Source organism: Pyrinomonadaceae bacterium, assembly GCA_036277115.1.
In the GTDB taxonomy this organism is placed as follows: Bacteria; Acidobacteriota; Blastocatellia; order Pyrinomonadales; family Pyrinomonadaceae; genus UBA11740.
The window spans coordinates 57,672-115,342 of the sequence record DASUNM010000011.1 but is presented as its reverse complement, the minus strand read 5'-3'; the positions used below and the strand labels follow the sequence as shown (position 1 = coordinate 115,342).

Below are 57,671 nucleotides of genomic sequence, written 5' to 3'. Positions count from 1 at the left end.
AGCAGCCTGCTTTCCGACCATCCCGACGTGCAGGAGCGAATCGATAACACTCGTTATGAGATTGCGAGGTTGAGGCGGTAAGACGATCCAAAGCCACGAGAGTCTTCTCAGTCACACCGGGCTTCAGCCCGGTGATGAGAGTCCCGTAAAATCATAAAAACCGTTTCAACGCTTTTCATATCGTTGACTCACTTCGACAACCCGAAGGGTTGTCAGAAAGTAGCCGGTGGTCGGAGTCCGCGGAGACCACCGGAAACGCGAGATTAATTTGGTCGCACCCCGGAGGGGTGCGAGATCTCTCGCTGTAAAGATCTTTTACATTGACCTTGTAATCTAGACTTCAGATTATGGGTTCAACCTTCTTCAGCCTGCACTATCACCTCGTCTTCTCGACCAAAGAACGACGACCTTTCATTAAGTCGGAATGGCAGCCACGACTTCATGCATACCTCGGCGGGATCATTAAAGGCATGAACGGCGTGCCCGAGATTGTCGGCGGAGTTGAGGATCATGTTCATATCCTGGCGAGTCTCAGGCCAGTGCATTGCATCGCAGATGTACTTCGCGACTTGAAGAAGGAATCGTCCACGTGGACTAAAGAGAATTTTGATCGCCGATTCAAATGGCAAGAGGGTTATGCGGCGTTCACCGTAAGCCCCACGGCGACCGACTCCGTGCGGCGCTACATTGCCACGCAGGAGGCGCATCATCGTGAATATTCATTTGTTGATGAATTGAGAGAGCTTCTCAACGCGGCCGGTATCAAATTTGACGAGAAGTACTTGTTGTCACGTCTGGCACCCCTTCGGGGTGCCGTCATGATTAACGACTTTTCCGGTGGTCTTCGCGGACTCCGACCACCGGCTACTTTCTGACAACCCTTCGGGTTGCGCCACCGGGCTAAAGCCCTGTGTGAATGAGAGCTGCTTTTCTTTGAGGCAAAGTGGCCATTCTAAGCTGCTAACGCGACAACCTTCTCCGCCGCGTCCTTCATTCCATTCGCCACCGTGAAGTTCATTCCTGACTCGCGAATGACGCGTTGGCCTTCTTCAACATTCGTGCCTTCGAGCCGTACGACGACAGGAATCTTCAGGTCCAAACTCTTTGCCGCGCCGACTACGCCGCGCGCCACCATGTCGCAACGCACAATGCCGCCGAAAATATTTACCAGCACGGCGCGGACGTGTTCGTCGGCGAGCAGAATTCTAAAAGCCGCTTCGACGCGTTCCTGCGATGCGCCGCCGCCGACGTCGAGAAAGTTTGCCGGCTCGCCGCCCGCGAGTTTAATGATGTCCATCGTGGCCATCGCCAGGCCCGCGCCATTAACCATGCAACCGATGTTACCGTCGAGCTTGATGTAGTTCAGATCAAACTTCGACGCTTCGATCTCCAGCGGTTCTTCTTCATTCAAGTCGCGCAGTTCTTTGTAGTCCGGGTGACGGAACATCGCGTTATCGTCGAAGTTGACCTTCGCGTCGAGCGCGATCAGCCGGTTGTCCTTCGTCAAAAGAAACGGATTGATTTCGAGGAGTGACGCGTCCATCGCTTCGGACGCGGTGTAGAGCGACTGCATGAACTTGGCGGCCGGTGAAACTAATTCAGCAGGCAGGCCGAGCGCGAAAGCCAGCTTCCTCGCTTGAAACGGTCGAAAGCCAACCGATGGATCGATCGTCTCTTTAAAGATCTGCTCAGGCGTTTTGGCCGCAACTTCTTCAATGTCCATACCGCCCGCGGCTGAAGCCATGAACACCGGCCGCCCGGTCGCCCGATCCAAAACGATGCCGAGATAGAACTCTCGATCGATCGGCAAGCCTTCCTCGATCAGAAGCACGCCCACCTCTCGGCCTTCCGGTCCGGTCTGGTGTGTCACGAGTTTCATGCCGAGCATTTTTTCCGCGATGTCGCGTGCTTCCTCGGGAGTCTTCGCCAGTTTGACGCCGCCGCCCTTCCCCCGGCCGCCCGCATGAATCTGTGCCTTTACGACGACGGGTGTCGTCGCCAGTTCCTGCGCCGCAGCAAACGCTTCATCAGCGGTGCGCGCAACAATCCCGCGCGGCACTGGCACACCGAATTTTTTTAGTAACTCTTTGCCCTGGTACTCGTGTATCTTCATCGCATTAAATTAAGGCAGTTCGGTCCAGCCGAACCGTCACCGTCGCTGTGTTCAAATTCGAGTTTGTAAAACCGAATGAGTTTACCGAGCCGCCGACCGGCTCGCAACCGAACCCGCTTCCAGATTCATCTGAGTGACTCGGAAACTGAAATGGACCGCCGTGCATTTTTAAGAGGAGCAGCCGTATCCGCTGTCGCTTTGCGTTTGGGCGCGGCGATGCCCCGCAGCGTCTCTGCGTCCGCGATCGCGGCGCCGGAATTTCCGGCAATGACGAATCATTTGCTGAACCAGGTGAATCTTGAGCGTGCGGAGTTGGGGCGGAAGTCGCTGAAGCTCGATTCGCTGGCTTGCGCGGTCGCGCAGAAGCACGCAACCGAGATGGCGCGAAACAATTTCCTCAGCCACTGGAGTATGGACGGCCGGAAGCCGTATCACCGCTATTCGTTCGCCGGCGGCGTGGAAGCAACACAGGAAAACGACGCCGCGGTTGACACCGGCACGCCCATAGCTTCGGCTGACGTCCCGATTCATTTGATGTCACTGCACAGATCCATGCACGACGAAGTAGCGCCCGATGACGGACATCGCAAGGCGATTCTTAATCCAATAAACACACACGTGGGCTTCGGTTACGCGGATTACGGTTTCTGTGTCCGACTATGCGAGTTGTACGTCGCACGCTATGTCTCGATCGATCCCTACGCTGTAACCGCTTCACCGCGCGACCGGGTCGTTTTGAGCGGGCGGCTTCTGGAACCGGCTTATTCGCTCGAGGGCATCGATGTTTTTTACGAACCGCTTCCCGTGCCGCCGGATATCGCGTGGCTTCGCATTCCGCGTCCCTACGGTTTACCCGACGAGCGGGAATCGCTGCTGCCGAAACTTGATCGAAACCATTTCTATGAAGACGGTTCCAAAGGATCGATCGAGCTGAAAAGTCGCGGCAGGTTTCAGGCTCCATTTCTGCTGAGTCGAAAGGAGCCCGGAATCTACACGGCCGTGGTGTGGATTGCGCGGTCAGCGAAGGAGGCGCCGTTTCCCGCGACGCAAGTATGCGTGCGCGCCGAATGACCGCGTTTTTCGTCGGTAGGGCACGCCTCAGGCGTGCTTTATCGCGAAACAAAGCACGCCGGAGGCGTGCGTACCGCCGGAGAGGAGAACCAATGAACGAGGTCATCGTTACATCTCTGGGCAATCTGCGAAATGAAGTGACGTATGGCGACTCACACTCGTTGATAACGGACGAGCCGGTCGCCGCCGGAGGCGAAGATGCCGGGCCGGATCCTTACACGCTTCTGCTCGGTGCCCTCGGCACTTGTATTTCCATGACCGTAACGCTTTACGCGCGCCGCAAAGCCTGGCCGGTGGAGCGCGTGACCGTGCGCCTGCGGCAACAAAGAATTCACGGCAAGGACTGCGCGGAATGTGAAGCGAAGCCCGAAGGCTACGTTCAGCGAATTGAGCGAAGCGTGACTATCGAAGGAAGTCTCACCGAAGAACAACAGGCGCGGCTTCAGGAGATTGCCCACAAGTGTCCCGTTCACAAGACTCTGACCTCGCCAATTATCATTACTGAGATGACCGCATGAAAAAGTTTGCCGCCATTGTGCTGCTTGCGCTTGCCTCCGCATCGTTCGTCGCCGCGCAAGCCCCATTAAATAGACGCGCGCTCGCCACTCAAGTCCGCACCGAGTTCCTGCACGCCTGGAACGGCTATAAGAAACATTGTTGGGGACACGACGAGCTAAAGCCGATCAGCAAGACTTGTCATGACTGGTACGGCACTTCGCTCTTGATGACACCAGTGGACTCGCTCGACACGCTGATCCTGATGGATCTGAACTCCGAAGCGAAGACGACCCGCGAATACATCGCCACTCACCTCTCGTTCGACAAAGACATTTACGTCCAGAACTTCGAGATCACGATTCGCCTTTTGGGTGGATTGCTTACCGGTTATGAAATGACCGGCGACAAGCGCTTGCTAAAACTCGCGGACGATTTGGGCACTCGACTGCTGCCGGTATTCGAATCCCCCACGGGCCTGCCCTATCGCTACGTGAATCTGAAAACCGGGAAGATTCGCGGCAATGTTTCCAATCCTGCGGAAACCGGCACGCTCTTGATCGAATTCGGCACTTTGGCCAAGCACACCGGCAAACGAATTTACTTCGACAAGGCCAAGCGCGCACTGGTCGAAACTTACAATCGCCGCTCATCGATTGGCCTGGTGGGCACATGGATCAATGTCGAGACCGGACAATGGACCAATACCGACAGCCACATCAGCGGCGCGATCGACAGCTACTACGAATATCTTTTGAAGTGCGCAATTCTTTTTAATGACAGCGATTGCCGGCGCATGTGGAACGACAGCAGTGCGGCAATTAACAAGTACCTGGCTGATGAAGTTCGTCCAAGTACGAGTACGATTCTCGGACCGCCGATTAAAGAATTGTGGTACGGACATGCCGACATGAAGTCCGGCAAGAGAACAGCGACGACTTACGGCGCCCTCGATGCTTTTTTTCCGGCAGTGCTGATGCTTTCTGGCGACATCAAGCGCGCCGATCGCCTCCAGAATTCGTCATTTGTGATGTGGTTCAAGCATCACATTGAGCCCGAAAAAATCGATTATCAAACGATGCAAGTGACTTCTCCTGCATACCATTTGCGCCCTGAAATAGTTGAATCGACGTATTACCTTCATCAACACTATCACCGGGGCAGGCGGAATCATGTAAGCCGGAAGCTCGCTGATTATTACCAGTCGATGGCTGCGGCAATGTGGGAAGACTTCATGAAGCACTGCCGCACGGACGAAGCCTATGCCGCGCTGAAGAGCGTCGTCACGAAAGAGAAAAACGACTCGATGCAGAGTTTTGTGTTCGCGGAAACCTTCAAGTATTTCTATCTGCTGTTTGCTCCACGTACGACATTGAACTTTGATAGAGTGATCTTCAATACCGAAGCTCATCCGGTGCGCAGAAAGTGATTTCGGAATTTCGTACCTTGCGTTTTCTCCCTCTCCGCATGCGGAGAGGGGGTTAGGGGGAGAGGACGGCGCGCGAACCCCACCCCCAGCCCCTCCCCGCACGCGGGGAGGGAGGAGTTTTTCCAGGCATGTCTCAGTCAGACGATAATCGTCAGAAGCTCATCGCCATTCTCCAACTCGCGTACTCCGGCGAGTTGGCAGCAGCGTACGCCTATCGCGGTCACTGGCATTCCGTCAGCGCCGCTGATGAGCGCGAATCGATTCGCACAATTGAAGAAGATGAATGGCGGCACCGGAAACTCGTCGGCGAAATGCTAGCTGCCCTCGGCAGCGCGCCCAATAAAAGACGCGAGACACGAGCGACAATCATCGGCCGCACGCTGGGATTTCTTTGTCACGTTTCGGGGTGGCTGGCACCGATGTACGGCGCGGGCAAACTCGAGAGCCGGAACATCGTCGAGTACGAAACCGCGGCGCGTTATGCGCGGGACTCCGGTCAAACCGAACTGATCGATTGCCTGCTCGAGATGGCCGAAGTCGAGTGGGATCACGAAAAGTATTTTCGGTCGCAGGTGCTGCGTCACGCGCTCGGGCGGCGTTTACCGATTTGGCCTGAGCCACCAGCGAAAGAATCGATTCGACAATCGTTCGAACGAGAACGAGGCTCCTGGAGTGCGGCGGCTTGATGCCGCTTTTGGGGCGGTCGATAACAAAAGCGCTATCAAGCCAGCGCACTTTAAATTTTCCAGCCATCTTGATCGCATGAAGATCCAACAATCAAAAAGCACGCTTACCGCGGGAGCAACCCTGTTCCTGCTCTTCTTCAGTCTGCCGGCCTTCGCACAACAACCAACCTTCTCACGCGACGCCTTGATTTCGGCCGCGCGTGAAATCATGACCACCACGCGCTACTGCGCTTTGATTACCACGGGCCGCAATGGTCGCACTCACGCGCGAACAATGGACGCTTTCACTCCCGAAGAAGACATGACTGTTTGGCTGGCAACCAATCCACGCAGCCGCAAAGTCGCCGAAATCCGCCGCCACCCGAAAGTGACGCTTTATTACTTCGATCGTGAGAGTGCGGCTTACGTCACGGTTTACGGAACCGCGCGCCTGGTAAGCGACCAAACCGAAAAAGCCAAACGATGGAAAGACGACTGGAAGGCTTTCTATCCCGATCGCGACAAGAGTTACCTGCTCATCAAAGTCACACCGGAACGGCTCGAAGTTGTGAACATCAACAAGGGAGTTGTCGGCACTTCGCCCACGTGGCAACCACTGTCCGTTGATTTCCGGCGGCATTGACTCTGCTATGCTTTTCCCGTAAAAAGCGCCTGCGCAAACGCCTTGCCCGCGCCCTTTCGCTCTATCGATCTTCTCTGGGAGAAAGAATTATGCCCCGACAACGTTCACGCAGTTTCTTCATTTCGATTCTAATCGCCGTCAGCATCGCCGCTTTGTCGCTCTCCGGTTGCAGCAAAGGCGGCGGCGGTAACAATCTGCACGTTAAGTCACCGGCGGCCGGCGAAAAGGATCTCGCCGTCAAATCCGCTTACACGTTCGCGGTCACCAAGTCATTCACGGACATCAATCAGAAAATCACCACCGCCGTCGTCTACAACGTCTTTACGGCGAATTACGATCTCGACTCGGCTAATTTCGGAATGACCCTCGAAAAGCCGATGGCCTCGGACGAAAACATGCGCGTTGTCTTCAGCCTGGTCGGCGAAGAAGGCACGAAGGATCCCACGGCGCTTAAAACCGGCACCTACTCAGCTAAAGCCGACAAGTACATGAAAGTCGAAACGGTCGGCATCGTGACGCGCAAAGGCAACGCTGACACAAAAACCTGGTTCGACCGCAGCAGTCTGAACGGACAAGTCACGCTCACGTCGGTCACGGACGATTCAATCTCCGGCGACATCGATGTGACGGCCGGCGACAGCACGATCAAAGGTTCGTTCACGGCAAAGATTCTGAAGCGGAAGTAATTTGGAGTGCGGCGGTAACTCCCTCTCCCTTTGGGAGAGGGCTGGGGTGAGGGAGCAAGTTTAGCGGCAGAGTAAGAGAAAAGTGTTTCTTATCCCCCGCGCTAATCCCTCACCCTAACCCTCTCCCACAGGGAGGGAACAGAATACGAAAGCGCCTTCGAGCCGGCGCGCTCCAGTCACAAAAGCGATGGCGATTTCTGCGGCCCTCGTTTACAATCGGCGCATGACCGAGGTCGCGGCCGTTACCGAACGGCGCCAGACAGTCAGCGAAGAGATCGCCAACAGTATCAGCCATGGAATTGGTCTGCTGCTCGCGATCGCCGCGGCGCCGTTTTTAATCCTGACCGCCGCGCGCGCGGGCAGCATTTGGAACATCGTCGGCGTCAGCGTCTTCGCGACTTCGATGATGCTGCTTTACCTCGCTTCGACGCTCTATCACGCAATTCCCTACGATCGCGCCAAGCGCGTTTTCCGCCTCCTCGATCACGGGGCGATCTTCATTTTGATTGCGGGCACCTACACGCCATTCACGCTGGGAGTGATGCGCGGACCATGGGGCTGGACCTTGTTTGGACTCGTCTGGTCGCTGGCGGTTTTCGGGTTAACCATGAAAGCCATCTTCGGCACGCAGCATCGCTGGCTGACTGTTCCGCTTTACCTGTTGATGGGCTGGCTCGCGGTGATTGCCGCGCCGCATATTCTTTTCACCATGCCGTGGGCGGCGCTGTTTTGGATAGTGGCGGGCGGTCTGGCCTACACCGCCGGCACGATCTGCTTCAGAATGCACTCAATTCGCTATAGCCATTTCGCCTGGCATCTTTTTGTGCTTGCCGGCACTACCTGTCACTTCTTTGCGGTGCTCTGGTACTCGGCCTAAGGCCGGTGATATCATCCCGCCACGAAAATGTTCCAAGGTTGGATTCATTTGAGACCTCTCGACGACCGCGTCAACCTCTTCGCGGACTAGTACCCATCCATCAACATCTCGTTTGAAACGGCACTTCCCGAAAGTGTCAAACCCGAGGCTTTCACTTCAAGGAGTAAAGAGATGATGGAAACCGCATTAGCTGTAAAACGACCTGAGATCAAAACCGAACTGCCGGGTCCCAAGGGGCGAAAGATTATCGCCGCCGATGCGCGCTACGTGAATCCAGCGTATCCGCGTCCTGACTTTAAGCTTGTCGCCGAACGCGCCCAGGGCGTGTGGGTCGAAGACGTTGACGGCAACGTTTTTCTCGATTGCAACGCCGGCGTGGCCGTGTGCTCAACCGGACATTGCCATCCGGAAGTCGTCAAAGCGATTCAGGATCAAGCCGCGCAACTGATCCACATCTGCGGCACGGATTATTACTATCAATTGATGCCTGACCTGGCTGAGGCTTTGGACGCCATCACGCCGGTGCCTAGTCCGACCCGCACTCATTTTGCCAACAGCGGAACTGAGGCGGTCGAGACCGCTTTGAAGCTGGCCATGCATGCGACCGGACGCGAGAAATTCATCGCGTTCTTTGGCAGCTTTCACGGACGCACGTTGGGCTCGCTGTCGCTTACTTCGTCAAAGGCGGCGCAACGATCTGGTTTCAAACGGCAAGCGCTCGACGTCGTACACGTGCCTTATCCGAACGACTATCGCAATCCCTTCAGTGCTGAAGATTGCGGCACCGGCGGCGCGGCGCAAGGGGCGCTTAATTGGATCGAAAATCGTCTCTTCAAAACGACGACGCCGCCTGAAGAAGTGGCCGCGATCGTGGTCGAGCCGATTCAGGGTGAAGGCGGTTATGTACCGGCGCCGAAGGGTTTTCTGCAAGGCCTGCGGCGGATTTGCGATGAACACGGAATCCTTCTCATCTTTGACGAAGTGCAAAGCGGCATGGGCCGCACCGGCAAAATGTTCGCTTGCGAGCACGACGATGTGCGGCCGGATGTCATCTGCATCGCGAAAGGCATCGCTTCCGGGTTGCCGCTCGGCGCGTGCGTCGCGCGCGCAGACTTGATGGATTGGCAAAAGGGCGCGCATGCCTCGACGTTCGGCGGAAATCCGGTGGCTATTGCGGCGGCGATGAAGACGATTGAATTGCTTGAGCGTGAGCTGGTCGCGAATGCAGCGGAAGTCGGCGATTACCTGAAACGCGGTTTAAAAAAGCTGATGGCAAAGCACGAGTGCATCGGTGACGTGCGTGGCAAAGGCTTCATGCTCGGCGTTGAGTTCGTTAAAGACAAAACCAGCCGCACCCCCGATCCGGATTTACGCGATCGCGTTGAGATGGCCGTATTCGAACGTGGATTGATTCTGTTGGGCTGCGGCGCCAACACGATTCGCTGGTCACCGCCGTTGATCTTAACGAAAGAGCATGTCGACGTAGCATTGGAGATCTTTGATGACGCTATTAAGGCGTCGGTCTAGGCCGATCTAGGTACGCACGCCCCCGGCGTGCAGCTGTTTAAAGTCGGGCTACTGCCCGACAAGAGGCGGGCGGTAGCCCGCCTCTAAACTTCCAATGGAGAGAACTCGGTAAATGTTCGAAGGTAAAGTCATCTCAATCAACATCACACCGCAGGCCGAAGCGCCCATGCAATCGGTCGATGAAGTCCGGGCCATTCCCGGTCGCGGACTGGAAGGCGATCGCTATTTTGATAACAAGGGCCGCGCGCCTGAAGTTAAGCGCGAATTGACGCTGATCGAGGCTGAAGCCATTGAAGCGTTTAAAAGCGAACTCAACGTTGATTACGGCTTGGGCGACAGCCGCCGCAACGTGGTCACGCGCGGGGTGCCACTTAATCATCTGGTCGGAAAGGAATTCTGGGTCGGCGAGGTGAAAGCGCGCGGCATTATGCTGTGTGAGCCGTGCGCGCATCTGCAAAAGCTCACCGTCAAACAGGTCCTGCCGGGGCTGATTCATCGCGCCGGTTTGCGCGCCCAGATTTTGTCGGAAGGTACCATTCGCGTGGGCGCGACGGTCAAAGAAGCCCGACCGTAAGGCTGTCATGGTCCGTAGTCAGTTGTCAGTTGTCAGTTGTCAGTTGTTGTACGACCGTTAGTACTTTGTACTTCGTGCTTGGTTCTTTGATTCCTTGACCCAGACCCGTCTCAATTTAACAGCGCTCTGGGACGACACATCAAAGTACAAAGACCTAAGCACAAAGAACTGAGAAACAACTGACAAATGACAACTGACAGTTAGAGCCGATACCTGACTCGCTTCCTTAACTCCGCATCTTCCACTTCGATATTCTGAAGCCGCATCATCACGTCGGCATTCAAATCCCAGCCGGCGCGTTCGCCGGATTGCAGCTTCACCGTCCCGGCCGCCGCAATCATTGCCGCGTTGTCAGTCGAAAGGTGCGGCGAAGGAAAGTAGACGGGCACTCCTAATCGCCCGGCCGCTTCGCTGCACGCTTCACGCAAAGCACGATTGCACGCCACGCCACCGGCAACAATTAAAGTTTTGGGCCGATACTCTTCCGCCACTCTCTCCATCGTCGAAACCAGTGAACGAATCACCGTGCTTTGAAAACTCGCGGCGAGATCTTTGATCCCTTGTGAAGGTTCGCCGCCGTTGCTCACGGGTTGCAGACCCGATTCACGCACGTATTTTTGCACGGCCGTCTTCAATCCGCTGAAGCTGAAATCAGGACGATTGTCACCCATCCGCGGAATCGCGAACTTCACCGCTTTCGGATTCCCTTCTCTCGCGAGCCGTTCGATGATGGGACCTCCGGGATAACCCAGCCCGAGCAGCTTCGCGACCTTGTCGAATGCTTCCCCGGCAGCGTCGTCGCGTGTGCGCCCAACCACTTTGTATTTGCCGGGTTCGGGAACAAAGAAAACATTCGTGTGCCCGCCAGAAACAATCAGCGCGAGGGCGGGATGTTCCACCGGCGGGTTTTCGAAGCAGACCGAGTAGATGTGCCCTTCGATGTGATTAACGCCAACCAGAGGTTTGTTCAGCGCGTAAGCCATCGCCTTCGCGTACGAGACACCGACCAGCAGCGACCCGATCAACCCTGGCCCGTGAGTCACGGCGATTCCGTCAAGCTGTTGTCGCGTCACATTCGCACGCGAAAGAGCTTCTTCGACGATCGGCACGATCTTGTCGAGGTGCTCGCGTGAAGCCAGTTCCGGCACGACTCCGCCAAACCGTTCGTGCGTCTTGATCTGCGAGGCAATTACAGATGAAGCGATCTCGTGGCCGTCGCGGATTACCGCAGCGGCAGTTTCATCGCAGGAAGTTTCAATTCCGAGGACTAGCATCTTCGTTGTCCGTGGTCCGTGGTCCGTGGTCAGTTGTCAGTTGACCGTGGTCAGTTGTCAGTTGTCAGTTGTCAGTTGCAACGATAACGTTCGGCGTCTCTCTCGGCAATCTTAGAGGATCGGCGAAGTATTCTTCGTTCCGCAGGAACGAAATATTTATAGAATCTGAGCCCCTGTGAACTTACGAGCCCATTTATGGGCGACCGACTTATTGCGCTCCTCCGGAGCTTCGGGCTGTGTTGGCGGTCGTGGCTATAAACATTTCGCCGCTACGCGGCTGGCTTGTAGAAGCTTAAGACCGAATCTCCCTGTTTCAATGTGCGAAAGCGACGCAACGTTCCAAAGGCTTCCGGCAATTCTTTTTTCTTGTGATGTTCGACAATCACAACGGCGTCCTCAGTTAAGAGTTGCCCTCCTGTATCTGAAATCAGGTTCACGATCTCGTAACTTTCCGCATATGGCGGATCGTAGAAGATCATGTCGAAAGGCTCTCGTTCCTTTTTCGCGTGGCGTCGCACAAAATCGGACGCATCCGCACTTACGATTTCGAACTCCTCCGCGTCGATGCCGAGGGTGCTCGTGTTCGCTTCAATCAACGCACACATCTTTCGTGACTTATCGACGAACGTCACGTGTTCAGCTCCACGTGACAACGCCTCAATTCCGACCGCGCCGGTACCAGCGCACAGGTCGAGAAAACGCACGCCCTCAATGCGCGGCGCGAGCACATTGAACAGAGTCTCGCGTAAACGATCTGACGTCGGCCGCGTTTGCGCAGACGGCGGACTCTTTAACTGACGTCCTCGATATTTACCTGCAATGATTCGCATGAAGATTCTGGACGGATATACCTTCGCGCTTCGCGCTCAATGCGGACAAGGATGTCCGCGGTCCCAGCTCAGCCAACCGCTGCCAGCTTCAAACGCGCGTCTTCCTGGACTCGCTTTATCAACTGAACGGTTTCGCGTGAAGCGCTACGCTGGGTCGCATAATAATCAGCTTCCTTACGTGCAGCTTGCAGAATCTCGAGGTCGCGCACCAGGTTGGCGATGCGGAACTCGGGCAAGCCCGCCTGGCGGGTGCCCATGATTTCGCCCGGGCCGCGGATCTCTAAATCCTTCTCCGCAATTTTGAACCCATCGTTGGTCTCTTCCATGATGCCCAGCCGCTCACGCGCCACTTCAGTTCGTTTGTCTGAAGCGAGCAGCACGCAGTAACTCTGTTCCGCGCCGCGACCAACGCGTCCGCGCAACTGGTGAAGCTGCGACAAGCCAAACCGTTCGGCGTGCTCGATCACCATCACTGACGCGTTCGGCACATCGACGCCGACTTCGATGACTGTCGTGGATACCAGAATCTGAATTTCGCCACTACCAAACCCGCGCATTACTTTCTCTTTTTCTTCCGGCTTCATGCGGCCGTGCAGCAAACCGACCGAGAATTTTGTGAAGACTTGATCGCGCAGGTATTCGAAGCGCCGCGTCGCGTCGCGCAGATCGAGCTTTTCCGATTCTTCGACGAGTGGATAGACGACGTACACTTGCCGGCCTGAGCGCAGCTCCTGCGTCAACAGTCGCTTCACATCCTTTCGATCGTCGGCGTTGTCCGCGAACACTTTGGTCACAATCGGCGTACGGCCGGGCGGCATTTCATCGATGATCGAAACATCGAGATCGCCGTACACAGTCATCGCCAGCGAACGCGGAATCGGCGTCGCCGTCATGACGAGGACGTCCGGGTTCAAGCCACGCTCACGCAGCTCGGCGCGTTGCATGACCCCGAAGCGATGCTGCTCGTCAATGACCGCCAGTCCGAAGTTCTTGAACCGGACGTTTTCCTGAATCAGCGCGTGCGTGCCAATGCAGGCGTGAACCTCACCCGCCGCAATGGCCGCGTGCAGTCCGCGTTTCTCGGCGGTTTTTAGCGAGCCAACGAGGACCTCAATGCGGTAAGGCGACTTCGCCAGGATGCGTTTGATATTCCGCGCGTGCTGTTCAGCCAGAATTTCAGTCGGCACCATGAGCGCGGTTTGATAGCCATTCTCCATCGCCGTCAACATCGAAATCAGCGCGACGATTGTCTTGCCGCTGCCGACGTCGCCTTGCAGCAGGCGATTCATCGGCGCGTCGGATTTCATGTCGCGGAAAATTTCTTTAACGACTTTCCGTTGCGCCTCGGTGAGAGTGAACGGCAGGACCGACTTGATGCGACGCTTGATCGCGTCGTCGATTTTGATCGTGCCGGCTTTGCTTTCTTTTGTTCGATGTCCGCGTTTTACCGACAACGCGAGTGAAAGCCAAAACAGCTCCTCAAATATCAGTCGATGGTGGGCCGGGCTGCGCGCTCGCTCGTACTCATCCAGCGATGCTTCGCCCGGTGGAAAATGAATTTGCCGCAGGGCCTGGGCGCGGCCGATTAGCTTCTGACGCTCGCGCAAATCGCCGGGCAGATTTTCCTGGATTGCGTCGTCGGGAAGTTCGGCAAGCACGCGATAAATAATTTCGCGCAACTGCTTGGGACGGACGTCGCCGATTTTCCGGTAAACGGGGACGCAACGGCCGACATGAATGGCTGAGAGCAGCGGATCGCCGTCTCCCTCGTCGCTTGAAATAACCTCAAGCTCGTCGGGTTTGTGCACTTTCAGACAAAACATCCCTAGTTTATCGAGCTGCCATTTTCCGAACGCGATAAAGCGTGTTCCGCGAACGAACCTCTTCGTGTAGAACTCGACAATCTGTTTGGCGCGACCGCCGGAGATAAACCATTCGATCAAGACCTGAGGTCCGGTATTGTTCTGATCACTCGCGGAAACTGAGAAAATAAAACGCGAACGGCCAATGTAACGGGGTTTTGCGATCCGCACTGTCAGATCGAGCGACGCTTCCTGCTCGTTCCGCAGATCACGAACCTCAACCATGCTCGAACGATCTTCATGACGCGTTGGCAGATAGTGAAGCAGGTCGGCAACAGTGACTGAGTTGATGTCTTTTCCGCGCGAAAGTTCGGCGAGGCCGAGCGCAAGGTTTCGCGCTCCCTGCGAACCAAGCCGGGCAATGCCTGGCGGCAAATCTAGTATGCGTGTGTCGATGGAGATAGAAGATCTGAGCGCCATCGGGCGCGATCATAGCACAGGGGTCTTGCCACTATTGGCGCATGAAAAACGCCCGTTGTATTGCTTTGAGATCCTTTGCGCCTTCGCGTCTTTGCGTGAATTGTGCGCGTGGAAAAAAGTCGTTTCACGCAAAGGCGCCAAGCTCGCTAAGATACGCAAAGCAGAAAACCCTGCGTCACGCTTCGATTAATAAGCAGCGAGTATGAGGCTGGTAAAGACAGACTTCAGGCCGGCTTCGCGCAGTGCTGCTCGAAAGCATTGATCAATTCTGAAGAGATGTCGGCGGGCCCCTTTCCTTCGATTTGCCAACGCTCCATCATGTAAACCAACTTACCGTCTTTCAGAAGTCCAATCGACGGTGACGAGGGCGCATAACCGGTAAAGTAGCTGCGCGCTCTGGCGGTAGCCTCGACGTCGCCGCCGGCGAAAACTGTCGCCACTCGATCAGGTCGCACTTCATGTTTCAACGCCTGCGCGACACCGGGCCGTGCTTTACCCGCGGCACATCCGCAGATCGAGTTAACTACGATCATCAGCGTGCCTGCCGATTGCTGGACTGCTGCATCAACCGCTTCGGACGTTCGCAACTCTTCAACGCCAAGCCGCGTCAGTTCTTCCCGGAATGGCTTAATAAACTCTTCTGGATATTGCATTATTAGTTCTCCTTGAAACCTATTCTAGTTCATTTATGGAAATCTTACGCGGCGCGTCGCCATCACCGGTCATTGAAATGGTAAAAGCCGAGGGCGGTAATGGATATCTGCCCATTCGTTCAGCCCATTCGATGATTGTTACCGCCTCTTCATCTGAAAGCAGTTCGTCGAGATCAACCGCGTGCGCGGCTGACGCGCCTTCATCAAGGCGATAAAGATCGATGTGATAGAGCAGCAGTCGCCCCTGGTACGGATTGACGAGGGTGAACGAAGGACTGCTGACGTCGTCTTCATCAACGTCGAGCGCTTGGGCGATCCCTTTGACGAACACAGTTTTCCCTGCGCCCAGCGAGCCGTTCAGCAGCAGAATCTCTCCGCCGCGAAGTTGCTCGCCAAGGCGCACACCGAGATCAAATGTCTCTTGTTCGTTGTTTGAAACGAACTCGCCGGTTGGAATCGAGTGAGTCGCGGCCGTCATCACGGTTGTTCTCCCCGCGGATCGATAGAACAGATCGCAGCGCTCAGATGTTCACGAATGTCTGATGCGACCATGCAGCGCATGCCGAGTTCGCGCGCGGCTAAATCGCCGGCGAGGCCGCTGACATAAAGCGCTGCGATCACCGTATCGAGCCCACTTACTCTCTCACTCTTAGCCTGCGCCAGAAATCCCGCGATGACGCCAGTGAGAATGTCCCCAGCGCCTGCCGTCCCCAAGCCCGCGTTGCCGGTTGAGTTCACGAAAACGCGGCCATCGGGAGCAGCGACGAATGACCGGCCACCTTTCAGCAGAAGGATCACTTCGTGTTGAGACGCGAATTTGCGCGCCGCCGCGATTCGATCTTGCAAGGCGCTCTTGTCGGACGTTCCCATCAACCGCAGCATCTCGCCTGGATGCGGTGTCAAGACAATCGGCAGTTCTGGCGAACCGCGCAAGTCGTCCGGCCAGGGAGAGAGACAATTCAAACCGTCAGCATCTACCACCACCGGCGTCCGTCTGTTCTCGACGACGCGACGAACGAACTTTCGCGTGCGCTCATCTTCAGACGAAAGCCCGGGTCCGATCGCGATGACGTCGGCTTTCTCGCTGAACTTGGAAAAGAAATCGAAGGCTTCATCGCTAACTGCGCCTCGATCCGTTTCAGCCAACGCGGCAGTCATGACTTCCGGCATGACCTGTGTCGCGACGACTGCCTGAGCAGACGCGGGCGTCGCCACCGTCACAAGCCCGGCGCCGGAACGCATTGCGGCATTCGCACATAACGCCGCAGCGCCGGTAAAGCCGCGCGCTCCGGCAACGATGAGGGCGTGACCGTGAGTGTTCTTGTAAGAGTTCGGGGTGTAGCGCGTTTCAACCAGCCAACGTCGCGCGTCGGCTTCTTCGCTGAGAAAGAGATCGGTCGGTACCTTGGAGATGAGCTCGGCCGGCGAGCCGATATCGGCCACGATGAGCCGACCGTTATAGTTCGAAGCGGGCGGAAGAACGTTCGCAATCTTCGGAGCCGTCATCGTGACGGTGATGTCCGCATGAACAGCTTCACCAATCGGGTCTGGCAAGTCGGAATTCAATCCGGACGGCACATCGATTGAAACCACCAGCGTGTTAGCGTTCGCGAGACCTCGCAACGCGTTCACGCGTCGCACGGCTTCAGCATGAACTCCCTGAAGCGGGCGCGTCAGACCCGTACCGAACAGAGCATCTACGATTACATCCGGCGATTCACTTAACTTCTCCTTAACCGCACTTCCGCAATCATCATCGTTCGCACATTCGATCAATCGGACCACGCCCTTCGCGGGTGAACTGTCCTGGGCCAGGCTCGCTAAGGCTTCGAAGTTAGTCCGCGCGTCCCCTTTTGTGTCCGCGATGCTACCGAACAGAATCGTAGTCACGTTCGCGCCCGCGTGCGCCAGCAGCCTCGCGGCCGCCGCACCGTCTCCGCCGTTGTTGCCTCGGCCACACAATACCAGGACTGAACGGTTAGCGATTTCGGATGACGCCGAGGCGATCACTCGCGCGGTCGCAGCGGCAGCGTTCTCCATCAAGACAAGCGAAGGAATGCCGTAACGCTCGGTCGTTACGCGGTCGAGTTCGCGCATCGGCGCTGAACTGAGGACGGGTTGCACGCGGCGATGATAAGGAGAAGGTTAGAGAAGGGTCAATCAACCTGAGCATTCGCAGTCAGCAAGGGGGGCTACCCCGCTAATCGAGAACGAAACAAGGGTGGGGTAAACCACCCTTCCTAACTGCGCTCCAAAAAAACAAAACGAGCGGCCAGGGTTTCCCCGCCGCTTGCCGCTGCACCAACCGATCCGTCTTTCCGGGATGTCTGACTAAAGAAACAATGCCTAATTTTCTCCAGAATTTTTTTCGGTCACGCGCCGTTTCCTTGGCGGATCGGTCGGTCAGACTGAAAAAAAGCTTTCACGTTGACCGAATTGACCGATCCCGCTAAAGCCTAAATTCTACGAAAACCGCCCAAAATCGCACTTTCGGTCATGGCACGCGCCTTGGTTTAGAGCCTGCTGCGGGAATTCTGCATTCCGCGAGTGGAAGACGAAAAAAAGCGGAAAGACCCCTGAAAATGAGACACACAAACCTACTACCGATTACCTGGCGCTCACTGACAGCGGCGACGATTGCCGTTTCCCTCTTGCTGGGCATTCTGGTGAGCGACAAAGCCCAGGCGCAGGTTAACGAACCAGCGGCTCCAACCGCTCTCGCGCGATACACCCGGGACATTACTGCCGCCGCCGAACAAGGCAAATTCGATTCGTTTGGCGACCAGTCTAAAGAGACCAGCCGCGCGCTGGCGATTCTGGCCGAGCAAAACAATCCTGTCCTGCTGACCGACTCGCAGGCTGAGCGTAACGTCGTCATCGCCGGAGTAGCCCGTCAGATCGTTCGGGGACAAGGACCGGAAGAATTGATGGGCCGTCGCGTGTTGAAACTCGACCTGGACAAGCTGTTCCACGATACAAAGAATGCCGAACAACTGAAGACCACACTTACAGCAGTTCTCTCCGAAATCGAAAATTCAAATACCAAAGTCATTGTCGTTATTGATCCCATTCACACCCTCGTCGGAACGTCGTCCGCGTTTGACGCGACCGTCTCCGAATTCGTGCGCGAAGCGATCGCGGCCGGCAAGTTCCAGTGCATCGGCGCTTCAACCCAGGGCACATTCGAAGAGGCGATAGCCGGCGACAAGAAGTTGGCGTCGCTGTTTACCGCGATCGAAATCACGGAAACGACCGCCGTTAGCGAAACGCAAACTGAAGAGGCTAACGTCGAGACCGCCGACACGGAAGAGTTCACCGGCGAAAAACTCTCGGATGAGTTGCGCCAGGTGATTGAAGCCCCCGGCGCACCGGCCACCGTAAAAGTCATTCTTCAAGTCAGCGACCTTAACAACCCCGAACTTCGCTCCAAGCTCGCGCAGTGGGGTGTTACGGTCAACGGCGAAATCGCTCGCTTCAAGACACTGACCGTTGAAGTTCCCACGGGCGCGGTTTCAGAGCTCGCCACTAAGGAGTGGGCAAAGTATGTGTCGCTCGACCGTCCGCTGACAGGCCTTGGTCACATTGAGACCACGATCGGCGAAACCGCGATGCTCGCTCAAACGGGCAATAGCGGTCTTGATGGTACGGGCATTGGCATTGCGGTGTTGGATTCCGGCATTTCTTCGAGTCACGCCAGCATCGCGGGCCGAATCGTCCACAGCCTTGATTTCACCGGCGAAGGCGATACTCATGACGACTATGGGCATGGCACCTACGTCGCTTCCATGATCGTTAGGCAGAACGGAACCTATGGTGGCGTGGCCGGTGGCGCCAAGCTGCTCGATTACCGTGTCCTGAACTCGCGCGGCACCGGTTCGACATCAGCCCTGCTGAACGCCCTGAACGCTGTCCTTCAATACAGAACGCAGCACAACATCCGCGTTGTGAATCTGAGTTTGGGCTCAGTAGCCGTGGATTCGTACAAAAACGACCCGGTGTGTCGCGCGGTCCGCCGCTTGGTTAACGCGGGCATCGTTGTAGTCGCCGCGGCCGGAAATGATGGCAAAGATAACGATCACGCGAAGCTTTACGGCCGGATTCATTCGCCCGGCAACGAACCGTCGGCGATTACGGTCGGCGCGTCAAACACTTTCGGCACCAACCGGCGCAGCGATGACATCGTCACCACCTACAGTTCAAGAGGACCCACGCGCAGCTATTGGACGGAATGGAATGGCCGCCGGCATTACGACAACTTAATGAAGCCCGACCTCGTTGCCCCCGGCAACAAGATCATCGGCTCAGCCGCCGCATCCAACCGGATGGTCTCGGATAACCCGGCACTCTGCGTCTCGCAGTGTTCTACGGACTCCGGAACCATGCGCATGAGCGGTTCTTCGGTTTCCACTCCGCTCGTTGCCGGCGCGGCTGCCGTCCTGCTCGAAGCCAACCCGAAGCTGACGCCGAACATGGTGAAGATGATCCTCATGTACACGGCGCAATCGTTGAAGGGTTACAACATGCTGGAGCAGGGCGCAGGCCAATTGAACCTCGAAGGTGCGGTGCGGCTGGCTAAGCTGGTTCGGACAGATTTGACCTCTACTACCTCGGTCGGCACGTCCCTGCTGACCTCAGCGGCGCCGACACCCACGACTACCATCGCGTCTGAGACGTTCACCTGGGCGCAGGGCGTGATCTTTAATCACAACTGGGCACGGGGTTCAGCGCTGATTACGAAGTACCAGAAAGTTTACGGCCTGGGCGTGCTGCTGAGTGACGGCGTGCTGCTCTCAGATGGTGTGCTGTTGAGCGATAACACAAAGCTTTCAAGTGGCGTGCTGCTCAGTGACAACATCATGGTGAGCAAGGGCGTTCTGCTCAGTGACGGCTTAGTCCTAATGACGAACGGCGTCCTCCTCAGTGACGGCGTCCTGCTTAGCGACGGAGTCCTGATTGGCGACGGCGTTCTGATTAGCGATGGCGTTCTCCTGGCAGATGGCGTGTTGATTAGCGACGGCGTGCTAATCGCAGACAGCTTGCTCAGCATCCGTGGTGTACTGGTGGCTGATGTTGCGCCCAATTTCGGCGGCGACAACACCAGCTGCATGACCGCGGAATAACTGCCGCGAACAGCGCTGGACCTCAAGGCTCCACTTCGGTGGAGCCTTTTTTTTTGGCTCGTTAAGTCTTTAAACGGAGAGTGCGAAGACCGCGATTAATGACGGCGGCTGCTTCCGGAACACGCCACAGCCACGCAAGAGCAAAGTAGGTGAGGCCGTACGGCACAAGCACCAGTGACGCAACAATGGCCGGATGCCGCGTGCCGATGAGAAGCTTGAGGCCCCACGCGAGCGCCGCGCCGCCGGTGGCCGCGACCCAGAGCTTCACCATGTATGCGGCGGACAGCCCGGTGCGGCCGATTCTCTTGTTTAGAGTTCGACGCAGTAAAACAAATTCAATCCAGCCCACCAGTCCGGACGAAGTAGTCAGTCCGGCGGCTCCCCATTTAGGATCGATGCCCAACAATGGCGGGACGTGAATCGCGACTACATAGCCGAGAGCCATTCCGAGGGTTACGCGCAGGATAGCGAAGCGCAGGGGCGTGCGAGTGTCGTGAAGTGCATAGTAAGTCGAGGAGTAAAGCCGGCCCAGCGTCGACGCCAACAGCCCGATTGTCGAGCCCGCCAGGATCGCCCAAACGTATCGGGTCGCCTCGCTCCCGAACTGGCCGGTCTGATAAAGAACGGCCACCATCACGTCACCCAGCGTTAGGATTGCAACCACCGACGGCACGATAAAAAGTGCGATTCGCCGCAGACCGTTATTGAGGCGTATCCGTAACTCAGAAGCAACTTCATCGCTGGTGCCCAAGGCACTCGACATCGCCGGCAACTCTGCGGCGGATACCGACATGCCGAACAAGCTGATGGGCAATGTGTAGAGGCTTTGCGCGTACGTGAGCGAAGCGACGGCCTGTTCACTGATTAGCCCCGCCAGGATGGCATCCACGAAAGCTGAAATCTGAACTACGCCGCGGCTAATGAAGACAGGGAAAAAATTCCGCAGGACAGTTCGCACGCTTTCGCTGGCCAGGTCCAACACGGGCCGAAAGCTCTTAATCAGTTTCAGAACGGTGGGCAATTGAACGCCAAATTGGAGAGCGCTGCCGACCACTGAGCCCCAGGCGGTAATTTCCGTCAGACGAAACTGCTCTGCGCTACCTCCAAACCAAATCAGCGTCCCGATGATTGCCAGGTTCCAGGCCACGGGCGCGGTATAGGACAGAAAAAAGCGCCGGTGGCTGTTGAGCACTCCCAGACACCAAGCCGAAAAAACCAGCAGGCCGGCGCCGGGAAACAAGATCCTGACGAGCCGGATGGTTAACTCACGGGTGCCCTCGTCAAAGCTCTTTGTAAAAACAATGATCCAATATGGCGCGGTGAAAATGCCGATCAGCACAATCACTGACGTGATCAACGCCAGCAGAGTTAAAACTGCATTGGCCACTCGGGTGGCTTCCCTATCGTCGCCTTTCGCCAGCAACTTGGCGTAGACCGGGATAAACGACGCTGAGAGGGCGCCTTCGCCAAACACGTTCTGCAGGAAGTTCGGGATACGAAACGCTGCGTCAAACGCGCCGGCCGCGTCAGAGATGCCGAGGTAATGAGCAAACACCCGCTGACGGATAACTCCCAGAATGCGGCTGATAAGGATTCCGGCGGCTACCAGGAAAGCCGACTTTCCCGTGTTCTCGGATTTTGCGATAGGAGGGCGCGGAAAGCGGCCGGTCGCTTCACCGACCGGTTCGATTGTGGCGCCGGCGATTTCGGCAGCATTGCGGCCGGATTTGAGACCTTCGCTTTCGTCTGCCAACACCGGGGAGTTTTCGGACTTTGGATCTTGGACTTTCGACTTTGGACTTTGCTCCGGCGGGTCACTCATTGTGCGTCAGAGATTGTACTCCTTAATCTTCGTCAAGAGCGTTTTGTAACTCACTCCGAGCGCTTCGGCCGCGGCCGTCTTGTTTTCATTGTGCGCCGCGAGAGTCTCTTTGATCTTTTGCCGCTCAACCAATCTCACCGCACGATCAGCCGCCTCGCCCAGAGTTCCAGCAGTGTCGAAGCCGAGGGCTTTTACATCCCAGGATTGCTCGCTCCCGAATCCGAGATCAGTAGGCTCGAGGCCGGCGCCGTCCGCCAGAATGCACGCGCGCTCGATCGCATTCTCGAGTTCGCGAACATTTCCCGGCCATCCGTGTGCGCGCAAGGCGGCGAGGCTCCGGTCGCCGAGCGTTGCTTCCCGGCCCCGCAATTCTTTCCCAAGTTGTGCGGCAAAGTGGTGCGCGAGCAGAACAACATCCTCGCCCCGATCGCGCAACGGCGGAATATCGATCGGAAAAACGGCTAGCCGAAAGAACAGATCACCGCGGAACTCTCCTTGCTCGACCGCGGCGCGCAAGTCTTTGTTCGTCGCCGCGACAATCCGGACGTCAACCGGAATCGGGGCTTTGCCGCCGATGCGATCTACTGACTTCTCTTCAATCGCGCGCAGAAGTTTTCCCTGCACCGCCAGTGGGAGCTCGCCAATCTCATCGAGAAAAACCGTACCACCGCCGGCCAGTTCGAATTTCCCGAGCCGTCGTTCGCCGGCGCCGGTGAACGCGCCCCGTTCGTGACCGAATAGTTCGTTCTCGATTAGCGTCTCGGGAATTGCCGCGCAATTGATCGCGACAAAGGGTTTGTCGCGACGATTGGAAAGATGGTGAACCGCGCGCGCGAACAGTTCTTTGCCCGTGCCCGATTCGCCCAGCAATAAAACGGTGGCGTCAGTCGTCGCTACGCGCTGCGTCTCACCGACGGCGCGCTTGATCGCTTCCGACTCGCCGATGATGCGTGGAAAGCCATAGCGCTTCGACCATTCTTCCCGCAGCAGAAGGTTTTCAGTCCGCAAACGCGATTGCTCGAGCGCCCGCTCAACCAGCAGTAGTAGATGATTGGAATCGACAGGCTTTTGCAGAAAGTCGTGCGCGCCGTCCTTCATTGCCTGCACGGCTTCATCGATCGAGCCGTACGCCGTCATCACAATCACCGGCACGTCGCTGTCCGCGTTCTTTGAGGCGTGCAGCACATCAATGCCTGACCCGTTCGGCATGCGCAGGTCGGTCAAAACGATTTTATGAGGGATGCGTCCGATCTCGTCGATGGCCGCGCGCGCATCGGCGGCTTCGGTCACAGAGTAGCCCGCGTTCTCAAGCGTCATGCGTAAGACGCGCCGCAGGCTCTCTTTGTCTTCGACGAGAAGAATGTCAGGCATGAAGGCAGTGGTCAGTGGTCGGTCGTCAGTCGTTTTTTGTTCTTTGTACTTAGTTCTTTGTACTTAGACGTGTCTTCCAGAGCGCCTTTAAATGACGGCGGGTCTGGGTCAAGAAATCAAAGTACCAAGTACGAAGCACAAAGTACTAACGGTCGTGCTACTGACTACTGACTACTGACTACTGACAACTGACCAGTTACTGTTCGTGTGGTTCGACTTCGCCGGCCGCCTTTGCGGCTTCGTAGTTTGAGTTCGCGAGCCGCATCGACAGCCCCACCGGACGATAAGGAAAGGGCGCCGGCCCACCGAGTGTATTTTGAATCGCGGCTACGATCGCATCCTGGTTGTAGCGGAAACGAATGACGCTGCCTCGCTGGTTCATGATGACGAACAGAACGACCCGACCGCTCTTCGTATTCATTTGTCCTACCAGCGAGCTGGCGCCGCCATCAGTGCTGATCAGCGTTCCGGTTTTCGCCACCACGCTGCCGCGCGTAAACGCATCAGTGTAGCGGTCTTCGAGCGTGCCGGGGTCGATTCCCGCCACCGGCATGATGTCAGACAATTTCAGTTTGTGTTTTTGCAGTTCCTCGCGCAGCCCGCGCAGAATCGCCATCATGGCCCGCGGCGTGACGCGATTGACGCCGAGGCCGCTCGCAGAAGCCAACCACACTTCATCCGGATTGAGTTTGAGCCAATCAATCAGGAGCGCGCGCATACCTTCCGGACCGCCGAAGGTCTCTCCAATACGGTCAGCCATGAAGTTGTTCGAGTAACAGAGTAATGCTTTGAGAATGTCGACCAACTTGCTGGATCTGCGCGTGACGAGCGTCTTGGCCTGGGGTGGAGCGGAGCCAATGACAACTTCTCCTTCGATCGCAACACTCGGCACTGAGCTGAGACTCTGCTTGTCACCGACCAGCAATCGCTCGTCCAGCCATGCGCGCGTGGCTGCGGCCGGACGTGTAGCCGAATCAAGCGTATCGGCAAAGGCTTCACCCGATCGCTGGTACGACCAGTCAAAATTCATCGTAAAGCCTGGTGCGACGATCAGATTTCCCGTGACAGTTTTGATTCCCAGTTCGTTCAGCTGCCGCGCCAGCATCACTGCGTGCTCGTAACGGAAAGATGGGTCGCGTCCGCTGATTACCAAATCCCCATTCAACGTTCCCGATGCCCGATCAATTGTCCCGCTCGCCCACACGCCTGTAAGAAAGCGATGGTTCGGTCCGAAATTCCGGAGCGCTGCTAAAGCCGTTCCCAGTTTGATCGCTGAGGCCGGATTAAATTTATTTTCGATCGCTTGAGCGGCAATCGTGCTCCCGTCAAGGGTCTCAGCCAGCACACCCTGGTAGCCTTGAATCGGTGTCAGGGACTCTTCGAGTGCTATGGCCTGAGCAGTCGGCGCGACTGACGCGTTCGCCGGCGCGTGCTGAACATCCATGTTGCCGCGCGTATCGAGCGTCGGCCGAGGGACATTGGCAGAGGGGGTCGGCGCGGCTGGTTGAGCTTGGGCGATTGAACCGCTGAACGCGATCAGGATTAACGCGAAAAGCGTCGCCACACTCCGCCACCACTTCCGATCTTGAGTTCGCCGCTTGTGGGAATTAACTAGCATGCTGTCGCCGCCGATCATAACACGAATGCCACGCGCGCTTCCGAGAACGAAAGCGCCAACCTTTGATGCGGACTAAACAGCTCACGGATGCATGTCACGTCGCATGGGCGTCCCGCCTGTGAAATTCGCGCCGCCAGATGCGCGTGCCAGCGCCTTCAAGAAGCGAATTTATTGACAGCGAATTTTCTCGCTCCTAGAATCGCAGGCAGATTTTTACCGTCTCTCCGCGAGCACGACACATGCGCGTCCACGAACCTGTCACTATCGATCGACTACACACTACGCATCAGACGCGCCGCAAAGAAATTCGGGCTCGACTTCGTGAATTCGACTCTGTCTGGCAAAGCCGTTCGGATGCGCGCCTTTGGGAAGAGATGGTTTACTGCATTTTTACTGCCGGCTCATCCGCGGTTATGGGAGCGACTGCTGTCACCGCCGTCAGGCCGCTATTGGACAGTGGCAGTCGCGCGGCAATTACTCGCGCACTCAAGAAACCTCCGGCGTACCGATTTCACAACGTACGTGCCGCACACATCGTTTCCACCCGCGATTACCTGCGCAAAACTGTTTCGATGCGGCTGCGCGATCGTCTCAATGAGTTTCGCGATCCCCACGAGCGGCGCGACTGGCTGGCGCGGACGCCGGGAATTAAAGGGCTCGGTTACAAAGAAGCAAGCCACTTTTTACGTAATGTTGGCTTCAAAGGTTACGGGATCCTGGACAAGCACATTGTGCGCTGCCTGTCAGAGCTGGGGGTCATCGATTCGCTGAAGCCGCCCACGACCCGTAATCGCTATCTTGAAGCCGAGCAGCGCATGAAAAGTTTCGCCGACGAAGTCGGCATCAACTTTGACGAGTTAGATCTGGTACTCTGGTCGATGAGAACGGGAAAAGTTCTAAAGTAACCGCCATGGAACTAACCGCAACCCTGCAAACAATCTTGTTTCATTCTCGCGTTCGTCGTTTTGCCCTCCTGCTGCTCTTCTTACTCCTGGCCGCTCCCGCATTCGCGGACATAAAAAAAGATCGGCAGAAGGCCCAGAAATCTTTGCGCTCCGGCGATTTCGAACGGGCTGAACAGCTCTACCGGGACATCCTCAAGAAAGATGATCGCGATGCTGAGGCACGTCTCGGGCTGAGCAAGGCTTTGCTCAAGCAGCGTCGCTTGCAGGATTCATTTGATCATGCGGCACGCGTGATTGCCGTCGATCCGCTCTCGGCTCGCGCGCATTCGCTTTTGGGTGCGGCGATTTTGGCTTCCGGAGATTTTCGACTTTCAATCGAAGAGTTCCGCACCGCGCTGACACTCGATGGTGAAGAGGCGATGGCCATCGCCGGATTGGCAATGGTCGATTTCTACGAGAATCGAACGGCTGACGCGCTCGTGAAGCTTCGGCGCGCTGCCAGTATCGATATGGACGAGCCGGATTATGTTTTCAGTCTCGGCCAGGCAGCCGCGCGTTCCGAGCGTTACAAAGAAGCTGCCGACGCATACGAGCGCTTTCTGCTTATCGCTCCACGCACAGACTCTGAGCGACGCGCGCGGATTCGTGGGTTGATCGATTTTCTCCGTTATCTCGGACAGCAAAGCTCGCTGTACAACATCAGCGGTGATCGCGCGGTAGTACCCTTCGAAGCTTTCGATAACCGGCCGATTATCAAACTTCGCATCAACGGATCGAAAACCCCGCTCCGATTCGTTTTGGATACAGGCTCAGGAATGTCGGTGATCTCGGAAGAAACAGCGCGCAAGATCGGCATCAAATCGGTGGCGCGGGGCGGGTTAGCACGAGCTGTCGGCGGCGGTGGACGTTTTGAAATTGTCTACGGCTACGTCAACTCGATAGACGTCGGCGACATTCGAATCGAAAACGTTCCCGTCTACATCCGGCAGTTTTACGACATGCAGACGCCGGTGGACGGCTACCTCGGAATTGCCGCGCTGGCGCGGCTGGTGACCGCCGTCGATTACGGAAATCGCCGGATGACGCTGGTGCGGCCGCGAAGGGTCGCGGACCCGGCGACGGCGGTTGACGGGCAGACATGGCGAGATGTCACACCCGGCATCACCCGTCCCGGTATAGACGTTACCGTACGCACGACGTCGAGCGGCTTCCTGAGCGGCGAAGTCACAATTGAAGGGATTAAGAAGCCTCTGAATTTCATCATCGATACCGGCGCCAGCGTGAGCGTGCTTTCCGAGCGCGCCGCCGAACTCGACGATGCGATAGATTTCATTCAGGAGGATCGAATGCGCGTTTTTGGCGCGGCCGGTATAGCTGAGAACGTAAAGATTGCGCTGCTGCCCAAGGTAGTCCTGGGCGCTTACACGCGCGAAAAGATCAACGCGGCGGTACTCGACCTCGAACCAATCAACGAGACGGCGGGGTTTCAGCAAAGCGGTATCCTCGGCGGAAATTTCCTCCGGCACTTTCGCGTCATCTTCGATTTTCAGCGCGCGATCGTGCGTTTCGAGCCGCTCGATCCGCCGCGGCCAGCCGGTGAGCCCCTACCACAGGAAACAACGAGCACCCCATGAAACCGAGCGCGTATCTTGAAACATCGGTAATCGGAGCTTACCTCGACAATGGCGAGCCATTTCGTCGCGATCTGACGATTCGTTGGTGGGAACACGAACTGTCGCAGTATCGGGCGGTGATCTCGCAACTGGTCGTGCGCGAGCTTGAGCGAACCGAAGAGCCGCATCGCGCGGCTTATCTGAAATTGGTCCGCGGTCTCGAGCAGGTTGAATTGGCGGAAGAGTGCGCGATTCTGGCCGAGGGTTACGTGTCGCGCGGAATCTTTCATCGCAAGTACATCGCTGACGCTTTGCACGTCGCAGTTGCTTCGTTTCACAAAATCGACTATCTAGTTACATGGAACTTCGGCCATCTCGCGAACGTGCGGCGGCAAGCACGCATTCGATTGTTCAATACAGCCGCCGGATTTTTTGTTCCCATGATCGTGACGCCGGAGTTTTTGGTTTCTGAAGCGACTGAGAGGAAGACGGCCTAGATTTAGGTCTTAGGTCTTAGGTCTTAGGTCTTAGGTCTTAGGTCTTAGGTCTTAGGTCTTAGAAGGTTTGATGAGTGTAGTTTAATAATCAGTCTGCATCTGAAATCTTGAAATTGAAATCTGAGATTTGAAATCTGACTTCTGGTTTCATGTACCGACGACCCAAATTCTTAACCGTCCTGATTCGCATTCGCGAGACCATGTCGCGCGAAGCTGATTACGACGTCGATCTGTTTACCGAAATGGTACGCTCCGGAGTGCAGCCGCAGCATGGAAGCGTGCGCAACATTCGCGGCTTCCGGAAACGTGCGCCACGCGAAGAAGCTCACGACAACGAAACTTTGCCCACACCGAAACGGGCCGCGCGATGACGATGGACGCCACTTTCGAAACCATCGGGCTGGAAGTACCGACTGAGAAGGCCATCAACTTTCTCGCCGAACGCGCCGAAAACCAGGGCGAGGCGAGCCAGCTCTCGCGTCGCGGCGGCGTGATTCACGGGCGCTGCTGGAAGCTCGGCGAAGGTCTCGAAGTCTGGACGGTGCTTTATGAATCAGGCACCGGCGATGTTTTTTACGCGAACTGCCGACCTGGATTTCGCGCGCGTTACTCACAAAGAATTGCGCCGTGGGCTTTGACTGAGTACGACGAAGCCGGCGAGGCGGTGATCCACGGCTACTGCGACGGCACCGAGACCGAAGTCCTTTTCGAATTACAGAACCTTACGGAAGTCGGCGTGTCGGGATTTCGCGCGCCCGAGCTCCATGTGGGGCTGTGCGGTTTGGCATATCGCGCCCGTGTCTGTTCGCGTGAGATGGATCCGCGGTGGCTGCCGCTTGAGCGTGCCGCTCCTTCACGCGCCGCGCACGAGAACGATTGGATCCTTCGCGGCCGCGTCATCGCATTCAAACCGCTCATTAATCCTCTTTCGGGCACCGAACTTTACTGGATCTACGTGCATCTCGATCGACTAAAACTCGAAGTACTGGTAAACGCGCGGGCCCTGACCGGCGGCACATTGGAAGTTGGCGCGACGCTCTCTGCCGAAGTTTGGTTGCAGGGACATGTGCTCGATTCACGCGCGATGCGAATGCACTACGAAGGGGTCGATCAGGCGTATGCCCCTGCCGATCTCTGGGCCCATTTCTCGCGGCGCAACTAGCTTGAGTCTCACCACCCGGATTCAATGAAGCGCGTCGTCATCATTCTCCTCGTTCTAATTCTGCTGGCCGGCGCTGCTTACCTTGTCGATCAGTACTGGATTCATCGATACGACTCGTTAATTGCCAGCGAATCGGCGCGCCACAAGATCGATGCCGATCTCGTGTGGAGCGTCGTTTACGAAGAGACGTATTTCAGTCCGTGGAAAAGAGGCGACAAAGGCGAGATTGGACTGATGCAGGTCACGCCGACGGTGGCGCGCGAATGGGTTGCCGAGAGCCGGGCGCCCGAAGTGCCGCCGGCAAACGCCGCCGATCCCGAGAACCTATTGTCCCAGCCCGAACGCAACGTGCAAATCGGCGCCTGGTATCTGGGCAAGTTCGGAGAGCAATACAAGAACACGCCGGGAGGCGAAGCGCGCATGCTCGCCGCGTACAATGCCGGAAATAGCCGCGTGGTCGAATGGGCGCGCGTGCCCGACGGCTCGCCGCCGCTTAACGAACAACAGTTCATCGAGCGCATCGATATACCCTCAACGCGCGCGTACGTCACTTCAATTCTCCGCCGCTACCGCGAAGTGAAATCCGCCAAAGGATTGGCGCCTCCCTTTCAGTGGCGACACGAATAACTCAAATGACAGCGATCTATTCAGCGCGCTGGGTGCTGCCAATCGCGTCGCCGGCGATCGAGAATGGGGCGGTGGCCGTGGCCGGCGAAACGATCGCCGGTGTCGGTACCAGAGATGATCTCATCGCGCGTTTCCCTAACGCGGTGGCCACGGACTTCGGCCCAAGCGTTCTTTTGCCGGGACTGGTCAACGCTCATTCCCATCTGGAACTGACGGTCATGCGCGGCTTTCTGGAAAGCGAAGAGACTGACTTTTTCGCGTGGCTGCGCAAATTAACCGTGGCGCGCATGTCGATGACCGGTGACGATCTCTTTGTTTCCGCCGCTTGCGGCGCGGTCGAAGCAGCGCGCGCCGGAATAACGTGCGTCGGCGATTCAAGTTCAGCAGCGACCCAGTCGATGAAAGCTTTGCGGGAGATCGGACTCCGGGGAATTGTGTATCAGGAATCGTTTGGGCCCGATCCGCAGCTCGCGGACGAGAACGTTGCGAAGCTGCGCGACCAACTTGAGAAAATGCGCGCTCTTGACTCAGCGCACGTCCGCGCAGGCGTCTCGCCGCATGCGCCCTACACTGTCAGCGCGCCCCAACTCGAGCTAATTGCACAGCTCGCTCTCGAGGAGCATCTTCCGCTGATGATGCACGCGGCCGAATCCGAAGCGGAGACATTGTTCATGCTTGAGGGCGCCGGACCGTTCGCGGAAGGCTTGCGTGCGCGCGGCATTGATTGGCAAGCTCAGAAGGTTTCGACAATCGAGTATTTGGCGCGGCACCGCGTGCTGGAAACGCGCCCGCTGCTTGCCCATTGCATCACTGTCGACGACGCGGATATTGAAACGATTCGCAGTGCCGGGGCCGGCGTCGCGCATTGTCCCAAATCAAACGCCAAGCTTCGTCACGGTCGCGCGCCTTTCGGCAAGTTTCTTACTGCGAACTTGAATCTTGGGTTCGGGAGTGATTCGGTTGCCAGCAACAACAACTGCGACATTTTTGAAGAAGCGCGCTTTGCGACGTTGCTGGCGCGAGTGGGTCGGGGCAGTAACCCGACCGTCAGGGAGGGCGTCGCTCCTCAAAACGCCCTCCCTGACGGTCGGGCTACTGCCCCGCTCTCGGCGGAACAAGCCCTCTTTGCGGCAACACTCGGAGGCGCGCGCGCGTTGGGACTGGATAACCAGATTGGCTCCCTGGTAGAAGGAATGCAGGCTGACCTGATTGCCGTGGCGCTCGACGGCGCGCATCAGCAGCCGGCGACGAATCCGGTCGATGCGCTCATTTTCTCTTCTTCAGGACGCGATGTTCGAATGACGATGGTGGCGGGAAAAGAAGTCTATCGGAACGACAGCGTCACGACGACCGATGAATTAGAACTTCAGTTGCAGCTACAAACCACTCGCCAGAAGATCGAATCCTCTTTGACGCAATGACATCGCCGATTGTTGCGGCTATGTCGCAAAAGCAAGAAGGCGGGCAGTTAGCCCGCCTCTAAACTAATCCTTACTGCTCACTGCCCACTGCTTTTCTTTGTCTCGGCTCCGTCACGCGGCGCCCAAAGTTGGCCTTATCAACCTTCTATGACGCTTAAGGCGCTTACGGCTCGTTTCTCGTAGGCGGCGATAGTCGCCACGTTCCTTTTCTCGATCGGAGTCAATGAAGCGTCGGTGAAGTTTGGATCGGCTTTGTACCAATCCAGACTCTCGAAATACTTTTGCGTCCAGCGATTGGTGAAGACCTTGCCGCGCCGAGCGTAAATCTCGTCGCGCATTTTGCGAACGTCTTCAATGAACAGTCCTTGCAGCAGCGCGCGGGTGATGGGCTTAGTGCTGAGTTGATTGTGCAGCTTGTTTTCGTACGCGACGATCGTTTCTACGTTAGTTTTGTCCGTTCCCGATACTTCTTCGTCCTTGAAGTCTTCCTTCGGGTCGTACCACATCTGGCTGCCAAAGTATTGCTGGAGCCAGAGCGTCTTAAATGGACGACCGTGACGCGCGTAAATCTCATTCCGCAGCAAGCGCAGCTCGTGCAGGCTTAATCCACGCAGCATCGCCTCGCTGATCAGCTTGTTCTCAAACAGCTCCATATCACCCGGTGCGAGCGCCACGCGCCTTTGCTGACGGCGAATCGTATCGATCAAACGCAGGTTCTTCTCTTCAATCGCGGAAAGGTTCGGCTTGTAATTGTTCGCCGCCTTGTACCAGTACCTTTCTTCAAAATACTGCTGCAACCAGGGCTGATCGTCGAAACGCTTTCCGTGGATGGCTTCGATTTCGGCCGACAACACCGTCCACTCCGCGTTGGTGTGCGTGCCCAGCTTGGCCCGGGTCAACAGACGATTCTGATAAAGGCGCATGTCGCCGGGCTGGACAGTCTCGTGGTGTTCAGCCTCGGCGATGCGGATAACGTCGAGGTTGTCGCGCTCAATATCGTTCAGTACCGAGTTCGTAAAATTCGGATTCGGCTTATACCAATCGCGGGATTGCAGGTAGGTCTTGATTTCCCAGTCTTTAAAGATGCGGCCGTGCTTGCCGAACACAACGCCGCGCATCAGCTGCAGGTTATCAACTTTCACCTTCGCGACGTCCGCCGCTGAGATACGCTGGGAAGCAAAGTCGAACGCCTCCCACTGCTTCATCTCGGAGTAGTCCTGCGCTGAAGCTAAAGTGAAAGCTAACAGCAGAAGGACGAGCGAAGTCAGATTACGTAATTGAAAAGGGGATCTCATGAGTTCCTCTCGGAGAATAGACGGCGGTGGCGAATCGTTTTGCGGTGCCTCTCCGCGCAGCGGAGAGGGTAATAAACTAAACGCGCAGGGTGGCCAAAGCGGCATCAACCGAAGATATCTCGAACCTTTTCGGACAGCTTCTTGTCTTCCAGATCCTTTGTTTCGATCCGCTCCAGCTGCTCCAAAAGCTTGCGCTGTTCGCGCGTCAACATCGTCGGCGTCACGACTGAGACTGAGACGAACAAATCGCCACGGCCCCGCCCACCCAGCACGGGCATTCCCTGCCCGCGCACGCGGAACACGGTGCCTGTCTGCGTTCCGGCGGGAATCTTCAGCGCGTCTTCGCCGTTCAGTGTCTTCACCTGCACTTCAGATCCCAGCGCGGCTTGGGCAAACGTCACTGGAACGGATGAGTAAAGGTTGTTTCCCTGCCGCTCGAACAAATCGTGTTCAGCGACATGAATTACCACGTACAGATCCCCAGCCGGACCGCCATACGCTCCTGACTCGCCTTCACTTTGCAGCCGCAGTCGCGAACCCGTTTCGACGCCGGCGGGAATCTTTACCTCGATCTGCTTCTCGCGCTCGACCCGCCCATGGCCCCGGCATTGATCGCACGGCGAAGTAATTATCTGTCCGTTGCCGCGACAATTGCCGCAGGTGCGCGAGACGGAAAAGAAGCCCTGCTGAAAACGAACCTGCCCCGCGCCGCCGCAGGTTTGGCACGTTTCCGGTTTTGTTCCCGGAGCCGTGCCGGCGCCGGCGCACGATTCGCAAGCTTCGAGTTTCGGGATGCGAAGCTGTGCAGTCATGCCGGTCGCGGCTTGCTCCAAAGAAATCTCGAGGTCGTAACGTAAATCTGCGCCGCGCTGCTGCGTCGAGCGGCGCGGGCCACTTCGGCCTCCCGCACCGAACACATCGCCGAAACCAAACAGATCGCCGAGTATGTCTTCGATGCCGCCAAAACCCGGTGCTCCCCATGCGGCGCCGGCCGAACTCGAAACCCCGGCATGACCAAAACGATCATAGCGATTGCGCTGTTCGGGATCGGACAGCACGGCGTATGCCTCAGCTGCTTCTTTAAATTTGCCCTCAGCCTCTGAGTCGCCCTGATTCTTGTCCGGATGATGTTGATGCGCGAGCCGGCGGTAAGCGCTCTTCAGCTCCTGCTCGGTGACGCTGCGGCTGACGCCCAGTACCTCGTAATAATCGCGTTTGCTTGCCATGAAATTCTTATTTATCGAAACGAGCGGCCAGCAGATGTGCCGACTGTACGGCAAAGCCACTGACCGCATGGAAATTCTATCCGAAGTGCGCTAGTTGCTCAATCGTCGTCTTTCTTCGCACTTACTGATTTCATCATCGCCGTGGTCAGCTGGCGACCCAAACGCTCAACGGCATCGAGGGCCATTCTGATCTCCCCGAGCTCTTCGGCCCTGGAGCCCGCCTCGCCTTCGGCCAGAATACGCTCGCCCGTCTTCTGCTGTTCGGCTTCCAGCAGTCCGCCGAACTCGAGGAATGAACGCTGCGTATTCCGGACGAGACTCGCCAACTTGCTCTGTAGATCGACCTTGTGTCGTTGCTCGCGGTCGCTTTCGGCCATCGTCTCGGCTTCCTTGATGATTCGATCGATCTCTTCCTGAGAGAGACCGGAAGTCGGAGTAATGCGCATCTGCTGTTCGCGGCCGGTCGCTTTGTCGGCTGCCGAGACGGAAACGATCCCGTTCGCATCCACCTCAAACGACACTTCGATCTGCGGCACGCCGCGCGGGGCCGGCGGAATGCCGACCAATTCAAACTTGCCGAGACTGCGGTTGGCAGTTGAGACGTCTCGTTCGCCCTGGAGCACGTGAATTTCTACCGAGGACTGATTATCGACGACGGTTGTAAAGTTCAGGCTGTTGCGCAGCGGGATCGTCGAATTGCGTTCGATGATCTTCGTGAACAACCCACCGCGCGTTTCCAGGCCCAGGCTCAGCGGCAACACATCCAGCAGCACGATATCTTTCACGTCACCGGTCAGCACGCCGCCCTGAATTGCTGCGCCCATCGCGACCACTTCGTCGGGATTGATCTCAGTTGACGGCCTCTTTCCAAAAATCTTATCCACGGTACGTTCGACGATCTGCGAACGCGTCTGCCCACCGACCAGAATAACCTTGTCGATTTGCGCAGCTTCGAGTTTGGCATCACTCAGAGCGCGCTCGCACGGCGCAACAGTCTGCTCCACCAGCCCGCCGACAAGCTCCTCGAACTTATCGCGCGTCAGCATCTTAGTCAGGTGCTTGGGGCCGGTTGCATCGGCGGCGATGAACGGCAAATTGAAACTTGTTTCCGAAGCTGTCGAAAGTTCGCATTTGGCGCGCTCGGCCGCTTCCTTCAAACGCTGCAGCGCCAAACGATCTTTGCGAAGGTCTATGCCGCAGTCCTCCATGAACTGGTCGGCCATCCAGTTCATGATCGCCTCGTCAAAATCTTCTCCGCCCAGGAACGTGTTCCCGGACGTGGAAAGCACCTCAAACACTCCGTTGTTCATTTCGAGAATCGAAATGTCGAAGGTGCCGCCGCCGAGATCGTAGACTGCGATCTTCTCGGCTTCGGACTTACCCAGGCCATACGCGAGTGCGGCCGCGGTCGGCTCGTTAATGATGCGGTTGACCAACAGTCCCGCGATCTTGCCCGCGTCTTTTGTTGCCTGCCGCTGGGTGTCGTCAAAGTACGCGGGAACAGTGATGATCGCGTCCGTGACCGCTTCACCCAAAAAGTCTTCGGCGGCGGCCTTCAAACGCTGTAGCACGATGCCGGAGAGTTCCGGCGGGCTGTAGACCTTTCCCTGAACTTGCACACGGGCGTCGCCGTTCGGCGAACTCACGATCTCGAATGGCACCGAGGCGCGCATCCGCTTCACTTCTTCTGAATCGAACTTTCGGCCGATAAGTCGCTTGACCGCAAAGACTGTGTTCGTTGAATTGGTGACGGCCTGGCGTTTCGCGATTTGCCCGACGAGCCGTTCGCTCTTGTCGGTAAAACCGACAACGCTCGGCATAGTCCGGCCGCCTTCCTTGTTAGGAACGATTTGCACCGTGCCGCCTTCCAGGACGGCGACGCAGCAATTGGTCGTTCCTAAATCGATGCCAATTATTTTCCCCATAAGGAAAAGGGTTTTAGCCGTCGTTGTGTGCGGCGACTTTGACCATCGAGGGCCGTAGCAAGCGGTCGCCGATTCGATAACCGCGGGCGAGTTCTTCAATCACTGTGTCAGGTTCGTGTTTATCGGAAGGTTCAGTAACTACCGCCTCGTGCACGTGCGGATCGAAGCGTTCACCGACGGCGGCGATTGGTTCGACGCCGAAGGATTCCAGCACCTCCGCAAGTTGTTTGTTGATTAACTCAACACCGTGCAGGAAATGGCGAAACTCCGCCGACTCGCTGGTCTCAACCGACCGCTCGGCATCCAGCGCGCGCGAAAGATTATCGACGACGGGCAACAACTTTTTCGCCACGTCGCCGACGATGCGGTGGTGGGTTTCGCCACGTTCGCGCTCGACGCGCTTGCGGTAATTTTCAAAATCCGCCTGTCGTCGAAGCACCGCCTCCTGCGCTTCACTCAGCGCATTTTGCAGACGCTTCAACTCAGCGCGCGTCGCCACTAACTCTGCCACAACGGGGCCGCCCACCGCATCACCTGTGGCCTGCGGCTCGAGCTCGTCCGGATCGTCATCTGCGATCGTCAAGGCATCATTGGCAATTTCTTCTTCGGTCACGTCTTCGCCTTCAAAGCGAATCGGAATGCGGTTCCCGCCCTGCGATTTTCGGTCTGACGCCATAAATCTTCGCGTGATGTTTCAGTTTTCCAGGGAATCGAAGCGGACGACCCTGCGTTAGGGCGCCGCTTCGTTCGACAGTGCACGTTCGATAAACCGTGCAAGATAGTTTACCACAGCCATTGTGCGGCCATACTCGATTCGCGTGGGGCCCACGACTCCCAATGTGCCTGAGACTTCACCGTCCAATCGGTACGAAGCAGTGATAACTGCGCAGCTCTTCATTGAGGGCATAACGTTCTCGTTGCCGATGATCACTTTCACATTACGAGGGATCGGATCGCTAGCAAGACACTCGGTCAGGATTTTCACCAGCCGTGATTTCTCTTCGAGCGTTCGCAAAAGTTCGCGCAGCTCTTCGCGATTTGCGAACTCAGGTTTGGTCAGGATATTAAAAGCGCCGTCGATATAAACCTCTCCACCGCTACTCTCTTCACCTTCCATGCTTCGTTCGCACAACAAGACAGCGTTTCGCAGCAACCCGTCGTACAAAGCTCTTTCTTCTTTCATGCGGCGAACCATCTCTGCGCGGATGGCCCGCAGGTTCTTGCCGCGAAATTCGGTGTTGAGATAACGCGCGATTCCATTCAACTCGTCCTGCGTGAATTTCTCGTCCAGTCTAATGACTTTGTCCTGCACAACGTTTGGCGTTGAGACAATCGCCACCAGGATCCGGCTGTCCGGAAGATTCACGAAGCTGATGTGTTGCAGTCCGTTATCCGCCAGCGACGGCCATACCACGATCCCTACGTTCTCGGACAACTCAGAAAGCACATGTGACGCGCGCTCCATAAGGCGATCGGGGCGCGCCGTTAGTCTCTCGACGGTGCCGATGTCCTCAATCGCTTTCAGATCCGATTTCGACAGGCGCGTGCCGCTGATGATGTTATCGACGTAGTAGCGGTAGCCTCTATCTGTGGGAATGCGACCAGCGGACGTGTGCGGTTGCTCAAGCAACCCAAACTCATCCAGCTCAGCCATCACATTGCGGATGGTGGCGGAACTCCACCCGGATGCGTGTGCAAACTTTTCCGCCACGGTGTGCGATCCAATCGCATCTCCGGTGCGCAGATGTTCGTGAATGATTGCGGCGAGCACCGCCTGGCGCCGCGATTCCGCGCTCGGCCTGGAGGACCCGGATTTAAGACTTCTGTTACCCATGTTCTTTGTCGCCGTCACGCGGCCCCGCGGGGTCCATCGTCTTTGAGACGACAACTGTCGGGTCAGTATAGCCAAGAACGAAAAGTGCCGCAAACCCTTTAATTTCAAGATTTCGCGAGCTGGTGCGCGCAGGTCGGCAACGGTGCGGCGAGCCACCTTGTTTACCGTAAGTTACTCTGTTGCTTTGACTTGGCTTTGAACAAAGCTCTGAACCATGACAAGACTCAGCCAGCGAGCTGCCTACCCGCGTATTTTCGAGGGTTTTGGGGCAGTCTCGCGACGGGTTTGACGCCCGTTTCAACTGGCCCATAAGATGGCTCCGTCAGACACTCCGGGACATGGCCCAAAATATCCTTCAGCTTCAGCGAATCTTTGGCGAGGCCTTTCGTCAACTCGACCCCAAGGGTCGCCGCTTTCGGTTGGACAACGCCGATATCGAAGTACGATTTTATCCATACGCCGGGCTTCATCACACGATTCGAGTGCGTTCCGGTCGCGTCTATGTTCGGCTCTCGGATGTATTCGAGTCCGCGCCACCTGATGTCATGCATGCTCTGGCTTTTCTGCTCGTCGCGCGTTTACTTTCACGCAAAGCGCCGTCGGCTCATGAGAAGGTCTATCGCGCCTACGCTTACAGCCCGAACGTTCTGCGGGCTTCAGATATCGCGCGGCAAAAGCGCGGCCGGAAAGTGATTTCCTCAGCGCGCGGCAAAGTTTACGACCTAACTGAACTGTTCGAGCGGATCAACCGGCGGTATTTCCACGGCGCGATTGAGAAACCTGTGCTCACGTGGTCGAAGCGGAAGGCTAAGCGAATCCTCGGCCATCATGACGCTGTTCACAACACCATCACGATCAGCAAGGCCTTGGACGCGCGCGACGTGCCCGAGTGGTTCGTCGAGTACATCCTTTATCACGAGATGCTGCACATCAAGCATCCGGCCAAGATTATCAACGGCCGCCGCTACTATCACACGCCCGCATTTCGCTCTGAAGAGCAGCGTTTCCCGCGCTATCAGGCGTCGCAGGAATGGCTTGACCGCGTCGTCCGTAAGCAGCATGAACTAAGAGCCCGCGCGGCGTAACGGCGAGGTGCAAAGGGCCAAGCGTGGTGCTCCCCTAGCCTTTGCCCTTGGCTCTTTGCCCTGGGCTCCTTTGCCCTTGGTTCTTAACTTTTTACCCCTTTGCCCTTACCCCTTTGCTCTTAGCAGTCTTTCCGGAACTTTCTCCTGGCCGCCACGTTTACTCAATACAGGTAGGTGGGCTCCTCCTGAGAGCGAGCAACCCGAGCTTGAGCCAAGTCGAAAGACTTACTCGTGCAAAGGTTGCTCGTTCTGTTTATGGGCGCTGGACAATCCTACAGCCGCCTCGCTAGACTACACGGTTTGTACACCGGCGCGGATCGTTCACAACCTGCCGCGCGAACCAATTAAGGAGCATTCGAAGTTAGTAATGGCAATTCCAGCAACCCAGATCCGCCGCGGTATGGTCATCGTTTTTGAGGGAAAACCGTGCAAAGTCATGGAGTTTCGGCATCACACCCCCGGAAATCTGCGCGCCATGATTCAAACCAAGCTGCGCGACATCCGCACCGGCTCGTCTTTCGAGCACCGTTTTCGCTCGGCCGACACGATCGAACGGGCCTCGCTCGAACAACATGAAATGGAGTACATGTACTCCGACGGTTCGCACCATCACTTCATGAACACTGAGACGTATGACCAAACGGCCTTGAGCGACGAGGAGTTGGGCGATGCGGCGCAGTGGCTTAGTCCCGGACTGAGGATTCAGGCGGAATTTTACGAAGGCTCGCCAATCGGAATCGATCTGCCGCCGTCGCTGGAGTTGACCGTCACCCAAACCGAGCCATCGATGAAAGGCGCGACCGTTTCCAACGTCAATAAGCCCGCCACTCTGGAAAACGGCGTCACCATCCAGGTTCCACCCTTCGTTAACGAAGGCGATCGCATTCGCGTCGATCCCATCGAGAGCCGTTACATCGAACGCGCAAAGTAGCTCGAAGTAGCATAGACTTTAGTCTGTGCCCGTTCTTAACTGTTAAGATACGCACAGATTACGTCTCTGCGCGATGTACTTCATCTACAGTCTGCTTCTAACGCTTGGCTTCATAATTCTCCTCCCTTGGTTTGTTCTTGAAGCCCTGCGCAGCGGCAAATACGTAACGGGCCTGCGGCAACGGCTCGGGAATCTCCCCGCTTTCAACGCAAATGGAAAACCGGTCGTCTGGCTCCACTGCGTGTCAGTCGGCGAAGCCCAGGCGGCACAATCGCTGGTCCGGGAAATAAGCAAACGATTTCCGAAGTTGGCCCTGGTCATCTCGACCACGACCGCCACCGGCCAACAGGTTGCGGGCGAACTTTTCCGCGACCAGGCAGCAGCAATTTTTTACTTTCCGATAGATTGGGCGTGGACAATCCGGCGAGTCCTGAGCCGGCTTCAACCCGCCGCCATACTCGTGATGGAAACTGAGCTGTGGCCGAGAATGTTTCGCGAAGCCCGCAAACGCGAGATTCCTGTGGCCTTACTGAACGGACGAATTTCTGACAAGTCGTTTGGTCGCTACAAACTTGTGCGGCCTTTTATTCGCCGAGTTCTGAATGATCTGACGCTCGCGGCGATGCAGACGTCGCAGGACGGGGCACGGATCGAGCAACTCGGGATGCCGAGCAATCGAATAAGCATCGCCGGCAATCTAAAGTTCGACAGTGCCTCTACGACGTCTGATTTTGATCTCGGAAGTGAGATTCGGAACCGGTTCGCTTTCCACGACTATCGTCCACTGATTGTCGCGGCCAGCACCCACGACCCGGAAGAACGTGTTGTCATCGACGCGTTCAGGAGCGTTCGCCAAACACATTCCGGCGCGCGCCTGCTGATCGCCCCACGCCATCCGGAACGTTTCGCCGAAGTGGCCGCTCTGCTGTCCAACTCCGGGTTCTCAGCAGTGCGTCGTTCCGCGACACCTTCAGCCGATGATGCCGGCGCCGATGTGGTGCTTCTGGATTCCATCGGAGAATTACGCGCGGTGTATCCACTCGCCGACGTGGCCTTCGTGGGTGGCAGCATCGCGCCACACGGCGGGCACAGCCTCATCGAACCCGGGGCACATGGCGTCTGCACGGTCACCGGTCCGCACACGCAGAACTTTGCCGCAGTCACGCAGGCATTGCTGGACGAAGACGCTTTGATTCAGCTAAGTGAAAGTGACGAACCAGCAGCCGCCCTCGCCCGCGTGTTCACTGAACTGTTGTCGGATGAACCGAAGCGGCGATCGATCGCCGCGCGAGCCAAGGCTGTCTGTGACCGGAATCGAGGTGCAACTGAGCGGACGATCGATCTCATATCACCTCTGCTCGCCGTTACTCCGGCCGAATCCGGCGAAGGGCTTCCGTTTTCGCCGCTTCACGCCGCCACTGCAAAATGAACCGGGCCGCAACCATTGCGCTCGCTCCGCTGAGTTTCCTGTACGGCGCCGCCGTAAACATTCGCGCTGCACTCTATCGAAATGGGATTTTCAAAACGCAGACAGTCGGCGTTCCGGTGCTTAGCGTGGGCAACATCACGACCGGTGGGACGGGAAAGACTCCTTTGGTTGAATGGATTGCGGGTCGCCTATCCGAACGACATCGAGTCTGCATTTTGACGCGAGGTTATCGCAGGGCAAATCCCTCTCAACGAATAGTCGTTTCTGACGGCGAGCGAATCGTTGCCGACCCCGAGCAGTCAGGTGATGAAGCGATGATGCTGGCGCGGTCTTTGGTGGGCAAGGCTGCGGTTGTCTGCGATGCCAATCGCGTTGCCGGCGCTCGTTGGGCGATTGAGAACCTAAACGCTGAGGTGCTGATTCTCGACGACGGATTTCAACACGTGCGGATCGGACGCGATCTGGACATCGTCACTCTTGACGCTACGAATCCGTGGGGAGACGGCCGGCGTTTACCAGCCGGAATTCTTCGTGAATCCATCCACAGCCTGAGTCGCGCCGACTGCATCGTCGTAACGCGCAGCAACAACGCGATAGAAACCGGCCTGCAGGAACGAATCAAACAAGCGACTGACGCACCTGCTTTTCGTTCAACGACGGTGATTAGTCGAATCTCGGCGCTCGGTTCTCCACAAGTCGAGGCAGACAGAGGCACTCTTCGGCAGCTTCCTGTCGCCGCTTTCTGCGGCATCGGCAACCCAAACGCTTTCTTTCGACAGCTCCGCGACGAAGGGTTCAATCTGCGACACACCGAAGTCTTTCGCGATCACCACAAGTACTCACAAACAGACATCGACCGTCTCACGCAACACGCCACCGATGCCGGCGCCCACGCACTAATCACAACCGCAAAAGACGCGGTCAAGCTCACATCGATGCGCTTTCCGCTACCCTGCTACGTCATCGAGATCGAGATGCAGATCGAGGAAGCTGACACACTGCTCGCCTTAATCGACGAAGCAATCGAAATACGACGTTATGAATTGAGTCGTTAGGGCTGGTCCGGCGACGCTGCCGCTCCGGGTGTCGGAATTGTCCGCACGGTGGGCGAAGGTCTGGGGGGCGGCGGAGGCGGGTCATCTTCAGGCGTAGGCTGCGCTGGTTGATTTGAGTTGCGATTTCCGCGACCTGTGTTGGTGTTTTCGTTGCTGCCAAAATTTCCCGTCACCTTCGCGGGAACTTTGGTGGCTGTCTCAACCGGGGTGCCGAGCGGCGTCGGAGTCGCAACGCTGATGGGGCGAACGTCCATCTCGCTCTGCCCTGTCGGTGTGCCGGTCGGCTGAACCGGCGTGCTGTTTGGATCAGCGTTAAGAGGAAGCTGATTTGGATCCGCGGGCGAGCTGCCGCGCGTCAGCAAAAACACCGCGGCGAATACCACGACCAGCGCGATCACCGCCGGCACAATGACGCGCCAGGGGTTGAAACGATCGATCGTGACCGCCGGCGCGGGGCTTGGCGCTCTAACAAACTCAGCGGACTGCGGAGCGGCGACTTCATGCCGAGGTCGCACGATCGTTTCTTCGTCAAGATCATCTATGGCGGCCGTCATTGAGACCGGTGTGTTCGCGTTAGTTGCCGCCGCCGCGGCCACAACCGGTACTTCAACAACGTCTTCACTTGCCGCGTCTGCCAGGGCCGCCGACAACTCCCCTGCTGACTGGAATCGGTCGATTGGCTGTTTTGCCAGCGCGCGTTTGATTACTCGATCAACCGCTGCGGGCAACTGCGATTGCGACTCGAGGACGGAAGGCGGCACGTCCTGGACCTGTTTCATCATGACGACGGTTGCCGATTCGCCGGTGAAAGGAAGCTTGCCGGTTAACATCTCGTGCACGATGATTCCCAACGAGTACACGTCTGAACGGGCATCCAGCGCGCCTGACTGCGAACACTGTTCAGGCGACATGTACTGTGGCGTTCCGACAACCAGATTCGCCTGAGTGATCTCGGCGTCCGCGGCGCTGCCGACGGGTTGCAGGATCTTCGCGATGCCAAAATCCAGCACCTTGGCCCACTCTTCGCCGCCATTGTGACTGACGAGCATGATGTTCTCGCTCTTTAAATCGCGATGAATCACGCCCTGGCCGTGCGCCGCATCCAGCGCGCCGGCAACCTGCCGCACGATTTCCACAGCCCGCCCGAGCGACAACGGTCCTTCCTTGGTAATCGCTTCTTTCAGCGTGCGGCCGTCGAGGTATTCCATCACCAGGAACACCACGCCATTTTCAGCCTCGCCGAAATCGGTGACGCTAACCGCGTGCGGGTGCGAAATCTTCGAAGCGGCTTTTGCCTCGCGTGAGAAACGCGCGACGACGGCGTCATCACCGGCCAGCGATGGACGCAGGACTTTGATCGCGACGGTCTTGTCCATCAGCACATGCCGGCCGCGATAGACCGATCCCATGCCGCCCGTCTTGATCAGCTTTTCAATTTTGTATTTCCCCGCCAGCGTTTGCCCGAGATGAGGATCGTCCAACCTCTTCAACACGGACGCGTCCGCCGAGCACAGCGTCATCTTGTCGGGAAATTTTCGTTCGCAGACGGGACAGACTTTCATTTATTTTGTGATGGAGAGAATTTGTAGCGTAACAGATGCGCACGACCGCGGCAAAGATGCACGCGGGTACGCGCGCGTCTCACGTGCAGCCGTCGCATCACACTTCCGTTAAAGCACTGCTGAGGCGTGCGTACCGACATACAAAAAACAAAAAGCGAGCGGCCACAAAAGCTCCGCTCGCTCTTCTACAATCGATCGCGTTCGGTGGTTTAGACCTTAACGAACACGATCAGCAGCGCAAACAGTACGAGTGATTCAATCAGCGCGAGGCCGAGAATCATCATGACCTGAATTTTGCCTGCCGCGCCGGGATTGCGCGCTGCGCCTTCACAAGCCGCCGCGCCAATTCTCGACTGTCCCAACGCACCGCCGACGACGGCGATTGCGAAACCCACGCCCGCGGCGATTGCCTTAACACCGCTGGCACTGGCCGCCGCCGCTTCGGCGGTCTGCGGTTGCGCGAAGACCGACGTCGCCGCAATCAACACTGCGACGGTAGCCATCAAAAACAAACCAAACTTTCTCATGGTTATCTCCTCAAACTTGGCGAACCGCTCGAACCTCGGCCGGAATGATTTCGCCCGCATCCGGTATCCACCGCCCCTCTTACAACGGCGCTCCAGCGATACAGACTATGACAAATGGATTTAAGTGGCTGTTGGTCCTTGTCGATTCGCGATTTGCCGAACGCGTCAACGTGCGCGGCGCAGCGCCGCATCGCTCGATCGCGTATTTATGAAGCCGAGTGGCACAGACTTTAGTCTGTGATGCGCCGGATAACTCACCGACTAAGGTCTGTGCCCCGCTCGTTTAAGTTAAAGCCGGCGCGAGCATCTCCGGAGCCTCGCCGTCATGATCGTGCTCTCCGTGCTCATCATGTGGATGAGAGACCTCGCTGATGTACAACTGCGAAAGCAGCACAAACACAAACGTCTGAATGAAGGCGACGAACAAACTGAGCGGCAGCAACAGCACCAGAATCAGGATGTTCGGTACGACAAAATTCGAGTAGGGCGGAAACAGATGCGTGAACGTCTCCATCACCTTCTCGTCCGAAAAGATGTTTGCAAACAGACGAATACCGAGCGTGAACGGCCGAATCAAGTTGCTGATCAACTCAATCGAGAAAATCAGCGGCGCGATCCACCAGATCGGCCCCGCCAGATGCTTCAAGTGACCGAAAATGCCGTTCTCTTTAATGCCGATGTAGTTGTAATAAAGAAACGATGTCAGCCCGAGTGCAAAGGTGACGCTGGTCGACGCCGTCGGACTCATGAACAGCGGGAAGAATCCCATCAGGTTCGAAATCAGAATCAGCAGCGCAAATGTCATCACTACCGGAAAGTACTGCAAGCCGTGTGGGCCGACGATGTCCTGCAGCATGCTGCGAACGGCGAGCACGCCAACTTCCAGCGTTTGCTGACCGGCGCCCGGTTCGTCCTCAGAAAGCTTGCCTTTCAAAATCCAAATCAACGTGACGGTGAGAATGCACGCGAGGACAAACATGATCGTGTACCACGGGATAGCGTTCTCAGGCGTGTAGGCGCCGAACGCTGCTTCAGGGGTCGTGCCGAACTTCGCGAGCAACCACTTCCACTTCGGGTACGTGTGCTTCATCTCGAAGGCGTGAGCCTGCGCACCAAAATAGTGATTCACGAGTTTCACCAGGATCGGCGCGTGGTGCACCGCCTGTTCCTGCGCCGCGGGCGCGTGCTCGGCGGCCTTCGCCGCCTCATCGGCACTCAGCAAAAAGAACATCAAAAAGATTCCTCTCGACGAATGATTACGAAATAGAACTGACGGCCGGCTTCGACAAATAGGGCCGGCACGAATGCACAAAGACCGGCGATCGTCGCGGCCAAAGAGATTAAGTTCAACTGATATCCGGCGAACACGGCGATCGCAATCACGAAATAGCGGAGGCCATGCTTCCAAAGTTTCAGCCGCGGCGTCACGCCGGCGTTTTGCATATCCAGCAGCGCCGCGACCGAGCCGCTCAGCCAACGGTGATTCAGCAACGACAGCAGTCCGCCCAGCAGAAGCCCGGTGGTAACGCGCCACGGCGCCACAATCGCGCTTACGGTCACGGCAATCGCGACAGCGAAGATCATCGCGCGATAGATGCGCGCTTCCGTGGTATCGGGGCGAAGGAGTTCGCCAGGCACACTGTTAACTATTTCATTCACGAATTAAGCGGATGATTTTACATGGGAGTTGTGCGAGTTGCCAACTGCGGAAGCGGTGTGCGGTAGCAAGCGATTAAGATTTGGAGTGCGCCGACTTGGCGGCGCTTTTTCATCGTGAAAGCGGCGTCTAGCCGCCGCACTCCATATTTGCCCAAAACTCTTGCGCTCTGCGATTTCCAGTGACAGAATTTCGCCGCGTCGGGGAACCTCACATGCCGGACACCAACTCTGCAGATACCCAGCCTAAACGCTTTCGCATCGCTTTCTCATTCGCAGGCGAGAAACGAGAATTCGTCGCGAAGGTCGCCAACATTCTTGCCGCTCGGTTCGGTGAAGACGAAATTCTCTACGACAAGTTCCATAAGGCCGAATTTTCTCAGGCGAATCTTGGATTCGATTTGCCGAAGCTCTACCACGATTCGACTGATTTAATCGTCGCCGTCTTCTGTCCCGATTACGCGAACAAAGAGTGGTGCGGCCTGGAGTGGCGTGCAATATTCGATTTGATCAAGAAGGGCCGGTCGAAGGATGTGATGCTAACTCGATTCGGGTACGTTGAAGGAGAAGGCCTTTACTCACTTGCGGGATACACAGACCTCCAGCACGAAACGCCTGAGTCGACAGCGATCACAATCCTCGAACGCCTGGCGCTAAACGAAGGTTCGCCCAAAGACCATTACGCAAAGCCGGTCGTTGCCAGCGGCGACACGCCGCGCACGTCCATCCCGCACAATCTGCCATCGCTCCAACCCTTTTTCGGGCGCGAGGATGAATTGAAGAAGATCGCCGATGCACTGGATCCCGAGTCGCGGACTTGGGGCGCCCTCATCGATGGCCCGGGCGGAATGGGGAAAACTTCGCTCGCCGTGCGCGCTGCCTGCGACGCGCCGCCAGATGCTTTCGAAAAAATCGTTTACGTGTCGCTAAAGTCCCGCGAACTCGACGACGACGGCGTGCGGGATCTTTCCGGCTTCCTCATCAGCGGACTCGCCGAGCTACTCAATGAACTTGCCAAAGAACTCGGCCATCCAGACATAGCTAAGGCAATCGAGAATGAACGCCCGCGACTGCTCCTCGATGCACTGCGCGGAACCAAGACGCTGCTCATCCTAGATAACCTCGAATCGCTACTCAAAATCGAGCGCGACACTGTTTTCACGTTCGTCAATAAGCTGCCCCACGGCTGCAAGGCCATCCTCACCTCGCGCGTGCGCATCGGCTCCGGAGCGACGGAATTGATTCTCGAAAAACTCAGCGAAGAGGCCGCGCTCGCGACGCTCGCCAAGCTGGCCGAGACCAATCCCGCTCTAGCGAAGACTAATGATGCTGAACGCGCCACGCTTTACCGCGAAACCGGCGGCAAGCCGCTGCTGTTGCGCTGGACGGCAGGGCAGATTGGCCGTGGCAGCTGCGTCACGTTCACCGACGCCATTTTCTACCTGCGCTCTTGTCCAGAGGGGAATGACCCGCTCGAGTTCATTTTCGGGGACTTGGTCCTCGATTTCAGCGAAGCCGAGACGCACACACTTTGCGCGCTCACTTACTTCACGCTGCCGGCTAAAGTGGAACACATCCGCACTCTCGCGAAGCCGCTGTCAGAGAGCGAAGGGAAGCGATTAGAACGCGTGGCCGAGCTCAGTGATTTTGCTCCGCTGGTAGAATCCTCAAACAAAGAGCGCAATCGTAAAGAGTTGCTGAGTGAGGCGCAGGTAACGACTGCGCTGAAGTCGCTGATCAACCGGTCGCTGGTCCTCCCGAGCGAGGAGTTGCAGACATTTACGCTCGTACCGCTGGTCGCCGACTTCTTGCGGGTGAAGAAGCCCGAGGTATTGCGTGAGACGGGCGACCGGCTGGAAAACCTCGCTTACGCCCTGGTGGTTGAGAACGGCTACGACAATCATGACCGCTTCCCCGTGCTCGACGCCGCATGGCCCACTGTCGCCGCCGCGCTGCCGCGCTTCCTCGCCGGGGAGAACGGTCGGTTACGGACCGTGTGCGATGCGCTATCGACTTTTCTAAATTTTTCTGGGCGGTGGGATGAATGGCTCGCCCTCTCGCGCGATGCCGAGAGCCACGCGGTGAGTGCTGGCGATTTCAACAGTGCCGGCTGGCACGCCTACCACGCTTGTAGTGTCCATTATTTGCGCGAGCAATCGGCCGAAGTGCTTGCCTGCGCTGACCGAAGCGAGAACTACTTGCGCCAAGCGAAGGCTGGCGCCCGCGAGCGAGCCGCTGCAATCAGCTTGCGCGGTTTCGGGCACGAATTGGTGAAGGATTACCCAGCCGCCATCATCGCATATCGTGAAGTCGTGAAACTACTGCATACTTTGGGCGATGACACTCAGGATGTCGCCACGGCCCTGAGTTGCCTTGCCGATGCCGAGAGTTACGACGGGCAGCTTGACGCAGCCGAACGCGACTATCGTGAGGCCCTCCGAATCGACCTAATTGTGGGTAACGCAGAAGGTATCGTAACGCGTATAGGGAATTTGGCCGCATTAGCCACCGACCGCGGCGACTGGCCCGGTGCGGAGATCCTGGCCCGCCAAGGTCTGCCGTTGGCCGAGAGCCTCGGTCGTTTAGACTTTCTCGCCGGATGTTGCCGCTTACTGGCCAAGTCTCTAGTGCGACAGGGGAAGATGAAGGAAGCCCTCCCTCACGCTCGGCGCGCGGTAGAAATATACGAAAAGCTCGGCTCCCCCCGCCTCGCCGCTGCGCAGCAAACCCTCGCAGAGTGTGAGAGCTCCGAAAGTGATGCCGATTGAAGCCTGCGCGTGAACTGAGCGCGGGCATCCCTGCCCTCTTGAGCGCGTAGCGCGAAAAGTCTTTCAGTGACGCACTGCGCCTCGCAGACAAAGATGCAGGTTTTCTTTCTTTTTCTCTAGCCCAGCCGTTTACGGCTGGGGGATCGGTGAATCCCAAACAGCGATGAAGCCCCATTAATGGGGCTTCCTTTTCATGCCTTCGATTTTTCCCAGGCGCAAACGCCTGGGCTACAGAAAACGGAGTTCCTTCAGAGGCGTAAACGCCTGGCTACAGAAATGGATTTCTTCGCTCGCCTACCGCAACTGTCGCGGTGGCGGAGGCGGCTTCTGCGAATCGTCGGGACTCTTCAAACCGGTTTCCGACAACATCTCTTTGATCGTGCCCACGCTGGAAAGCATGCTCGCCGTTTCCACCGGCATGAAGATGACCTTCGCGTTGTTGCTCCTGGTCATGTCGCGCAGGCTTTCAATGTAGCGCGTTGTGATCAGGTACTGCGCGGGATTGCCGTGCTCTTGCATAGCTTGAGCCACCTGCGAAATCGCCGTTGCCTCCGCCTCGGCCTGCCGGAGACGCGCTTCCGCCAAGCCTTCGGCGTGCAGAATTTGCGACTGCTTCTCGCCCTCTGAACGAGTGACCGCCGCCTGCTTCTCGCCCTCGGCCCGCGTAATGGACGCCTGCCGCTCACCCTCTGCCTGCAAGACCAACGCGCGCCGGTTGCGCTCAGCGGTCATCTGCTTCTCCATCGTGACCCGCACGTCTTCGGGCGGATTGATGTTCTTAACGTCCGTGCGCGTTACTTTCACTCCCCACTTGTCGGTAGCCTCGTCGAGAATCAACCGCAGTTTCGAATTGATCTGATCCCGCGAAGAGAGGGTGTGATCCAAGTCCATCTCGCCCATCACCGCGCGCATACCCGTAATCGTTAACTGCACGATGCCGCCCACCAGATCGTTCATCTCGTACACCGCTTTGATCGGATCGATGATCTGCCAGTAGACGACCGAATCAACGTGGATCGTCACGTTGTCGCGCGTAATCACCGGTTGCGGCGGCAGGTCGATGTACTGTTCGCGCAAATCGATCGAAGTCATCCCCGATCGCGCATTCGTCCAATAAACGGCACGCGGCTTGTCGAAGAACGGAATGATGATGTTCAGACCGCTCGAGGCAACGCGACTGAAACGCCCGAGCCGTTCGATCAGCATCACCGTCGCCTGCGGCACAATCTTGATTGTCTTCACCGCTACAACCAGCAAAAAGATGCCGAGAAAAAGCAGTAGAAAGATCGTTACAAAACCGGCGAGCGCTTCAGCCTGAAACAGAAACAAATTTGCGAGTGACATCGATACCTCCGGAAAGACAAGGGAATATTCGCGCGTCAATATAACGAAAGCGGTTCGTGAAGGAAAGCGGCTGGGTACGCACGCCTCCGGCGTGCTTTTAATTTAACGTCAACATGCCAGAGGCGTGCGTACGCCCAACGTGCTTGTTACTGTACCGTCAGCACGCCGGAGGCGTGCGTACCACCGAACGCAGCCTCAATGATTGCCGCCGCCGAAAGAACGGTGCGCTCTTCGAATGGCCGGCCAACGACTTGCACACCGATAGGCAAACCATTTGCGGCGCGTCCCGCAGGAACTGCGAGGCTCGGCAATCCGAGAACGTTGAATGTTTGTGAGTAACTGAACGCGCGAAAGACGCTGATCGACTTGCCGCTGACTTCCACACGTTCAGCGCCATGCTCAAACGCAGCCGTCGCGCCCACGGGCGCCAGCAAAAGCGGCGTCGCCTTCATCCACTGCCGTAACTCTTCGCGCAAGCGCTCACGCTCGATTACGGCCTCGGCCAGCCGCTCGGCCGTTTTAATTTTCTCTTCGAGCTCAGCAGGCGCTTCAGCGAGCTCGCGCAGCAGACGTGCTACCTGTGGTCCGGCCTCAACTTCCCTGCCCTTATACAGCTCAGCGATTTCGGTATTCGCGGCGCGAGAAAACAACTCGATCCAAAGCCGCGAACCTTTTCCGATTCCCGGAGGAGTAACCTCGATTACCTCGAGACCCGCGTCGGCCAGAGCTTTGGCGGCGCTTTGAACTGCTGCTCGAGTCTCGTCTGACACACGGCATACTCCGTCGTCCGTGTACCACGCCACGCGCAACCCGCGCAGCGCTATCCGATTCAGAACCTCGATTCCGTTTTGCGCAGCCTCGAATTGCGTCGGCTCGGCCAGGACCTTAAACAGCAGAGCTAGATCCTCAACTCGCCTCGCCATTGGTCCAATGGATGCGCCCAAAGCAACCACGCCAGGAGCTGCCGGCGTGTGTCCGTCCATCGCCACACGGCCCGTCGTTGGTTTCAATCCGGCGATGCCGCAAAAGTGCGCGGGCACGCGAATCGATCCGGAAAGATCGCTTCCCAAGCCAGCCGGCGACAGACACGCCGCAATCGCCGCTGCTTCACCTCCACTTGATCCACCGGGTGTCGTTAGCGGGTTATGGGGATTATTCGTGCGGCCGAAAACCGGATTGTCCGTTTCGTACGGAACGGCCATTTCAGGAACGTTGGTCTTGCCGAGGACTATCGCCCCCGCCGCTTTCAGACGCGCCACCGAAGCCGCATCCTCCTCGGGAAAGTGGTGCGCACGAATTCGCGATCCGCTCGTCGTTCGCAGGCCTTGAGTGTCAATCGTGTCCTTTATCGTGACGGGTAAACCCAGCAGCAGGCCAACGCTTCCGCTCATTAGCGCCGCCTCGCACACGCGCGCTCGATCGATAGCATCTTCGGCAATCGTGACAATCGCGTTCAGCGCAGGATTCACTTGCTCAATGCGGCGCAGGTGAGCTTCAACTACTTCGACGGGTGAAACAGCGCGCGAGCCGATCAGCGCGACGAGTTCAGCTGCTGATTTGGTTGTTAGATCGTTAGACAAGTTGAAGAACGCCAGGGGCGCAATCACTACAGCTCCGTCGGAGCCGCATATTTATAGCAGCCAGTCCCGGATTTTGTAATCAGACCGTTTCACTTCTCACCCGTTGGAAGAAGGCACTAATTTACCTGAGTCATTGGGTTCGCAACCCGAAGGGTTGCTAGAGAGTAGCCGGGCGTCGCAGCGAAGCGTAGCCCCCCGGAAACGTCAGCGCAGAATTCGGCACCCTGAAGGGGTGCCAGAGTTCTGTAACCCTTTCAGGGTCAAAATCATCAACATTCTGTCCCGGGGTAATCGCGCTGCGCGCTCAACCCCCGGCTACTCTCTTTCAGCCCTGCGGGCTGATCAACCTGTAGTCAGCGTTGAGAAGTGAGTCAGATATGTTATTGCCTTTGGGAGACGGAGAGGAATGGCGCTTTGAAAAGTCGCAACGTTTGAACTATAAACATTGCGCGCCTAGCGGCGCTTTCCAAACACTCTAATTTCAATCCAACTGAGTCTCTGCGACTCGAAAGGACTAATCGTGGGAAGTCGAAAGAAAATTACAGTAGTTGGCGCCGGAAACGTCGGCGCGACGGCGGCGCATTGGCTGGCGTCGAAAGAACTCGGCGACGTGGTGCTGGTCGATATCGTAGAAGGCGTGCCGCAAGGCAAAGCCCTGGATTTGGCTGAGACGGCGCCAATCGAAGGCTTCGATGTGCGGCTCATCGGCACCAACGGCTACGACGAAACGAAAGATTCAGACGTCGTTATCATTACCGCCGGTCTGGCCCGTAAACCGGGAATGAGCCGGGACGATCTTTTAAAGACGAACGCGGACATTGTCGGCAAGGTCTGCGATGAAATCGTAAAGCGTTCGCCCAACACCATTCTCATCATCGTCTCGAATCCGCTGGATGCGATGTGTCAGGTGGCACTGCGGCGCTCAGGATTTCCCAAACATCGTGTGATCGGAATGGCCGGCGTTCTGGACTCGGCACGCATGCGTTGCTTCCTCGCGGAGGCGCTGGATGTCTCGGTTGAGAACGTCACGGCATTCGTGCTTGGCGGTCACGGTGACACGATGGTGCCGCTGCCGCGTTACTCGACCTGCGCGGGAATTCCCATCACGGAACTCTTGCCGAAGGAACAAATCGACGCGATCGTGAAGCGCACGGCGGGCGGTGGCGCGGAAATCGTCGCGCTGCTGAAAACCGGGTCGGCGTATTACGCGCCGTCTGCGGCCGCGGTTGAAATGACGGAATCAATTCTGAAGGACAAGAAAAAGATTCTGCCGTGCGCGGCTTATCTCGAAGGCGAGTATGGCGTGAACGGATTGTACGTAGGCGTGCCGTGCAAGCTCGGCGCGAAAGGTCTCGAGCAGGTGATCGAAATTACGCTGACCGCCGAGGAACGCATCGCCTTGCAGAAGAGCGCCGCGTCCGTGCAGGAACTTGTCGACGTCCTCGGAATCTAAGGGGGGAGTGTCAGAAGCCCGCGCCAGGAGAAAAACGCGCGACGTTTAGAGGCGGCCTATTGCCCGCCAGTTTCGCAGCGAAGAAGGGAGGGCGGTAGCCCGCTTCTAAGACCTTCGGATAATGAAGATGAGCCCGAACCGGTACAACTCGATTGCTCTTCTCTTCGCGATGCCGCTCATGCTCTTCTTTTGGCAGGGCTCATCGTGCCGCTCGTCCAACGCCAATTCCAACGGAAACGCCTCCATGAATGCGAACACGAATAAGGCCATTCAGTCACGCGACCTGCACGGAACGTGGGGCGGTCAAAGCATCGCGATGGAAGTCAGCAATGAGGGTGCGGAGATCGAATTCGACTGTGCGCACGGCCGTATTACCGAGAAGATCGCTCCGGACGCTGACGGAAAATTCGAGACGAAGGGTGTTTTTGCGCGCGAACGCGGCGGCCCACAGCGTATGGGCGAGAACAACGAGCAGCCGGCCATTTATCGCGGTTCGATCAAAGATCGGGACATGACACTAACGATTCAGCTGAAAAGGAATAATGAAGACATCGGCACCTTTAAGCTAACTCAGGGTAACTCAGGCCGCATTCACAAATGTCTCTGAAGTAAATTCAATGGCGTGGAAAAAAGAGGCACTGGCTGTTAACCAGTGCCTCTTTTGCTTACACCCGGCGTCGAGAGTCGGTGTGGATTGGGCAATCACTTCTTCTGGCTGAAAGGCACCTTGACCACCACCGTCTCAACGTCGGTGTTAACGCCGTTCTGGCAGGTAATCCCTATCGTGTAAACACGACCAGTGCCTGTGCCGGCGCGTTCGGCTCTGAGACGCAGTTTGTGGCTGTCAATGATCTCCCAATCGGGCGCCGTGTCGCCCTCTCCCGTTCCATTGACGGGCTCGTTGCTCGTGACGCTCAAAGTGCAGAACGAGCATGAGGCGACACTGTAATTGACCGTCACCTCTTCCATCCGGTGGTTCGGCGGCCAGAGCGAGGGCTTGTCAACCGAAACACCGGTGATATCAACCACGGGAATGGTCTCGCAGACCGGGTCCTCTGTCGTAATTTCCAGAGTCCACCCTCCGGTGAGGCTGCCGGTATCGAGGCCAGCGTCGTCAACCACATAGAGGCTCCACGTTCCGTTTGGATTCTGCCCGTTAAAGACCGAGGCAAACGTGGCACTCCCCGCTGTCGCTGGGAATTGATAGGGGGCAGCCGGGGCCGGCGCCGGGAACAGATCGCCGGTACCGTAGTTCGTCGGCCGGAAAGTCCCTGAGACGGGAGTGCCGGTTGATGGCACCAAGCCCGCGGCAGAGTCGTCGAGTGTGTAGTTGATGTTGACCGCGTCGGTACCGCCGATGATATCCGACAGGATTGTAAACTTCTGACCTGCAGGTCCAACGAGCAACATATCGGCGTCGCTCGGGAAAGTGTGATTCAAGCCATTGAGTTTGACAACAACCTTCGTCACAGTTCCCACAATTCCCGATACTGAGATGTTCGATGGATACGGGTTAGCGGGTGCTCCAGTAGTGGCTCCCGTGCCCGTCCCGGGAATCGTGATGGCGCCGGTATTCGAGAACGTACTGACGTTCGTTACCGTACCGCCTGCCGTTATGGTAAAGCTCGCGGTGCCGAGGAACATCGGGCCGTCTGTTAAGTCGAACGTCGCGACGAAGGTACCGCCGCAAGCGATCGCGCTGCTCACTGCAAACGTGAAGTCGCGCGCTACAGCGACTCCGCCAATTGGGCTCAGTACGCCGTAACTCTGCGGGCCGCTGAGCGGAGTAACTCCACCGGACGCCTGCAACGTCGCCACCAGATCGGTCGTGGGCGCGGTTCCGTTATTCACAAGCGGGAAACTCATGGTGACGACCTCGCCTGGGTCGGGCTTGCCATTTGTTCCGCATTCGCTGACCAGCGTTGCCGGCGGCTTCGGAATAATTCCCGGCGCGCCGCCTGAAAACGGACAGCAGAGATATTCGTGACGGCTAATCTCGAGTTGGACACAGAACACGGTACCCGTATCCAGATTCGCCGTGTCGGTAACTCTCAGCTTCCAGGTGCCGGTGATGTCTTTACCATTGAGACCTGCGAGAGGCTGCTCCGGTTTGAACGAACCCGAGAATGGCGCGCTTCCTGAGACAATCGATGTTGAAGCCGAGTCGTCAAACACCGTCGGCGTGCCAGAGCAGTCGTTAGCGCCGGTGCCGAAGTTATCACCGGTACCACCGCGATTGTCTGACAGCATTACCGTGGTGCCGTCAGGCGCGACGAGGCTCAACTCAACGTCACCGTCGAACGTGTGGTTTAGACGAACTTTCACGTTGACGTCCGCCACGGCGCCGGTGTCAGTAATGTTGATCGGAATATCGACCGTACTTAAATCTGCAATCGGCGTTGTGAGGTTGCCGCTGCTGTAAGTTGCCGTCGTTGACCCGAATCCCAAAACACCGAGTCGATACGTAAAAGTCACGGTTCCAAGATTGCTCGCCCCATCCTGCAAAGCGAAGGTTGCCGTGATGCTGTCTCCGCACGCCAGCGAACTATCAGCGGTGAACGTGAAGGGCCGCGAAACGGACGGTCCAACGGGTGAGAGCACTCCATAGCTTTGTGGGCCGCTGGGGCTGGTAACGCCGCCAGTTGCCAGCAGCGTCGCTACGAGGTTTGAAGTGGGCGCGGTGCCGACGTTCTTCAATCCGAAGTCGATGGTTACAGTTTCACCCGGACTAATGCCGCCGTCGGGAGCTTCGCAACTCTCAGCAGTAATCGTTGAGCCCGCCGTCTGAATGATTGGTACCGGCGTGACACAAACATTAACGACCGTGGTGTTGCCGTTGGTAATTGTCGCGCTGGCCGAGCCTGACAGGTAATTCGTCGCACTCGCGGTGACGTTGTAGGTGCCTGGGCTCAACTGAGATGAATTCGAACCTCCGGCTCCAGTTGCGCCGTAAAGGTTGCCATTGATGTTTACGAGGGCCCCGGGCACTGGCAGGCCCGTCGCACAATTCGTGACGTTAACCTGCAAGGTTCCCTGTTGGGGCGCGGCACACGTCGGGTTGACTTTGAAACTGGCTACCCGCGTCTGCCAGTTGACGCCGAAGGGCGCGTTGCCCGGAGTGGTGTCGGTCGTCGCGTAATATTCTGTCGTGTACCAGAAGGTGCAGTCGTCCGTCGGATCGACGTTCATCGAGCTGTAGTCACCCCAGCGCGAGCCCGTATTTGTTTGCACCCCGGCTCCGACCTGGATCGACGCTTCCCCCTGGAAAAGACCGCCGGGCGCGTCGCCGGCGAATCGCCCGGCGTATCGGATCGACGGAAACACAGTCGTGCTCGAAACGCTGTAGCCGACTGCCAGATTGCCCTCGTGATCCATCGCCGCACTACCCATCCAGCGATTATTTGTGTCGGGGGAATGCGTTGCCTGCTCGTTGACGGTCCACGAGCCGGCCGGCAAAGTACGTCGCAACTCGTAGTACCGAACTCCGGCCTGGTGGGTTGCCAGCGTATTTCCCGTACCTACATTGACGGTGTGGTTGGTGATCAGCGACTCGTACGCGCCAAAGTTTCGATACTGCAGGCTGTTCATGAGACGGTCGCTGATGGAATCGAGCGCGCTCGTCGCGGTGGATGGCGGCGGCTGTTCAATATCGTCCAGTCCGGCCGGATTAAGTGGACTGAATGCCGCCACGGCAACCGGACTTTCCGGACGCTGAGTGAACGTGGAACTCATCGGATTGGCAAAGTCCGCGTTAAATTCATAGAGCCTCAGCGAGTCTGTCTCGCCTACGAACTCATTAGCGTTGAAATAGGAAAACACGTTCGGCGCCCCGGCCGGCGGCGGCGTCAGGCCATCAGCGTCCGAAGGCAACATACTCCGGGCGTTGGGAACGGTTGTCTCGAGATCGAAGAAGATATAACTCGCAGTCGGATCGCCGGCCAATAGCTTGCCGCGATCCATGGCAAAGACTCCGACGCCGAGGAACGCCGTGCCTGCCAGATTGAACTGGTTGTTCGACCAGTAGTAACCGTCAGGCCAGACACCAAACTTCGGATAGTCGTTGAATTTGGCGTTCGGCATGACAAAACGATAGGTGAAGTAAGCACCCGCGGCGTTGCCGGTCTGCGAGATGGCTACGCACTGCGAGAGGGGTGTCGCTCCTGAAACCATGAACTGGGTGATGATCCAGCGATCAGCCAACGAGTCATAGAGCACAATCGGATCGCCATCGTCGTTGTTTGAACAGGGCGGACCGAGAGCAGCGAACAACGCGCTGATAGGTTGAGGCGCCGTCTGTGGAACACCGGACTTGTCATAAACACGGAACAGCAGATTAACGGCCTGGACGTACTGCGTCGGGCCGACGTCGCCAACCGTGTCCGGAGGATTAACAAACCCGAGGATGGCCGGATGCGTTGCATTGTCGTTATTGTTCAAAGCCTCAAAATTGCTGGCCGGTGAAGGGATGGCCGGCGAAATGCTGGGCGCCTGCGAAGGAACAGTTGCGTCAAAGTCCTCGTGTCCGCTCAATGGTGGACTCGTGTTTTTCTCGGGCCTCTCTTGATTGGCCTCGGCCTTGCCGCGTCTCATGCTGTTCGACAGTTCGGTCTTTTCTTCCATTTCGCTCACCGGCTCGGACACGGCAAAGGCCACCGCGCGCGACACTATCGGGGTGAGCGAATCTGACTCTTGGACGGAACTTGGGACAGCCGGTAGAAAGTGACTT

Annotated in this window: 48 protein-coding genes (1 of these 48 only partly in view); 26 read left to right on the top strand and 22 right to left on the bottom strand. The window is 57.2% G+C overall.

The features are described from left to right. Nucleotides 1-81: the 3' portion of a M48 family metallopeptidase gene (locus VFX97_02300; GenBank protein HEX5702033.1), read on the top strand. It extends 753 nt beyond the left edge of the window; the window shows 81 of its 834 coding nt (coding positions 754-834); its start codon lies beyond the left edge, outside the window; it ends in the stop codon at nucleotides 79-81. A gap of 266 nt (nucleotides 82-347) precedes the next feature. Further along, nucleotides 348-875 (top strand): IS200/IS605 family transposase, encoded by a 528-nt coding sequence (tnpA, locus tag VFX97_02295; GenBank protein HEX5702032.1) that lies wholly within the window; start codon nucleotides 348-350, stop codon nucleotides 873-875. Between the two features lie 77 nt (nucleotides 876-952). On the opposite strand, the gene sucC is transcribed toward tnpA, so the two are convergent. Further along, on the bottom strand, nucleotides 953-2,113 hold the full coding sequence (gene sucC, locus VFX97_02290; protein HEX5702031.1) for an ADP-forming succinate--CoA ligase subunit beta: 1,161 nt from the start codon (nucleotides 2,111-2,113) through the stop codon (nucleotides 953-955). Nucleotides 2,114-2,263: 150 nt separating this feature from the next. Between sucC and VFX97_02285 the strand changes: the two genes are divergently transcribed. From VFX97_02285 to VFX97_02245, 9 genes are all read left to right on the top strand, one after another. Continuing rightward, the gene (locus VFX97_02285) at nucleotides 2,264-3,184 is read left to right on the top strand and encodes a CAP domain-containing protein (GenBank protein HEX5702030.1); all 921 of its coding nucleotides are present in this window, start codon (nucleotides 2,264-2,266) and stop codon (nucleotides 3,182-3,184) included. Between the two features lie 92 nt (nucleotides 3,185-3,276). Beyond that, complete coding sequence (locus VFX97_02280; GenBank protein ID HEX5702029.1) at nucleotides 3,277-3,702, top strand: OsmC family protein; 426 nt, start codon at nucleotides 3,277-3,279, stop codon at nucleotides 3,700-3,702. Then, nucleotides 3,699-5,108, top strand: a complete 1,410-nt coding sequence (locus VFX97_02275; protein HEX5702028.1) for a glycoside hydrolase family 47 protein — start codon at nucleotides 3,699-3,701, stop codon at nucleotides 5,106-5,108. The genes VFX97_02280 and VFX97_02275 overlap by 4 nt, the downstream gene beginning before the upstream one ends. 128 nt (nucleotides 5,109-5,236) lie before the next feature. Then, nucleotides 5,237-5,794, top strand: a complete 558-nt coding sequence (locus VFX97_02270) for a ferritin-like domain-containing protein (protein HEX5702027.1) — start codon at nucleotides 5,237-5,239, stop codon at nucleotides 5,792-5,794. Between the two features lie 76 nt (nucleotides 5,795-5,870). Beyond that, a complete protein-coding gene (locus VFX97_02265; GenBank protein ID HEX5702026.1) occupies nucleotides 5,871-6,416 on the top strand; it encodes a pyridoxamine 5'-phosphate oxidase family protein in 546 nt (181 codons plus the stop codon). Nucleotides 6,417-6,505: 89 nt separating this feature from the next. Beyond that, complete coding sequence (locus VFX97_02260) at nucleotides 6,506-7,102, top strand: hypothetical protein (protein ID HEX5702025.1); 597 nt, start codon at nucleotides 6,506-6,508, stop codon at nucleotides 7,100-7,102. Nucleotides 7,103-7,289: 187 nt separating this feature from the next. Next, the gene (locus tag VFX97_02255; GenBank protein ID HEX5702024.1) at nucleotides 7,290-7,979 is read left to right on the top strand and encodes a hemolysin III family protein; all 690 of its coding nucleotides are present in this window, start codon (nucleotides 7,290-7,292) and stop codon (nucleotides 7,977-7,979) included. A gap of 171 nt (nucleotides 7,980-8,150) precedes the next feature. Continuing rightward, nucleotides 8,151-9,506 (top strand): acetyl ornithine aminotransferase family protein, encoded by a 1,356-nt coding sequence (locus VFX97_02250; GenBank protein ID HEX5702023.1) that lies wholly within the window; start codon nucleotides 8,151-8,153, stop codon nucleotides 9,504-9,506. 112 nt (nucleotides 9,507-9,618) lie between these two features. Beyond that, entirely contained in the window at nucleotides 9,619-10,080 is a 462-nt protein-coding gene (locus VFX97_02245; protein ID HEX5702022.1) for an MOSC domain-containing protein, read from the top strand. Between the two features lie 200 nt (nucleotides 10,081-10,280). On the opposite strand, the gene tsaD is transcribed toward VFX97_02245, so the two are convergent. The 6 genes from tsaD to VFX97_02215 form a co-directional block, all read right to left on the bottom strand. Then, nucleotides 10,281-11,354: a tRNA (adenosine(37)-N6)-threonylcarbamoyltransferase complex transferase subunit TsaD gene (tsaD, locus tag VFX97_02240; GenBank protein ID HEX5702021.1), complete on the bottom strand. Its 1,074-nt coding sequence runs from the start codon at nucleotides 11,352-11,354 to the stop codon at nucleotides 10,281-10,283. A gap of 269 nt (nucleotides 11,355-11,623) precedes the next feature. Further along, entirely contained in the window at nucleotides 11,624-12,184 is a 561-nt protein-coding gene (gene rsmD, locus VFX97_02235; GenBank protein HEX5702020.1) for a 16S rRNA (guanine(966)-N(2))-methyltransferase RsmD, read from the bottom strand. Nucleotides 12,185-12,252: 68 nt separating this feature from the next. Further along, nucleotides 12,253-14,466, bottom strand: a complete 2,214-nt coding sequence (gene recG, locus VFX97_02230; GenBank protein ID HEX5702019.1) for an ATP-dependent DNA helicase RecG — start codon at nucleotides 14,464-14,466, stop codon at nucleotides 12,253-12,255. A 224-nt stretch (nucleotides 14,467-14,690) separates the two neighbouring features. Beyond that, nucleotides 14,691-15,119: a BrxA/BrxB family bacilliredoxin gene (locus VFX97_02225; GenBank protein ID HEX5702018.1), complete on the bottom strand. Its 429-nt coding sequence runs from the start codon at nucleotides 15,117-15,119 to the stop codon at nucleotides 14,691-14,693. Nucleotides 15,120-15,138: 19 nt separating this feature from the next. After that, entirely contained in the window at nucleotides 15,139-15,597 is a 459-nt protein-coding gene (tsaE, locus tag VFX97_02220; GenBank protein ID HEX5702017.1) for a tRNA (adenosine(37)-N6)-threonylcarbamoyltransferase complex ATPase subunit type 1 TsaE, read from the bottom strand. After that, nucleotides 15,597-17,216: an NAD(P)H-hydrate dehydratase gene (locus tag VFX97_02215; GenBank protein HEX5702016.1), complete on the bottom strand. Its 1,620-nt coding sequence runs from the start codon at nucleotides 17,214-17,216 to the stop codon at nucleotides 15,597-15,599. Before VFX97_02215 ends, tsaE begins: the two co-directional genes overlap by 1 nt. Nucleotides 17,217-17,701: 485 nt before the next feature. Between VFX97_02215 and VFX97_02210 the strand changes: the two genes are divergently transcribed. Further along, the gene (locus VFX97_02210; protein HEX5702015.1) at nucleotides 17,702-20,239 is read left to right on the top strand and encodes a S8 family serine peptidase; all 2,538 of its coding nucleotides are present in this window, start codon (nucleotides 17,702-17,704) and stop codon (nucleotides 20,237-20,239) included. A gap of 61 nt (nucleotides 20,240-20,300) precedes the next feature. Here the strand turns inward: VFX97_02210 and murJ are convergent, their stop codons facing one another. The 3 genes from murJ to VFX97_02195 form a co-directional block, all read right to left on the bottom strand. Beyond that, nucleotides 20,301-22,061, bottom strand: coding sequence for a murein biosynthesis integral membrane protein MurJ (gene murJ, locus VFX97_02205; GenBank protein ID HEX5702014.1), 1,761 nt, complete (start codon nucleotides 22,059-22,061; stop codon nucleotides 20,301-20,303). Between the two features lie 6 nt (nucleotides 22,062-22,067). Next, a complete protein-coding gene (locus VFX97_02200; GenBank protein HEX5702013.1) occupies nucleotides 22,068-23,432 on the bottom strand; it encodes a sigma-54 dependent transcriptional regulator in 1,365 nt (454 codons plus the stop codon). Between the two features lie 196 nt (nucleotides 23,433-23,628). Further along, nucleotides 23,629-25,050, bottom strand: a complete 1,422-nt coding sequence (locus VFX97_02195) for a D-alanyl-D-alanine carboxypeptidase (GenBank protein HEX5702012.1) — start codon at nucleotides 25,048-25,050, stop codon at nucleotides 23,629-23,631. Nucleotides 25,051-25,289: 239 nt separating this feature from the next. Between VFX97_02195 and VFX97_02190 the strand changes: the two genes are divergently transcribed. The 7 genes from VFX97_02190 to VFX97_02160 all read left to right on the top strand — a co-directional run bounded on the left by VFX97_02190 (nucleotide 25,290) and on the right by VFX97_02160 (nucleotide 31,275). Continuing rightward, nucleotides 25,290-25,955, top strand: a complete 666-nt coding sequence (locus tag VFX97_02190; GenBank protein ID HEX5702011.1) for an N-glycosylase/DNA lyase — start codon at nucleotides 25,290-25,292, stop codon at nucleotides 25,953-25,955. A gap of 5 nt (nucleotides 25,956-25,960) precedes the next feature. Then, entirely contained in the window at nucleotides 25,961-27,589 is a 1,629-nt protein-coding gene (locus tag VFX97_02185) for an aspartyl protease family protein (GenBank protein HEX5702010.1), read from the top strand. Next, nucleotides 27,586-28,065, top strand: coding sequence for a type II toxin-antitoxin system VapC family toxin (locus VFX97_02180; protein HEX5702009.1), 480 nt, complete (start codon nucleotides 27,586-27,588; stop codon nucleotides 28,063-28,065). The genes VFX97_02185 and VFX97_02180 overlap by 4 nt, the downstream gene beginning before the upstream one ends. A gap of 149 nt (nucleotides 28,066-28,214) precedes the next feature. Then, nucleotides 28,215-28,436: a hypothetical protein gene (locus VFX97_02175; protein ID HEX5702008.1), complete on the top strand. Its 222-nt coding sequence runs from the start codon at nucleotides 28,215-28,217 to the stop codon at nucleotides 28,434-28,436. 2 nt (nucleotides 28,437-28,438) lie between these two features. Beyond that, nucleotides 28,439-29,227, top strand: coding sequence for a hypothetical protein (locus VFX97_02170; protein ID HEX5702007.1), 789 nt, complete (start codon nucleotides 28,439-28,441; stop codon nucleotides 29,225-29,227). Nucleotides 29,228-29,251: 24 nt separating this feature from the next. After that, nucleotides 29,252-29,854, top strand: a complete 603-nt coding sequence (locus VFX97_02165) for a transglycosylase SLT domain-containing protein (protein HEX5702006.1) — start codon at nucleotides 29,252-29,254, stop codon at nucleotides 29,852-29,854. A gap of 5 nt (nucleotides 29,855-29,859) precedes the next feature. Continuing rightward, nucleotides 29,860-31,275: an amidohydrolase family protein gene (locus VFX97_02160; protein ID HEX5702005.1), complete on the top strand. Its 1,416-nt coding sequence runs from the start codon at nucleotides 29,860-29,862 to the stop codon at nucleotides 31,273-31,275. A gap of 137 nt (nucleotides 31,276-31,412) precedes the next feature. Here VFX97_02160 and VFX97_02155 read toward each other — a convergent pair whose 3' ends face one another. The 5 genes from VFX97_02155 to hrcA form a co-directional block, all read right to left on the bottom strand. Next, nucleotides 31,413-32,570 carry a YARHG domain-containing protein gene (locus tag VFX97_02155; GenBank protein ID HEX5702004.1) on the bottom strand — a complete coding sequence of 386 codons (1,158 nt, stop codon included), beginning with the start codon at nucleotides 32,568-32,570 and terminating at the stop codon, nucleotides 31,413-31,415. Nucleotides 32,571-32,674: 104 nt separating this feature from the next. Next, nucleotides 32,675-33,796 carry a molecular chaperone DnaJ gene (gene dnaJ / locus VFX97_02150; protein ID HEX5702003.1) on the bottom strand — a complete coding sequence of 374 codons (1,122 nt, stop codon included), beginning with the start codon at nucleotides 33,794-33,796 and terminating at the stop codon, nucleotides 32,675-32,677. Nucleotides 33,797-33,894: 98 nt separating this feature from the next. Then, nucleotides 33,895-35,721: a molecular chaperone DnaK gene (dnaK, locus tag VFX97_02145; protein HEX5702002.1), complete on the bottom strand. Its 1,827-nt coding sequence runs from the start codon at nucleotides 35,719-35,721 to the stop codon at nucleotides 33,895-33,897. A 13-nt stretch (nucleotides 35,722-35,734) separates the two neighbouring features. Further along, nucleotides 35,735-36,397 (bottom strand): nucleotide exchange factor GrpE, encoded by a 663-nt coding sequence (grpE, locus tag VFX97_02140; GenBank protein HEX5702001.1) that lies wholly within the window; start codon nucleotides 36,395-36,397, stop codon nucleotides 35,735-35,737. Between the two features lie 54 nt (nucleotides 36,398-36,451). After that, nucleotides 36,452-37,555, bottom strand: coding sequence for a heat-inducible transcriptional repressor HrcA (gene hrcA / locus VFX97_02135; protein HEX5702000.1), 1,104 nt, complete (start codon nucleotides 37,553-37,555; stop codon nucleotides 36,452-36,454). A gap of 338 nt (nucleotides 37,556-37,893) precedes the next feature. Here hrcA and VFX97_02130 point away from each other — a divergent pair, with 338 nt between their 5' ends. From VFX97_02130 to lpxK, 4 genes are all read left to right on the top strand, one after another. Beyond that, nucleotides 37,894-38,640, top strand: a complete 747-nt coding sequence (locus VFX97_02130) for a SprT-like domain-containing protein (GenBank protein ID HEX5701999.1) — start codon at nucleotides 37,894-37,896, stop codon at nucleotides 38,638-38,640. A gap of 367 nt (nucleotides 38,641-39,007) precedes the next feature. Continuing rightward, nucleotides 39,008-39,571 (top strand): elongation factor P, encoded by a 564-nt coding sequence (gene efp, locus VFX97_02125; protein HEX5701998.1) that lies wholly within the window; start codon nucleotides 39,008-39,010, stop codon nucleotides 39,569-39,571. 73 nt (nucleotides 39,572-39,644) lie between these two features. Then, the gene (locus VFX97_02120) at nucleotides 39,645-41,000 is read left to right on the top strand and encodes a 3-deoxy-D-manno-octulosonic acid transferase (protein ID HEX5701997.1); all 1,356 of its coding nucleotides are present in this window, start codon (nucleotides 39,645-39,647) and stop codon (nucleotides 40,998-41,000) included. Further along, on the top strand, nucleotides 40,997-42,055 hold the full coding sequence (gene lpxK / locus VFX97_02115; GenBank protein ID HEX5701996.1) for a tetraacyldisaccharide 4'-kinase: 1,059 nt from the start codon (nucleotides 40,997-40,999) through the stop codon (nucleotides 42,053-42,055). Before VFX97_02120 ends, lpxK begins: the two co-directional genes overlap by 4 nt. On the opposite strand, the gene VFX97_02110 is transcribed toward lpxK, so the two are convergent. The 4 genes from VFX97_02110 to VFX97_02095 all read right to left on the bottom strand — a co-directional run bounded on the left by VFX97_02110 (nucleotide 42,052) and on the right by VFX97_02095 (nucleotide 45,803). Next, the gene (locus tag VFX97_02110; protein HEX5701995.1) at nucleotides 42,052-43,617 is read right to left on the bottom strand and encodes a serine/threonine-protein kinase; all 1,566 of its coding nucleotides are present in this window, start codon (nucleotides 43,615-43,617) and stop codon (nucleotides 42,052-42,054) included. The genes lpxK and VFX97_02110 overlap by 4 nt on opposite strands. 209 nt (nucleotides 43,618-43,826) lie before the next feature. Beyond that, entirely contained in the window at nucleotides 43,827-44,144 is a 318-nt protein-coding gene (locus VFX97_02105) for an ATP synthase F0 subunit C (protein ID HEX5701994.1), read from the bottom strand. 283 nt (nucleotides 44,145-44,427) lie between these two features. Beyond that, entirely contained in the window at nucleotides 44,428-45,375 is a 948-nt protein-coding gene (gene atpB / locus VFX97_02100) for a F0F1 ATP synthase subunit A (GenBank protein ID HEX5701993.1), read from the bottom strand. Then, nucleotides 45,375-45,803 carry an ATP synthase subunit I gene (locus tag VFX97_02095; GenBank protein HEX5701992.1) on the bottom strand — a complete coding sequence of 143 codons (429 nt, stop codon included), beginning with the start codon at nucleotides 45,801-45,803 and terminating at the stop codon, nucleotides 45,375-45,377. Before VFX97_02095 ends, atpB begins: the two co-directional genes overlap by 1 nt. 773 nt (nucleotides 45,804-46,576) lie before the next feature. Between VFX97_02095 and VFX97_02090 the strand changes: the two genes are divergently transcribed. Then, nucleotides 46,577-48,568 carry a tetratricopeptide repeat protein gene (locus tag VFX97_02090; protein HEX5701991.1) on the top strand — a complete coding sequence of 664 codons (1,992 nt, stop codon included), beginning with the start codon at nucleotides 46,577-46,579 and terminating at the stop codon, nucleotides 48,566-48,568. A gap of 294 nt (nucleotides 48,569-48,862) precedes the next feature. On the opposite strand, the gene VFX97_02085 is transcribed toward VFX97_02090, so the two are convergent. Together VFX97_02085 and VFX97_02080 are read right to left on the bottom strand one after the other, a co-directional pair. Further along, entirely contained in the window at nucleotides 48,863-49,912 is a 1,050-nt protein-coding gene (locus VFX97_02085; GenBank protein HEX5701990.1) for an SPFH domain-containing protein, read from the bottom strand. A gap of 146 nt (nucleotides 49,913-50,058) precedes the next feature. Next, nucleotides 50,059-51,492 carry an amidase gene (locus VFX97_02080; GenBank protein HEX5701989.1) on the bottom strand — a complete coding sequence of 478 codons (1,434 nt, stop codon included), beginning with the start codon at nucleotides 51,490-51,492 and terminating at the stop codon, nucleotides 50,059-50,061. 520 nt (nucleotides 51,493-52,012) lie between these two features. On the opposite strand from VFX97_02080, the gene mdh reads away from it, so the two are divergent. Together mdh and VFX97_02070 are read left to right on the top strand one after the other, a co-directional pair. After that, nucleotides 52,013-52,945: a malate dehydrogenase gene (gene mdh / locus VFX97_02075; GenBank protein ID HEX5701988.1), complete on the top strand. Its 933-nt coding sequence runs from the start codon at nucleotides 52,013-52,015 to the stop codon at nucleotides 52,943-52,945. Nucleotides 52,946-53,072: 127 nt separating this feature from the next. After that, nucleotides 53,073-53,552 carry a hypothetical protein gene (locus VFX97_02070; GenBank protein ID HEX5701987.1) on the top strand — a complete coding sequence of 160 codons (480 nt, stop codon included), beginning with the start codon at nucleotides 53,073-53,075 and terminating at the stop codon, nucleotides 53,550-53,552. A gap of 95 nt (nucleotides 53,553-53,647) precedes the next feature. On the opposite strand, the gene VFX97_02065 is transcribed toward VFX97_02070, so the two are convergent. Next, complete coding sequence (locus tag VFX97_02065) at nucleotides 53,648-57,565, bottom strand: proprotein convertase P-domain-containing protein (protein HEX5701986.1); 3,918 nt, start codon at nucleotides 57,563-57,565, stop codon at nucleotides 53,648-53,650. Nucleotides 57,566-57,671 lie beyond the last annotated feature (106 nt).

Excerpts from the sequence above, each read along its gene's own strand:
- tnpA (HEX5702032.1), top strand. The coding sequence starts at position 348 with ATGGGTTCAACCTTCTTCAGCCTGCACTATCACCTCGTCTTCTCGACC.
- sucC (HEX5702031.1), bottom strand. The coding sequence starts at position 2,113 with ATGAAGATACACGAGTACCAGGGCAAAGAGTTACTAAAAAAATTCGGT.
- VFX97_02285 (HEX5702030.1), top strand. The coding sequence starts at position 2,264 with ATGGACCGCCGTGCATTTTTAAGAGGAGCAGCCGTATCCGCTGTCGCT.
- VFX97_02280 (HEX5702029.1), top strand. The coding sequence starts at position 3,277 with ATGAACGAGGTCATCGTTACATCTCTGGGCAATCTGCGAAATGAAGTG.
- VFX97_02275 (HEX5702028.1), top strand. The coding sequence starts at position 3,699 with ATGAAAAAGTTTGCCGCCATTGTGCTGCTTGCGCTTGCCTCCGCATCG.
- VFX97_02270 (HEX5702027.1), top strand. The coding sequence starts at position 5,237 with ATGTCTCAGTCAGACGATAATCGTCAGAAGCTCATCGCCATTCTCCAA.
- VFX97_02265 (HEX5702026.1), top strand. The coding sequence starts at position 5,871 with ATGAAGATCCAACAATCAAAAAGCACGCTTACCGCGGGAGCAACCCTG.
- VFX97_02260 (HEX5702025.1), top strand. The coding sequence starts at position 6,506 with ATGCCCCGACAACGTTCACGCAGTTTCTTCATTTCGATTCTAATCGCC.
- VFX97_02255 (HEX5702024.1), top strand. The coding sequence starts at position 7,290 with ATGGCGATTTCTGCGGCCCTCGTTTACAATCGGCGCATGACCGAGGTC.
- VFX97_02250 (HEX5702023.1), top strand. The coding sequence starts at position 8,151 with ATGATGGAAACCGCATTAGCTGTAAAACGACCTGAGATCAAAACCGAA.
- VFX97_02245 (HEX5702022.1), top strand. The coding sequence starts at position 9,619 with ATGTTCGAAGGTAAAGTCATCTCAATCAACATCACACCGCAGGCCGAA.
- tsaD (HEX5702021.1), bottom strand. The coding sequence starts at position 11,354 with ATGCTAGTCCTCGGAATTGAAACTTCCTGCGATGAAACTGCCGCTGCG.
- rsmD (HEX5702020.1), bottom strand. The coding sequence starts at position 12,184 with ATGCGAATCATTGCAGGTAAATATCGAGGACGTCAGTTAAAGAGTCCG.
- recG (HEX5702019.1), bottom strand. The coding sequence starts at position 14,466 with ATGGCGCTCAGATCTTCTATCTCCATCGACACACGCATACTAGATTTG.
- VFX97_02225 (HEX5702018.1), bottom strand. The coding sequence starts at position 15,119 with ATGCAATATCCAGAAGAGTTTATTAAGCCATTCCGGGAAGAACTGACG.
- tsaE (HEX5702017.1), bottom strand. The coding sequence starts at position 15,597 with ATGACGGCCGCGACTCACTCGATTCCAACCGGCGAGTTCGTTTCAAAC.
- VFX97_02215 (HEX5702016.1), bottom strand. The coding sequence starts at position 17,216 with ATGCGCGAACTCGACCGCGTAACGACCGAGCGTTACGGCATTCCTTCG.
- VFX97_02210 (HEX5702015.1), top strand. The coding sequence starts at position 17,702 with ATGAGACACACAAACCTACTACCGATTACCTGGCGCTCACTGACAGCG.
- murJ (HEX5702014.1), bottom strand. The coding sequence starts at position 22,061 with ATGAGTGACCCGCCGGAGCAAAGTCCAAAGTCGAAAGTCCAAGATCCA.
- VFX97_02200 (HEX5702013.1), bottom strand. The coding sequence starts at position 23,432 with ATGCCTGACATTCTTCTCGTCGAAGACAAAGAGAGCCTGCGGCGCGTC.
- VFX97_02195 (HEX5702012.1), bottom strand. The coding sequence starts at position 25,050 with ATGCTAGTTAATTCCCACAAGCGGCGAACTCAAGATCGGAAGTGGTGG.
- VFX97_02190 (HEX5702011.1), top strand. The coding sequence starts at position 25,290 with ATGCGCGTCCACGAACCTGTCACTATCGATCGACTACACACTACGCAT.
- VFX97_02185 (HEX5702010.1), top strand. The coding sequence starts at position 25,961 with ATGGAACTAACCGCAACCCTGCAAACAATCTTGTTTCATTCTCGCGTT.
- VFX97_02180 (HEX5702009.1), top strand. The coding sequence starts at position 27,586 with ATGAAACCGAGCGCGTATCTTGAAACATCGGTAATCGGAGCTTACCTC.
- VFX97_02175 (HEX5702008.1), top strand. The coding sequence starts at position 28,215 with ATGTACCGACGACCCAAATTCTTAACCGTCCTGATTCGCATTCGCGAG.
- VFX97_02170 (HEX5702007.1), top strand. The coding sequence starts at position 28,439 with ATGGACGCCACTTTCGAAACCATCGGGCTGGAAGTACCGACTGAGAAG.
- VFX97_02165 (HEX5702006.1), top strand. The coding sequence starts at position 29,252 with ATGAAGCGCGTCGTCATCATTCTCCTCGTTCTAATTCTGCTGGCCGGC.
- VFX97_02160 (HEX5702005.1), top strand. The coding sequence starts at position 29,860 with ATGACAGCGATCTATTCAGCGCGCTGGGTGCTGCCAATCGCGTCGCCG.
- VFX97_02155 (HEX5702004.1), bottom strand. The coding sequence starts at position 32,570 with ATGAGATCCCCTTTTCAATTACGTAATCTGACTTCGCTCGTCCTTCTG.
- dnaJ (HEX5702003.1), bottom strand. The coding sequence starts at position 33,796 with ATGGCAAGCAAACGCGATTATTACGAGGTACTGGGCGTCAGCCGCAGC.
- dnaK (HEX5702002.1), bottom strand. The coding sequence starts at position 35,721 with ATGGGGAAAATAATTGGCATCGATTTAGGAACGACCAATTGCTGCGTC.
- grpE (HEX5702001.1), bottom strand. The coding sequence starts at position 36,397 with ATGGCGTCAGACCGAAAATCGCAGGGCGGGAACCGCATTCCGATTCGC.
- hrcA (HEX5702000.1), bottom strand. The coding sequence starts at position 37,555 with ATGGGTAACAGAAGTCTTAAATCCGGGTCCTCCAGGCCGAGCGCGGAA.
- VFX97_02130 (HEX5701999.1), top strand. The coding sequence starts at position 37,894 with ATGGCCCAAAATATCCTTCAGCTTCAGCGAATCTTTGGCGAGGCCTTT.
- efp (HEX5701998.1), top strand. The coding sequence starts at position 39,008 with ATGGCAATTCCAGCAACCCAGATCCGCCGCGGTATGGTCATCGTTTTT.
- VFX97_02120 (HEX5701997.1), top strand. The coding sequence starts at position 39,645 with ATGTACTTCATCTACAGTCTGCTTCTAACGCTTGGCTTCATAATTCTC.
- lpxK (HEX5701996.1), top strand. The coding sequence starts at position 40,997 with ATGAACCGGGCCGCAACCATTGCGCTCGCTCCGCTGAGTTTCCTGTAC.
- VFX97_02110 (HEX5701995.1), bottom strand. The coding sequence starts at position 43,617 with ATGAAAGTCTGTCCCGTCTGCGAACGAAAATTTCCCGACAAGATGACG.
- VFX97_02105 (HEX5701994.1), bottom strand. The coding sequence starts at position 44,144 with ATGAGAAAGTTTGGTTTGTTTTTGATGGCTACCGTCGCAGTGTTGATT.
- atpB (HEX5701993.1), bottom strand. The coding sequence starts at position 45,375 with ATGTTCTTTTTGCTGAGTGCCGATGAGGCGGCGAAGGCCGCCGAGCAC.
- VFX97_02085 (HEX5701990.1), bottom strand. The coding sequence starts at position 49,912 with ATGTCACTCGCAAATTTGTTTCTGTTTCAGGCTGAAGCGCTCGCCGGT.
- VFX97_02070 (HEX5701987.1), top strand. The coding sequence starts at position 53,073 with ATGAGCCCGAACCGGTACAACTCGATTGCTCTTCTCTTCGCGATGCCG.
- VFX97_02065 (HEX5701986.1), bottom strand. The coding sequence starts at position 57,565 with ATGGAAGAAAAGACCGAACTGTCGAACAGCATGAGACGCGGCAAGGCC.